Annotated in this window: 52 protein-coding genes and 3 pseudogenes (1 of these 55 cut by a window edge); 31 read left to right on the top strand and 24 right to left on the bottom strand. The window is 73.0% G+C overall.

The features are described from left to right. Positions 1–482 precede the first annotated feature (482 nt). A complete protein-coding gene (locus ACWCPM_RS26715; protein ID WP_450978792.1) occupies positions 483–1373 on the top strand; it encodes a Gfo/Idh/MocA family protein in 891 nt (296 codons plus the stop codon). A 105-nt stretch (positions 1374–1478) separates the two neighbouring features. Here the strand turns inward: ACWCPM_RS26715 and ACWCPM_RS26720 are convergent, their stop codons facing one another. Continuing rightward, complete coding sequence (locus ACWCPM_RS26720; protein WP_450978793.1) at positions 1479–1751, bottom strand: GlsB/YeaQ/YmgE family stress response membrane protein; 273 nt, start codon at positions 1749–1751, stop codon at positions 1479–1481. A gap of 297 nt (positions 1752–2048) precedes the next feature. Between ACWCPM_RS26720 and ACWCPM_RS26725 the strand changes: the two genes are divergently transcribed. From ACWCPM_RS26725 to ACWCPM_RS26755, 7 genes are all read left to right on the top strand, one after another. Then, entirely contained in the window at positions 2049–3158 is a 1110-nt protein-coding gene (locus ACWCPM_RS26725; RefSeq protein ID WP_450978794.1) for a PP2C family protein-serine/threonine phosphatase, read from the top strand. Between the two features lie 179 nt (positions 3159–3337). After that, positions 3338–3544, top strand: coding sequence for a hypothetical protein (locus ACWCPM_RS26730; RefSeq protein ID WP_450978795.1), 207 nt, complete (start codon positions 3338–3340; stop codon positions 3542–3544). A 234-nt stretch (positions 3545–3778) separates the two neighbouring features. After that, positions 3779–5182, top strand: coding sequence for a Si-specific NAD(P)(+) transhydrogenase (gene sthA / locus ACWCPM_RS26735; RefSeq protein WP_450978796.1), 1404 nt, complete (start codon positions 3779–3781; stop codon positions 5180–5182). Between the two features lie 421 nt (positions 5183–5603). Further along, on the top strand, positions 5604–7076 hold the full coding sequence (locus ACWCPM_RS26740) for an APC family permease (protein ID WP_450978797.1): 1473 nt from the start codon (positions 5604–5606) through the stop codon (positions 7074–7076). Between the two features lie 9 nt (positions 7077–7085). Beyond that, positions 7086–8039 carry a hypothetical protein gene (locus ACWCPM_RS26745; RefSeq protein ID WP_450978798.1) on the top strand — a complete coding sequence of 318 codons (954 nt, stop codon included), beginning with the start codon at positions 7086–7088 and terminating at the stop codon, positions 8037–8039. Between the two features lie 46 nt (positions 8040–8085). Continuing rightward, a complete protein-coding gene (locus tag ACWCPM_RS26750; protein ID WP_450978799.1) occupies positions 8086–8802 on the top strand; it encodes a Type 1 glutamine amidotransferase-like domain-containing protein in 717 nt (238 codons plus the stop codon). A 136-nt stretch (positions 8803–8938) separates the two neighbouring features. Beyond that, complete coding sequence (locus tag ACWCPM_RS26755) at positions 8939–9628, top strand: nucleoside/nucleotide kinase family protein (protein WP_450978800.1); 690 nt, start codon at positions 8939–8941, stop codon at positions 9626–9628. 3 nt (positions 9629–9631) lie between these two features. On the opposite strand, the gene ACWCPM_RS26760 is transcribed toward ACWCPM_RS26755, so the two are convergent. Continuing rightward, positions 9632–11470: a hypothetical protein gene (locus ACWCPM_RS26760; RefSeq protein ID WP_450978801.1), complete on the bottom strand. Its 1839-nt coding sequence runs from the start codon at positions 11468–11470 to the stop codon at positions 9632–9634. Positions 11471–11737: 267 nt separating this feature from the next. Here ACWCPM_RS26760 and ACWCPM_RS26765 point away from each other — a divergent pair, with 267 nt between their 5' ends. The 3 genes from ACWCPM_RS26765 to ACWCPM_RS26775 all read left to right on the top strand — a co-directional run bounded on the left by ACWCPM_RS26765 (position 11738) and on the right by ACWCPM_RS26775 (position 14221). Beyond that, positions 11738–12661 carry a MurR/RpiR family transcriptional regulator gene (locus ACWCPM_RS26765; RefSeq protein ID WP_450978802.1) on the top strand — a complete coding sequence of 308 codons (924 nt, stop codon included), beginning with the start codon at positions 11738–11740 and terminating at the stop codon, positions 12659–12661. Positions 12662–13052: 391 nt separating this feature from the next. Next, positions 13053–13433 carry a hypothetical protein gene (locus ACWCPM_RS26770; protein ID WP_450978803.1) on the top strand — a complete coding sequence of 127 codons (381 nt, stop codon included), beginning with the start codon at positions 13053–13055 and terminating at the stop codon, positions 13431–13433. Positions 13434–13813: 380 nt separating this feature from the next. Then, entirely contained in the window at positions 13814–14221 is a 408-nt protein-coding gene (locus tag ACWCPM_RS26775) for a Zn-ribbon domain-containing OB-fold protein (protein WP_450978804.1), read from the top strand. 25 nt (positions 14222–14246) lie between these two features. On the opposite strand, the gene ACWCPM_RS26780 is transcribed toward ACWCPM_RS26775, so the two are convergent. Next, a complete protein-coding gene (locus tag ACWCPM_RS26780; RefSeq protein WP_450978805.1) occupies positions 14247–14624 on the bottom strand; it encodes a PPOX class F420-dependent oxidoreductase in 378 nt (125 codons plus the stop codon). A gap of 25 nt (positions 14625–14649) precedes the next feature. Continuing rightward, entirely contained in the window at positions 14650–15828 is a 1179-nt protein-coding gene (locus ACWCPM_RS26785; protein ID WP_450978806.1) for a MalY/PatB family protein, read from the bottom strand. A 160-nt stretch (positions 15829–15988) separates the two neighbouring features. On the opposite strand from ACWCPM_RS26785, the gene ACWCPM_RS26790 reads away from it, so the two are divergent. Together ACWCPM_RS26790 and ACWCPM_RS26795 are read left to right on the top strand one after the other, a co-directional pair. Beyond that, positions 15989–16819, top strand: a complete 831-nt coding sequence (locus ACWCPM_RS26790) for an SAM-dependent methyltransferase (protein WP_450978807.1) — start codon at positions 15989–15991, stop codon at positions 16817–16819. A gap of 119 nt (positions 16820–16938) precedes the next feature. Then, positions 16939–18294: a S1 family peptidase gene (locus ACWCPM_RS26795; RefSeq protein ID WP_450978808.1), complete on the top strand. Its 1356-nt coding sequence runs from the start codon at positions 16939–16941 to the stop codon at positions 18292–18294. Between the two features lie 48 nt (positions 18295–18342). Here the strand turns inward: ACWCPM_RS26795 and ACWCPM_RS26800 are convergent, their stop codons facing one another. Together ACWCPM_RS26800 and ACWCPM_RS26805 are read right to left on the bottom strand one after the other, a co-directional pair. Beyond that, positions 18343–18528 carry a hypothetical protein gene (locus tag ACWCPM_RS26800; protein ID WP_450978809.1) on the bottom strand — a complete coding sequence of 62 codons (186 nt, stop codon included), beginning with the start codon at positions 18526–18528 and terminating at the stop codon, positions 18343–18345. Between the two features lie 100 nt (positions 18529–18628). Next, positions 18629–18823: pseudogene (locus ACWCPM_RS26805) on the bottom strand (MarR family transcriptional regulator); the annotation flags it as partial. Between ACWCPM_RS26805 and ACWCPM_RS26810 the strand changes: the two are divergent. Continuing rightward, positions 18819–19106 (top strand): annotated as a pseudogene (locus ACWCPM_RS26810) (gfo/Idh/MocA family oxidoreductase); the annotation flags it as partial. The pseudogenes ACWCPM_RS26805 and ACWCPM_RS26810 overlap by 5 nt on opposite strands. Positions 19107–19132: 26 nt before the next feature. Here the strand turns inward: ACWCPM_RS26810 and ACWCPM_RS26815 are convergent. From ACWCPM_RS26815 to ACWCPM_RS26835, 5 genes are all read right to left on the bottom strand, one after another. Then, positions 19133–19828 carry a L,D-transpeptidase family protein gene (locus tag ACWCPM_RS26815; RefSeq protein ID WP_450978810.1) on the bottom strand — a complete coding sequence of 232 codons (696 nt, stop codon included), beginning with the start codon at positions 19826–19828 and terminating at the stop codon, positions 19133–19135. A gap of 146 nt (positions 19829–19974) precedes the next feature. Beyond that, positions 19975–20775 carry an SDR family NAD(P)-dependent oxidoreductase gene (locus ACWCPM_RS26820; RefSeq protein ID WP_450978811.1) on the bottom strand — a complete coding sequence of 267 codons (801 nt, stop codon included), beginning with the start codon at positions 20773–20775 and terminating at the stop codon, positions 19975–19977. A gap of 73 nt (positions 20776–20848) precedes the next feature. Continuing rightward, positions 20849–21763, bottom strand: coding sequence for an SDR family oxidoreductase (locus ACWCPM_RS26825; RefSeq protein WP_450978812.1), 915 nt, complete (start codon positions 21761–21763; stop codon positions 20849–20851). A 133-nt stretch (positions 21764–21896) separates the two neighbouring features. After that, positions 21897–22526 (bottom strand): MBL fold metallo-hydrolase, encoded by a 630-nt coding sequence (locus ACWCPM_RS26830; RefSeq protein WP_450978813.1) that lies wholly within the window; start codon positions 22524–22526, stop codon positions 21897–21899. After that, positions 22526–23614 (bottom strand): S-(hydroxymethyl)mycothiol dehydrogenase, encoded by a 1089-nt coding sequence (locus ACWCPM_RS26835; protein ID WP_450978814.1) that lies wholly within the window; start codon positions 23612–23614, stop codon positions 22526–22528. The genes ACWCPM_RS26830 and ACWCPM_RS26835 overlap by 1 nt, the downstream gene beginning before the upstream one ends. Positions 23615–23822: 208 nt before the next feature. Here ACWCPM_RS26835 and ACWCPM_RS26840 point away from each other — a divergent pair, with 208 nt between their 5' ends. Continuing rightward, the gene (locus tag ACWCPM_RS26840) at positions 23823–25535 is read left to right on the top strand and encodes an ABC transporter ATP-binding protein (RefSeq protein WP_450978861.1); all 1713 of its coding nucleotides are present in this window, start codon (positions 23823–23825) and stop codon (positions 25533–25535) included. A gap of 219 nt (positions 25536–25754) precedes the next feature. On the opposite strand, the gene ACWCPM_RS26845 is transcribed toward ACWCPM_RS26840, so the two are convergent. Next, complete coding sequence (locus tag ACWCPM_RS26845) at positions 25755–26048, bottom strand: hypothetical protein (RefSeq protein WP_450978815.1); 294 nt, start codon at positions 26046–26048, stop codon at positions 25755–25757. A 212-nt stretch (positions 26049–26260) separates the two neighbouring features. Between ACWCPM_RS26845 and ACWCPM_RS26850 the strand changes: the two genes are divergently transcribed. Next, positions 26261–27361 (top strand): XdhC family protein, encoded by a 1101-nt coding sequence (locus tag ACWCPM_RS26850; RefSeq protein ID WP_450978816.1) that lies wholly within the window; start codon positions 26261–26263, stop codon positions 27359–27361. A 197-nt stretch (positions 27362–27558) separates the two neighbouring features. Here the strand turns inward: ACWCPM_RS26850 and ACWCPM_RS26855 are convergent, their stop codons facing one another. The 3 genes from ACWCPM_RS26855 to ACWCPM_RS26865 all read right to left on the bottom strand — a co-directional run bounded on the left by ACWCPM_RS26855 (position 27559) and on the right by ACWCPM_RS26865 (position 32034). Then, entirely contained in the window at positions 27559–27738 is a 180-nt protein-coding gene (locus tag ACWCPM_RS26855) for a hypothetical protein (RefSeq protein WP_450978817.1), read from the bottom strand. A gap of 141 nt (positions 27739–27879) precedes the next feature. Next, a complete protein-coding gene (locus ACWCPM_RS26860; RefSeq protein ID WP_450978818.1) occupies positions 27880–30324 on the bottom strand; it encodes a SpoIIE family protein phosphatase in 2445 nt (814 codons plus the stop codon). A 321-nt stretch (positions 30325–30645) separates the two neighbouring features. Beyond that, positions 30646–32034 (bottom strand): S1 family peptidase, encoded by a 1389-nt coding sequence (locus ACWCPM_RS26865; protein WP_450978819.1) that lies wholly within the window; start codon positions 32032–32034, stop codon positions 30646–30648. Positions 32035–32219: 185 nt separating this feature from the next. Between ACWCPM_RS26865 and ACWCPM_RS26870 the strand changes: the two genes are divergently transcribed. From ACWCPM_RS26870 to ACWCPM_RS26890, 5 genes are all read left to right on the top strand, one after another. Continuing rightward, positions 32220–32633, top strand: a complete 414-nt coding sequence (locus ACWCPM_RS26870) for a PaaI family thioesterase (RefSeq protein WP_450978820.1) — start codon at positions 32220–32222, stop codon at positions 32631–32633. Between the two features lie 453 nt (positions 32634–33086). Then, the gene (locus tag ACWCPM_RS26875) at positions 33087–33302 is read left to right on the top strand and encodes a type A2 lantipeptide (RefSeq protein WP_450978821.1); all 216 of its coding nucleotides are present in this window, start codon (positions 33087–33089) and stop codon (positions 33300–33302) included. A gap of 93 nt (positions 33303–33395) precedes the next feature. Next, the gene (locus ACWCPM_RS26880) at positions 33396–34202 is read left to right on the top strand and encodes an HlyD family efflux transporter periplasmic adaptor subunit (protein WP_450978822.1); all 807 of its coding nucleotides are present in this window, start codon (positions 33396–33398) and stop codon (positions 34200–34202) included. Further along, positions 34199–36421 (top strand): NHLP family bacteriocin export ABC transporter peptidase/permease/ATPase subunit, encoded by a 2223-nt coding sequence (locus ACWCPM_RS26885; protein WP_450978823.1) that lies wholly within the window; start codon positions 34199–34201, stop codon positions 36419–36421. Before ACWCPM_RS26880 ends, ACWCPM_RS26885 begins: the two co-directional genes overlap by 4 nt. A gap of 1 nt (position 36422) precedes the next feature. After that, complete coding sequence (locus ACWCPM_RS26890) at positions 36423–39239, top strand: NHLP bacteriocin export ABC transporter permease/ATPase subunit (RefSeq protein ID WP_450978824.1); 2817 nt, start codon at positions 36423–36425, stop codon at positions 39237–39239. Here the strand turns inward: ACWCPM_RS26890 and ACWCPM_RS26895 are convergent, their stop codons facing one another. Together ACWCPM_RS26895 and ACWCPM_RS26900 are read right to left on the bottom strand one after the other, a co-directional pair. After that, positions 39240–39767, bottom strand: coding sequence for an SRPBCC family protein (locus ACWCPM_RS26895; protein WP_450978825.1), 528 nt, complete (start codon positions 39765–39767; stop codon positions 39240–39242). Between the two features lie 6 nt (positions 39768–39773). Beyond that, positions 39774–40115, bottom strand: a complete 342-nt coding sequence (locus ACWCPM_RS26900; RefSeq protein ID WP_450978826.1) for an ArsR/SmtB family transcription factor — start codon at positions 40113–40115, stop codon at positions 39774–39776. Positions 40116–40258: 143 nt separating this feature from the next. Here ACWCPM_RS26900 and ACWCPM_RS26905 point away from each other — a divergent pair, with 143 nt between their 5' ends. The 4 genes from ACWCPM_RS26905 to ACWCPM_RS26920 all read left to right on the top strand — a co-directional run bounded on the left by ACWCPM_RS26905 (position 40259) and on the right by ACWCPM_RS26920 (position 43442). Then, the gene (locus ACWCPM_RS26905) at positions 40259–41266 is read left to right on the top strand and encodes a Ppx/GppA phosphatase family protein (protein ID WP_450978827.1); all 1008 of its coding nucleotides are present in this window, start codon (positions 40259–40261) and stop codon (positions 41264–41266) included. Positions 41267–41548: 282 nt separating this feature from the next. Beyond that, a complete protein-coding gene (locus ACWCPM_RS26910) occupies positions 41549–42574 on the top strand; it encodes an iron-containing redox enzyme family protein (RefSeq protein WP_450978828.1) in 1026 nt (341 codons plus the stop codon). Between the two features lie 21 nt (positions 42575–42595). Then, positions 42596–43249, top strand: a complete 654-nt coding sequence (locus tag ACWCPM_RS26915; RefSeq protein WP_450978829.1) for a HemK2/MTQ2 family protein methyltransferase — start codon at positions 42596–42598, stop codon at positions 43247–43249. Then, complete coding sequence (locus tag ACWCPM_RS26920) at positions 43230–43442, top strand: CDGSH iron-sulfur domain-containing protein (protein WP_450978830.1); 213 nt, start codon at positions 43230–43232, stop codon at positions 43440–43442. Before ACWCPM_RS26915 ends, ACWCPM_RS26920 begins: the two co-directional genes overlap by 20 nt. 135 nt (positions 43443–43577) lie before the next feature. On the opposite strand, the gene ACWCPM_RS26925 is transcribed toward ACWCPM_RS26920, so the two are convergent. Further along, a complete protein-coding gene (locus tag ACWCPM_RS26925; RefSeq protein ID WP_450978831.1) occupies positions 43578–44012 on the bottom strand; it encodes a protease inhibitor in 435 nt (144 codons plus the stop codon). A 483-nt stretch (positions 44013–44495) separates the two neighbouring features. Here ACWCPM_RS26925 and ACWCPM_RS26930 point away from each other — a divergent pair, with 483 nt between their 5' ends. Beyond that, complete coding sequence (locus tag ACWCPM_RS26930) at positions 44496–45665, top strand: lactate 2-monooxygenase (protein WP_450978832.1); 1170 nt, start codon at positions 44496–44498, stop codon at positions 45663–45665. A 47-nt stretch (positions 45666–45712) separates the two neighbouring features. On the opposite strand, the gene ACWCPM_RS26935 is transcribed toward ACWCPM_RS26930, so the two are convergent. The 3 genes from ACWCPM_RS26935 to ACWCPM_RS26945 all read right to left on the bottom strand — a co-directional run bounded on the left by ACWCPM_RS26935 (position 45713) and on the right by ACWCPM_RS26945 (position 48268). After that, positions 45713–47341, bottom strand: a complete 1629-nt coding sequence (locus ACWCPM_RS26935; RefSeq protein ID WP_450978833.1) for an RICIN domain-containing protein — start codon at positions 47339–47341, stop codon at positions 45713–45715. Positions 47342–47641: 300 nt separating this feature from the next. Beyond that, the gene (locus ACWCPM_RS26940; RefSeq protein ID WP_450978834.1) at positions 47642–48019 is read right to left on the bottom strand and encodes a toxin Doc; all 378 of its coding nucleotides are present in this window, start codon (positions 48017–48019) and stop codon (positions 47642–47644) included. Positions 48020–48022: 3 nt separating this feature from the next. Next, positions 48023–48268 carry a hypothetical protein gene (locus ACWCPM_RS26945; RefSeq protein ID WP_450978835.1) on the bottom strand — a complete coding sequence of 82 codons (246 nt, stop codon included), beginning with the start codon at positions 48266–48268 and terminating at the stop codon, positions 48023–48025. A gap of 378 nt (positions 48269–48646) precedes the next feature. On the opposite strand from ACWCPM_RS26945, the gene ACWCPM_RS26950 reads away from it, so the two are divergent. The 3 genes from ACWCPM_RS26950 (at position 48647) to ACWCPM_RS26960 (ending at position 53683) form a co-directional block, all read left to right on the top strand. After that, a complete protein-coding gene (locus ACWCPM_RS26950) occupies positions 48647–51019 on the top strand; it encodes a SpoIIE family protein phosphatase (RefSeq protein ID WP_450978862.1) in 2373 nt (790 codons plus the stop codon). Positions 51020–51108: 89 nt separating this feature from the next. Beyond that, positions 51109–52413, top strand: a complete 1305-nt coding sequence (locus ACWCPM_RS26955; protein ID WP_450978836.1) for an SLC13 family permease — start codon at positions 51109–51111, stop codon at positions 52411–52413. 451 nt (positions 52414–52864) lie between these two features. Next, a complete protein-coding gene (locus ACWCPM_RS26960; protein ID WP_450978837.1) occupies positions 52865–53683 on the top strand; it encodes a phytanoyl-CoA dioxygenase family protein in 819 nt (272 codons plus the stop codon). Positions 53684–53841: 158 nt separating this feature from the next. Here the strand turns inward: ACWCPM_RS26960 and ACWCPM_RS26965 are convergent, their stop codons facing one another. Both ACWCPM_RS26965 and ACWCPM_RS26970 read right to left on the bottom strand, forming a co-directional pair. Next, positions 53842–54318, bottom strand: coding sequence for a MarR family winged helix-turn-helix transcriptional regulator (locus ACWCPM_RS26965; RefSeq protein ID WP_450978838.1), 477 nt, complete (start codon positions 54316–54318; stop codon positions 53842–53844). A gap of 123 nt (positions 54319–54441) precedes the next feature. After that, on the bottom strand, positions 54442–55005 hold the full coding sequence (locus ACWCPM_RS26970; RefSeq protein ID WP_450978863.1) for an NADPH-dependent FMN reductase: 564 nt from the start codon (positions 55003–55005) through the stop codon (positions 54442–54444). Between the two features lie 144 nt (positions 55006–55149). Here ACWCPM_RS26970 and ACWCPM_RS26975 point away from each other — a divergent pair, with 144 nt between their 5' ends. Beyond that, on the top strand, positions 55150–55626 hold the full coding sequence (locus ACWCPM_RS26975; RefSeq protein ID WP_450978839.1) for a MarR family winged helix-turn-helix transcriptional regulator: 477 nt from the start codon (positions 55150–55152) through the stop codon (positions 55624–55626). Between the two features lie 27 nt (positions 55627–55653). Next, a pseudogene (locus tag ACWCPM_RS26980) lies at positions 55654–55857 on the top strand (hypothetical protein); the annotation flags it as partial. Here ACWCPM_RS26980 and ACWCPM_RS26985 read toward each other — a convergent pair. Next, positions 55854–55861 carry the 3' end of a flavoprotein gene (locus ACWCPM_RS26985; protein WP_450978840.1) on the bottom strand. It continues 514 nt past the right edge of the window, so the window shows 8 of its 522 coding nt (coding positions 515–522); its start codon lies off the right edge, out of view; its stop codon occupies positions 55854–55856. The pseudogene ACWCPM_RS26980 and the gene ACWCPM_RS26985 overlap by 4 nt on opposite strands.

Here is a 55861-nt window from a genome sequence, read left to right on the forward strand (position 1 = left end):
CACCCCTTCCCTCCACCTCGCTCTTCCGATCCCGACCCCTCACCGCGGAGCGTCCCCCCGGCCGGCGCTCCCGACCCCTCACCGCGGAGCGTCCCCCCGGCCGGCGCTCCCGACCCCTCACCGCGGAGCGTCCCCCCGGTCGGTGCGGCCCTGTTCACCCGCACCGACCTCCACCAGCCGCACCCGCCACACCAGCCACGTGTGTGACGTCCTTGAACATGCGGGACGCCCCTGGCAACCAGGCGCCCGACGGACCGCCCGCGGACGGCACGCGGGCGGTCCGGTGCGCGCGCGGCCCCCGCCCCCTCACCGAACTCGCTCCGGCGCACCCCGGACATTCCCGCGCGATCCCCGACGCCCCCGCACCCACCGCCCGCGTCGGTGCTCGGTATGCCTTTACGCCATTCGTGTGACATTCTCAGCCAGGGCGGCAGCATCCGTGCCGGTCCCCGCGAAGTTCTTGACCGTGGGAGAGGCAACGCATGCGTATCGGACTGCTCGGCACCGGCCCCTGGGCGCAGATGGTGCATGCCCCCGTCCTGGCCGCACACGAGGAGCTGGAGTTCGTCGGGGTATGGGGCCGCCGCCCGGCCGCCGCCAAGGAGCTGGCGGAGCGTCACGGCACGCGCGCCTTCGACGACGTGGACGCCCTGCTCGGCGAGGTGGACGCGGTGGCCGTCGCGCTGCCCCCGGCCGTGCAGGCCGACCTCGCGGTGCGGGCCGCGCAGGCGGAGTGCCATCTGCTGCTCGACAAGCCCCTCGCCCCGACGGTCGCCGAGGGACGGGCGGTGACCGAGGCCGCGCGCCGGTCGGGTGTCGCCTCGGTCGTCTTCTTCACCACCCGTTTCCAGACCGAGCCCGACGCCTGGATCGCCGAGCAGGCCGCGAGCGACGGCTGGTTCGTGGGCCGCGCGCAGTGGCTGGGCGCGGTGTTCAGCACCGACGACAGCCCCTTCGCCGCGTCACCGTGGCGGCGCGAGAAGGGCGCCCTGTGGGACGTGGGCCCGCACGCCCTGTCGGTGCTGCTGCCGGTCCTGGGCGACGTGACCGGCGTGTCCGCGGCGGCGTACGGCCCGCAGGACACCGTGCACGCCGTCCTCGACCACGTCACCGGTGCCTCCAGCACCCTGACGCTCAGCCTCACCGCACCGCCCGCGGCGGCCGGAAACGCCGTCGAACTGCGCGGCGCGAGCGGGGTGACCTCTCTCCCGGAGAGCTCCGAAGGCGCGCACCCCGCCTTCTCCCGGGCGGCCGACGCGCTCCTCACCGCCGCCCGCACCGGCCGCCCGCACGCGTGCGACGCGGCTTTCGGGCTGCGGGTCACCGAGATCCTCGCGTCCGTGCAGGACGTGCTGGACCGGCCGCTCGACTGAGCCGCGCGGCCCACGACAGGGAGGGGGCACGGAACGGATGTCCGTTCCGTGCCCCCCTCCGTGGGACTCCCGGGCCACGCGGCCCGCTCCCGCCGCGGTCGAGCCCTACGCGTGCGAACGCCGCCCGCCGGTGACGGCCCGGTAGAGCACGAGCAGGATGAGCGAGCCGACGATCGCGGCGACCCAGGTCGACAGGTCGAAGAACCCGTCGATCGAGTCGACGCCGAAGACGACCTTCCCCAGCCAGCCGCCGAGCAGACCACCGGCGACACCGATCAGCATCGTGATGATGATCCCGCCCGGGTCCTTGCCCGGCAGCAGCAGCTTGGCGATGGCGCCGGCCAGAAGGCCGATCAGGATCCAGGCGATGATGCCCACGTGTCCTCCACCCGTCCGTCGGAATTGCGTTCCCCTTCCGGATGCGCGGAGAAGCCGTTGTCAAACCAGGAACCGGACGACTCCCCCGCCGGTCCGGGCCCTCGGCGCGGCGGGACCGGTCCCGGTCCCCCTCGACGCGCGGCGGGAAGCCGGCCGCCGGCCCCTCCGGTGAGGACGACGGCGGAGTCGTCGTCGACGGCCTCCCCGACCCGCTGTCCGCGCCACCGGCACGGCACCCGGCGCCCGCGCCCCACCACCCGACGTGCGGCACCCGGTCCGGCGTAGCAGCGTGGGGGTGTGGACACGGCCCGCGTGCTGTCACCGCTCCGGCGACTGGACCGGCGGGGCTGGCTGCGGGGCGCGCCGCCGCCGCGCTGGGTGCGGGCCCTGCCGGTCGTGCTGATCGCCGGCGTGACCACGGCGACGGCACTCAGCCACGATCCGCTCGACATCGGATTCCTGCTCGGCGCCATCCCGCCGCTGGCCGTCCTGTCGTACGGTCCGCTCGGGACGGCGCTGCTCGGCGGGAGCGCGATCGTGCTGCTGAACATCCCGGCGCTCCAGCTGGACCGGCCCGGGGACACCGATCTCTGGACGATGGGTTTCGTCGCCCTGCTGAGCGTGTTCGTCTCCTTCGTACGAAGTCACCGTGACGCCCAGCTCGATCTGGAGCGCACGATCGCCGAGGCCGCCCAGCGCGCGCTGCTGCCGCCGCTGCCCGAGGCGGTCGGCCCGGTCCGCTGCGCGGGTCTGTACCGGGCGGCGCAGCGCGGGACGCTGGTCGGCGGGGACTTCTACGACGTGCGGGACGGGCCGTACGGGGTGCGCGCCGTGCTGGGGGACGTCCAGGGGCACGGACTGGCCGCCATCGGGACGGTGTCCTCCCTGCTGGGGGCCTTCCGGGAGGCGGCGCTCGACCAGCCCGACCTGGAGTCCGTGGCCGGCCGGCTGGACCGCAGGCTGACGATGGACGTGGCGGAGAAGCGGCACGCCGACCTGTTCGCCACGGCGGTGCTGCTGGAGTTCGCCCCCGGCGCGCTTTCCGTCCGGGTGCTGGCCTGCGGGCATCCGCCCCCGGTGCTGCTGCGCGCTGGCCGGGCCACGGACGTCGCGGTCGAGGCGTGCACGCCGCTGGGCCTGGGTCTCGGCGGCGGCGTCGCGCAGCCAGGGGGGACCGTTTCGCTGGAGCCCGGCGACCGGCTCGTCCTCGCCTCGGACGGGCTCTTCGAGGCGCGTGACCCGGCGGGCGCCTTCTACCCGCTGACCGACCGGCTGGCGCTCCTGTACGAGAACGGCCGCCCCGGGCTGCCCGACCGCGTGTGGGAGGACCTGCTCCGGCACACGCGGAGCATCCACGACGACGTCACGATCCTCGTCCTCGCTCCCGGGGCGGCACGGAGCCGCTGACTCCCCGGCTCTCCCCGCGCGGGTCGAGCGGGCGCGCGACCGGGGGCGACGATGACGAGCGCGGGGCCCTGTGATCCCCCCTTCCGGATGCAGGGACTGCTCCGGCGTTGAATGGTGTAAGTGGACCCGATGACCCCACCGGGTCCGCGGCAGAACCCCGGACCGGAGGAGCAGAGATCATGTCGACGCCACAGCCCGACGCGTCCCGGACGTCCGCGGACAGCGTCACCCCGGACGCCCTCCTCCACCCCCGCACCGGCACGGACGTGTCGCCGGAGGACGTGGTGCTTGCCTCAGGCAAGGACCTCACACCGAAGAACCTGGAGTGGGCGCGGCGCAAGCTGGACCAGGAGGGCGACGCGGCGCTCGACAAGCTGCTGCCCTAGTACCTGCCGTCCGGAGCATGCCGGCGGCGCGGGTCCCGGCCCGCGCCGCCGGCGGTCCCCTCGCCCGACTGCCCGTGGGCCGGCGGAAGTCGGCGTGCGTCACGGGGGAAGTCGGCGTGCGTCACGGGGGTCGTCGCGGTGGCCGGTTCCCGCGCCACCGTCGATGCCTCACGGCACCTTTCTTGGCGGTCCCGCCCTTACGGAGGGGCACCGTGGGCTGTCACACTTCCGAGGGTGCCCGACTTCGACATGCTCGTCCTCGGATCCGGACCCGGTGGCCAGAAGGCCGCCATCGCCGCGGCCAAACTGGGCCGCCGGGTCGCCGTCGTCGACCGCGCCGACATGGTCGGCGGGGTCTCCATCCACACCGGCACCATCCCCTCGAAGACCTTGCGCGAAGCGGTGCTCTACCTCACCGGCCTCACCCAGCGTGACCTGTACGGGCAGAGCTACCGCCTGAAGGAGGACATCACCGTCGCCGACCTGACCGCGCGCACCCAGCACGTGGTCGGCCGCGAGGTCGACGTCATCCGCAGCCAGTTGTCGCGCAACCACGTCGCCCTCTTCGCCGGCACCGGCCGCTTCACCGACCCGCACACCGTGGCCCTGCGGGAGGTCACCGGGCAGGAGCGGCGGATCAGCGCCGAGCACATCGTGATCGCCACCGGCACCCGGCCCGCCCGGCCGGACAGCGTGGAGTTCGACGGCCGCACGATCATGGACTCGGACAACGTCCTCGCGCTCGAACATGTCCCGCGGTCCATGGTCATCGTGGGCGCGGGCGTGATCGGCATGGAGTACGCGAGCATGTTCGCCGCCCTCGGCAGCAAGGTGACCGTGGTCGAGAAGCGTGCCGCGATGCTCGACATGTGCGACGTCGAGGTCGTCGAGTCGCTCAAGTACCACCTGCGCGACCTCGCGGTGACGTTCCGGTTCGGGGAGACCGTCGCCGCGGTCGAGCGGCACTCCCGGGGCGCCCTGACGGTGCTGGAGAGCGGCAAGAGGATACCCGCGGACGCGGTGATGTACTCGGCGGGCCGGCAGGGCCTCACGGACGGCCTCGACCTGGACAAGGCGGGCCTGAGCGCCGACGCGCGCGGCAGGATCACGGTCGACGAGCACTACCGCACGCAGGTGCCGCACATCTACGCCGTCGGTGACGTGATCGGCTACCCCGCGCTGGCGGCGACGTCGATGGAGCAGGGCCGGGCGGCGGCGTACCACGCGTTCGGGGAGCCGGTGGGGCAGATGCACAACCTCCAGCCCATCGGCATCTACACCATCCCCGAGATCAGTTTCGTGGGGCGGACCGAGGACCAGCTCACGGAGGACCGGGTGCCGTTCGAGGTCGGCGTCTCCCGCTACCGGGAGCTGGCCCGGGGGCAGATCATCGGGGACTCGCACGGTGTGCTGAAGCTGCTGGTCTCGCCCGAGGACCGCACGCTGCTCGGCGTGCACTGCTTCGGCACGGGCGCCACCGAACTGATCCACATCGGGCAGTCCGTGATGGGGTGCGGCGGCACCGTCGACTACCTGGTCGACGCGGTGTTCAACTATCCGACGCTGGCCGAGTCCTACAAGGTGGCGGCGCTGGACGCCACGAACAAGCTGCGCCAGATCGACCGGATGGCGGACTGACCCGACGGCGAACACCCCATGGCCGGCTGACCCGATGGCGGACTGAGGGGACCCTCGCCGAGGTCTACGGGGCGGCGCGGGGTGCGTTCCCCGCGCGCCCCGCGGGGCGGACCGCACGGCGAAACGCCGGTTCCGCTTCGTGGCCGGCAAGCTCCTTGACGGGCGTCGGAGTTGGCACGGCGGCACTCCGCGGGATTTCGGCGGAGGCCCGTCTTGCACGGCCGACGCGCGGGGCTATCATCACTCGCACACACGGTGTGACCGTCTGACAACGGGGTCGGCCGACCCCGCCCCCTCGCTCCTCGCCGCCCCGACCCGAGGTCATCCCTCTTCGGCCGAGGGCGGGTTCACCCCCCCCCACACCACTTACGCCGCCGGGGCGATCCGCGCCGGCGGCGTGCAAGGCGAAAGCAGCGCAGGCATGCACAAGAGCACGGGCAGGGGGCTCCAGGCGGGCGCCCTCGGTACGTTCGACACCGTGGTGATGGCCGTCGCGGGCAGCGCCCCGGCGTACTCGCTGGCCGCGACCACGGCCGTCCTGTTCGGGGCGGTGGGGCTGGCGGGGCCGGCGGCGCTGCTGTACTCCGCGATACCCATGCTGGGCATCGCGCTGGCGTTCAGCTCCCTCAGCCGTATCGACGTGAACGCGGGCGCCAGTTACTCCTGGGTCGGCCGTACGCTCCATCCCTTCCTGGGGTTCATCAGCGGCTGGGCGCTGGTGGTGTCGGCGACCATCTTCATGGTGGCCGGATCGCTGCCCGCCGGGGCGATGACCCTGGCCCTGTTCGACAAGGACCTGGCGGACGACACGGCGCTGGCGTCGGTGGTCGGCGCGGGCTGGTTCCTCATGATGCTGCTGGTGGTGCTGGGCGGCGCCCGCCTCACGGTGCGCGCACAGCTGCTCATGTCGGGAGTCGAGCTCTTCATCCTGGCGGTCTTCGCGCTGCTGGCGCTGCTGCACTCGGACAACGCCCGCGCCTTCGACTGGTCCTGGCTCGGATTCAGCCACTTCGACGGCCTCTCGGGCTTCGCGTCCGGCGCGCTGGTCGCGGCGTTCTACTACTGGGGCTGGGACGTCGCCTGCAACCTCAGCGAGGAGACCCGCAACAGCCGCCGGACCACGGGGCTCGCGGGCCTGATCGGCATCGCGATCGTCTTCCTGCTGTTCATGGTGTTCACCATCGCGGTGAACATCGTGCTCTCCACCCGGCAGATCGAGGAGAACGGCGCCGACGTGCTGGCCGTGCTCGGTGACGAGATCTGGCCCGGCTGGGGCGGCAAGCTGCTCGTGGTCGCGGTGATGCTGTCGACCATCGCCACCCTGGAGACCACCCTGATCCAGGTGACGCGCTCGCTGTTCGCGATGGGCCGGGACCGCACGATGCCGTCCGCGCTGGGCCGGGTGCACCGCCGGTGGAACACGCCGTGGGTGGCGATCGCCGTGGTCGGCGCGGTGGCGCTGGCGATGTTCGTCGCCGCGAACGCGCTGGGCTCGGTGGGCGACATCCTGTCCGAGGCCATCTCCGCGATCGGACTGCAGATCGCCGTCTACTACGGCCTGGCCGGTCTCGCCGCGGTCGTCGCGTACCGCGGGATGCTGCTGCGCTCGCCGGCGCACTTCGTGCTGCGCGGGGCATGGCCGCTGCTCGGCTCGCTCTTTATGTTCTGGGTATTCTTCGAGTCCCTGGGCGAGTTGAGCGCGGCGGCGATCGGGATCGGCGTCGGCGGACTGGCCATGGGCGTGGTCCCGATGCTGTGGTACTGGCACCGGGGCAGCGACTACTACCGCCCGGAGCGGCTGGACGCGACGCGCGCCATCTCTCCGGACTACCCACCGGGCGGCCGGCCCACCGCGGACGCCCGCAGCCACGAGGGTCTCTCCACCGACTTCTGAAAGAGACCCATGGCGCGCGACCGCTTCACCCCCGACTTCGACCCGGACTACGGGGACGCGGACCTCACCGCGGCCCGCCACGACATCGTCATCGGCCGCTGGCAGGGCCTGCGCGAACTGCTGCGCTCCACCGGCTCCGACCGGGCCCTGCGCGGGCACCGGGTACGGCTGCTGGCGCAGGCCTGCGCGGACAGTTCGGCCGTGGAGTCATGGCTCGCCGCCGAACCGCACAGCGCGGACGCGCTGGTACTGCGGGCCGCGACCGAGACGGCGCGGACGTTCGACGTGGCCATCGCGGCCGGCCGGGGTGTGCCGATCGACCTGGAGCGCATCGACGGCACGGTGCTCGCCTGCCTGCGCGCCACGGAGGCCGCCCCGGCGGACCCGACGCCATGGATCTCGCTGATCTCCGTGGCCCGCCTCTACCCGCAGGGGGTGCGACGGGGCGAACTGGCGCGCTGGTGGAACGAGTTGCACCAGCGCGACCCGTTCAGCATCGAGGGACACCTCCAGGTCCTGCACTACTACTCCTCGCGCTGGCACGGCACCCACGGCCTGATGTACGACTTCGCCCGCGACGCCGCCGGGGTGGCCCCGCCGGGCTGCGCGCTGCCGGTGCTGGTGCAGTACGCCCGCGTCGAGGAGTTCCGCTACGCCCTGGACGCCGCCCGGGGCCGCCACTCCTCCGTCGGCCTCGGGCAGCACTGGGACCACGACGGTGCCGTCTCCGACGTACGCCGCACCTGGCAGCGCTGGATCAGCGAACGCCCGGACACCCCGGTCACCCCGGTCGAACTGCGGGACCTCAACTACCTGGCGCACGCCGCCTGCCATGCCGGTGCCACGGACATCGCCACCGGACTGCTCCGCCTGCTGGGGCGCCGGTACACGCGAACTCCCTGGTCCTGGACCGGAGATCCGGTGAAGGAGATCACCAAGTGGCGAGGCCAGTCGCGGCTCTGAGCACTGGCACACCGGGCGCGTCCCGTCCCGCGCCCAGGAGGCACCCGTGACCGCCGCTCCCCCACGCCGTCTGGCCCTGCTCGGCGGGGGATTCTCCACCGACGGGGACGGGCTGCTGGACGACTGGGTGCTCGGCCAGGCCCGCGCGTCCAGGCCGCGGGTGTGCTTCGTGCCCACCGCGAGCGGCGACGCGCCGGGCTACGTCGAGCGGTTCCTGGACGCCTTCCGGCCCCGGCGGTGCGAGCCGTCCGTCCTGCCGCTGTTCCGGCGGGAGCTGGACGACGCGGCGCTGCGCGGGTTCCTGCTCGCTCAGGACGTGGTCTACGTCGGAGGCGGCAACACCGCGAACCTGCTCGCCGTCTGGCGCACCCACGGTGTCGACCGGCTGCTCACGGAGGCGTCGGACGACGGCACCCTGCTGTGCGGGATCAGCGCCGGCGCCAACTGCTGGGCCGAGGGCTCCCACACCGACTCCTTCGGCCCCCTCACCTTCCTGTCCGACGGCCTGGGCCTGCTCCCCGGTTCGGTCTGCCCGCACTACGACAGCGAACCGGGCCGCCGTCCCTCGTACCGCGACGCCGTGGCGACCGGCGCGCTGCCGGCGGGGTGGGCCCTGGACGACGGCGTGGGGGCGCTGTTCCGGCACGGGGAGCCGGCGGAGGTGGTGACCCGCGCTCCCGGCGCCCGGCTGTACCGGGTGGAGCCGGACGGGCGGGGCGGAACCGCGGAGCGTGCGGTGACGCCGCGCCCGCTCGTCCGCTGAGCACCGCCGCGTCCGCGGCGTCCGCGGCCCGGGCGTCGTACACGTTCACGGCACGGGCGCGGCGCGCGGCGGAGCCGTTCACCGTCACGGGCCTCCCGCCGAATACGGCGGCCCGGCGCCTGACACACTCTGCGGTGTGCCCACGACCTTCGACGACCTCCTCGCCCGCGCCCGCGGCCTCGCGGTGGACGGCCGCCGTGCGGTCCTCGGCATCGCCGGCAGCCCCGGCGCGGGCAAGACGACCCTCGCCGAACGGCTCGTGCGGGAGCTGAACGGCTCCGGCCGGCCCTGGGTCGCGCACGTCCCGATGGACGGTTTCCATCTGGCCGACGCGGAACTCGACCGGCTCGGCCGCCGCGACCGCAAGGGCGCGCCCGACACCTTCGACGCGGCCGGGTACGCCGCCCTGCTGCGCCGCCTGCACGAGGACGCGGACGACGTGGTGTACGCGCCGGGCTTCGAACGGGTGCTCGAACAGCCCCTCGCGGGTGCGATCCCGGTCCCGCCCACGGCCCGCCTGGTCGTGACCGAGGGCAACTACCTGCTGCTCGACTCGGGTGCCTGGGCGCGTGTGCGTCCGCGACTGGACGAGGTGTGGTTCTGCGAGCTGCCCGAGCCGGAGCGCGTCCGCCGCCTCGTGGCCCGGCACGTGGAGTTCGGCAAGGAGCGGGAGGAAGCCGTGGCGTGGGTCATGGGCACGGACAAGCGCAACGCCGCGCTGGTGGCGACGACACGGGACCGCGCCGACCTCGTGGTGCGCCTGGACCGACCGCCCGGACCGGGCGTACGCGCCTGGACCGGTGGTGCGGGAGACTCCGGACACTGAAGGCTAGACGGGTTCCAGCGTCAGTTCCGGTTCGCCGTGGGCGTCGCCCGCCGCGTCCCCGATCAGGGCGGTGAACGCCTCCGTGCGCAGCGTCAGACCGCGCGGGTCTGCCGCGAGTGCCGGCGTGTAGCGTCCGGCGGGACCCCCGTAGCGCACGGCGAAGACGTGCAGGTCCGCCGGTGCCCCCGGGGCCGGGTCCGCCTCCAGGGCCGTCGAGGAGATCAGGTGCCGCCAGCCCTCGTCGGGGTCGCCGAAGACGCGCGGGTCGGCGCAGAGCGCGAACGCCGCCTGTTCCTGGGTGATCTCCGCGCGGGCGTCGAAGTGTTCGGGCCCGGACGCGGCGGGGTGCGTCAGCCGCAGTGGGCCCGCGGACGTCACACCCGCCGGCCGCGCGGTCCTGAGCACCCGGTCCCCGTCGTCCGCCGCGTACGGCATTCCGGCCAGCAGATACGGCGTACCGGGCAGCCGCTGCACGGCGACCGTCACCCACAGACGCGTGCCGTCGCTGACGTACAGGGACCGCACATGGCGCAGGACGCGCTCGCGGTCGACGACCGGCTGGCTGACCAGCTTGCCGACCAGGCCGCCACCGCTCAGGTCGCGGACGCGGACCTCGCCGAACGGGCGGCACAGCAGCAGCCCGTCCGTCACCGGTCCGAAGCCGTGCTGGCGGTGGACGGCGGCGGGGAGGTAGTAGGTGCCCGCCGCCTCGATCAGTGACGGGGTCATCCGGTCGTCGAACGCCACCGAGACACCGCCCGCGCGCAGTCGGTGGCGGGCCGGCGCGGTCGAGGGCGCGCGGTGCCAGCCCGGGGTGTCCTGGATCTGCCAGACGAGCATGAACGCGAAGTGGCCGTCGAGGCCGCCGTCGGGCCGGGCCGCGTGCCGGGCCCAGCGGGAGTCGCCCCGGTAGCGGCCCAGGTCGGCGCCGATACGGCGGCCGAAGTGGCGAAGGCCGAGGACCGCCTCGAAACCGCAGTGCTGTTCGCTGTAGCGGGGCCCGCCGAGGTCGAAGCCACCGCCGGTGAGGCGGGCGTCGAGATAGCGGGCGAGCGCGTCGCCGTCCTCGGCGAAGACGTCCTCGCCGCTGACCCGGTGGGCCTGCGCGAGGAAGGACAGGGAGATCGGGCCGTAGTTGTTGTCGTACGCCCCGCCGTGCTCGGGCGGCAGCAGCGCACCCCGGGAACCGACCCGGCGGGCGCGGATCCCGTCCTCGTACAGGCGTGTCGCGCGCCGCCGGACGTCCGCGCCCTGTCCGGGCGGCAGGTGGGGGGCCAGCATGAGCCCGCCGACGACACAGGCGATCGCCTGGTTGGCGGCGCGCTGCGGGTCGAAGAAGGTGGCCTCGGTCAGCCAGCGCCAGTAGCCCAGCCCCAAGCCGGTGAGTTCTTGCCGCAGTCGCGCGTCGAGGAGTCCGTCCGCCGCGTCCAGCACGTCGACGGTCTGGAGCAGCGCCCAGACGGTGCTGGGCCAGTCGCCGTGCGGGTGCGCGCCCGCACGGAGGACGAAGCGGGCGTACGGCAGTCCGCGGTGGCGCTCCCGCAGATTGGGATAGCCGGGGTTGTCCTCGCGGAAGACCCGCTCGCGCAGATGGAAGGCGAGGCTGCGGCGTACGGCGTCCGGCAGGCGCGGGTCGCCGCCGCGCTGCCAGGCGAGCGCCAGCAGGGAGGTGACGCCGAGGGAGGTGTCGCCGACGTCGAGGACGGCGGCGGGGTGTTCGAGGCTTCCGTCGGGCGTGATGCGGGCGAGGGCCTCCTCGGCGAGGGCGGCGAGGACGGCGTCGTACGCCTCGGGTGTGTCGGGCAGGTCGTGCAACGGGCGGCGCTGGTGAGGGAGATGCACGTCCGTCAGCCTTTCCGCGCGGCCCCGCCGGTGAACTCCGGAGCGGATGCCGGCGCGGTCGCCCGGCTCGGTGCGCGGGACCTCGTCCGTCGCGCGCGGGACGCCGGTGCGGCTCCTGGAGCGGGGCGCGGGAGGGAGTCCGGGGGGCGGGGACGGCGGGTACCGGTGCCGTACCCGTCGGGTGCCCCCGGTGCTCGGCGTGCGCCCCTGATCGACACGGTGCGTGAGCTATGTTGAAGCTTCGTGGGAAACAAAGGAGGCGCACCGGTGCCATCGCCGCAACAGGCACGAGCACAGGCGTCAGCGATCACCTCGGGAACGGGCGCACCGGAGGCGGAGGCCGCTCCGGCCTACCAGCTCAGGGCGCTCTTCGACCGGCCCCGGCTGTCACCCGGGCAGCGGCGCATCGCCCAGTACCTGATCGAACACATCACGGAGGCCGCGTTCCTGCCGATCACCGAGCTGGCCGACCGGGTCGGGGTGAGCCAGCCGTCGGTGACGCGCTTCGCTGCCGCCGTGGGCTTCAGCGGCTACCCGGCGCTGCGGGAGAAACTCCAGGCCATCGCCCTCGGTACCCTGGCCGGCGGTCCGGCCGGTGCCGAGGAGGACCGTGGCAACGAACTCCAGGCGGCGGTCGACTCCGAGATCGAGAACCTGGAGAACCTCCGCCGGGACCTGGCCGACCCCGGGCAGGTCGTCGAGATCGGCAGACGGCTGTCGGAATCGGCTCCGCTGACCGTGCTGGGCCTGCGCATCTCGGCCTCCCTCGCCGAGTACTTCGCGTACGCCGCACGCCGTATCCACCCGGACGTACGACTGGTGACGCGGGGCGGCACCGTCGCCTACGACACGCTGCTGCAGGCTCGCGAGGCCGGGGGCACCTGGGTACTGGCCTTCTCGCTGCCCCGGCACGCCCAGGAGACGCTCGCCGCCGTACGCCTCGCGCGGGAGGCCGGGCTGCGCGTCGCGCTGATCAACGACCTGGCGTTCGGGCCGCTCGCCGAGGAGGCCGACGTCACCTTCGCCACCGGCATGGGCTCCCGGCTGGTCTTCGACTCCTACGCCGCGCCCGGTGTGATGGCGGCGGCGCTGCTCCAGGCCATGACCGACGCCGACCCCGAGCGCAGCCAGGCCCGGCTGGAGGCCTACGAGCAGATCTCCGACCAGCACCAGTTCTTCCTGCGGGACTGAGCCCGCGCCCCACCCGGACGACCCTGACAAGGGGATCTTTCGTTTCACGGCACACATGAATGTTTTCATACGTCTTGCCAAGCGGACGGCATATATAAATACTGCTCGCGGATCCGCACCGCCCGGGAGGAGACGACCATCCGCTCACGCACAGGCCGACTCCCCGGGGCACCCGCACGGACGCCCGAAGCCGATGCCCCCTACCCGCATCGGCGCCCCGGGGGTTCGGTAGGGGCGGCCCCGGCTCTCCCCTAGGCCGGGACCGCCCCACCACCGCGGACCGCCTCGCCGGAACCACCTCGCCGGAACCACCTGGGCGGAACACCACTTCGGACCGCCACCGCCGACCGCCACCGCCTGACCACCTCCGCACCGCGGCACACCGGAAGCGATGATCATGCCCCTGACGTCCACGCGCACCAGCCCGGACTGGCCCTGCCAGGTGAAGACTCCCGGCAGCTACGACTGGGAGCGATCGGCGGCCAAGTGGCTGCGCGAGCTGGTACCGGCCCGGTACGCCGGCTACCCGGCGCTGATCCGCCACCCCGTACTGCTCGCCCGGCACGCACAGATCCAGGTCCAGCAGGAGATCCGGATCGCGCGGACCGCCATGCAGACGGCCCGCGCCGATCTGCCGCGGCTGGGCTTGCCCGAGTCGGTCATCGAGCACACGATCAAGCTGTACGCCGCCGAGGTGCTGCAGCTCCAGCACATCGCCCGCAGCGTACGGGCCGTCACCGAGGCGCTGGCGGAGCACAACTCCGGGCGCTGACAGGCCGGAACGGCACTCTCCTCGACGACCGCGCGGCCCCTCGGCGGGCCTTCGCGACGACATCTCCCGGGCGGACGCCCCCGCCCCCGCCGTGATCGCGGCGCACGCCAACGGGCCGCGACCGTGGCCCCGTTCGGACGCACAAGGGCGACGCCCGCTCCACGACCGGCCACACCCCGGGCGAGGTGCGGGCACGGGAACAGCCCGGAACGCCCGGCCGGATTCTTCGAGGGTACAGAGTTTGAGGGTACGGAGTGCCTTTACTGGTGGCACTCAGTGCCATACGCTGTGGCCGTGCACGGCGGCACGGGAAGCCGCGCACAGGCGTGCGCACCGCGTCGCGCACGCGGATTTCCCGCCGAGCGCAGGGAGTTGACAGCGTGTATCACCACTCAGGAACCGTCGCTCAGCAGGCAGCCGGCTCCGGCGTCCTCGACCGCCGCCTCCAGGACCAGGAGACCATGCTCTTCCAGCGGTGCGCCTGGTGCGGCACCGCGACGTACCACCGGCTGCTCTGCCCGGTCTGCCAGGGCAGCGACCTGCGCACGGAGCGCAGCCAGGGCACCGGCACGATCCGCCACACGACGGTGGTGCACCGCAACACACCCGCCGCGCGCAATGTGGCCCTCGTCGAGATGGCCGAGGGGTTCGTGGTGCGGGGCCGGGTGATGGGCCCTCCCGTCGGCATCCACAGCGGCGACCGCGTGCGGCTGTCCAACGCCAAGGACCCGGTACGGGGCGAGCCGGTGTTCCAGTTGGTCGACGAGCCGTACCGCGCCTGGACCTGACGGGCAAACCCTCACTGACGCCGCCCTAGCCCTTGACGGTGACGCGGATGCCGACGGTGCCCTCCGCCCCGCGTCGCAGCTTGCTGCCGAGCAGCGTGAGGCGCCCGACGATGCCGTACTTGCGGGCGATGAGCTTGCGGTAGCGGGCCGTGGTCCGCGCGTCGGTGATCTCGGCGGTGCCCGGGACCTGTTCGCCGGTCGGGTTGCCGCGCAGGTCGCAGGGGCCCACGAGGACGTCGGCGCGTCGCCGGATCCGCTTGACCTTGAAGGAGTCGGCCACCGTCCAGACCCCGAGCGCGTCCTCGTCGGCGACGACCCAGACGGGCGTGGGGACCGGGGTGCCGTCCTTGCGGTAGCTGGTGATCAGCAGATACTTGCCGGCTCCGAGCCGTGTGGCGTCCATGGCCGGAAGTGTAGGCGTGCCGCGCTCACTTCAGTGCCGCGGCCATCCGCCGTACGGCCTCCGTGAGGATCTCGGGCGAGGTGGCCAGGTTCAGCCGTACATGCCCGGCGCCGCCCGTCCCGAAGCCCGGGCCGGAGTTGAGGGCCACCCGGCCCCGCCGCAGGAAGACGTCGGCCGGGTCGTCTCCCAGGCCGAGGTCCCGGCAGTCGAGCCAGGCGAGGTACGTGGCGTCGCCCGGGCGGTAGACCACGCCCGGCAACTGCCCGGCCAGCAGCTCGGCGAGCAGACGCCGGTTCTCGTCGAGGCCCGCGAGCAGGGCGTCCAGCCAGGCGGTGCCGTCGCGCAGGGCGGCGGTGTGGGCGAGGACGCCGAGGTGGCTGGGGCCGTGGCCGACCTCCTCGGGCAGCCGGGCGAGGTCGGCGGCGGACTCGGGGCCGGCGACGGCGAGGGCCGCCTTGAGGCCGGCGAGGTTCCACGCCTTGGAGGCGGACATCAGCGACAGGCCGCTGCCGCCGCCCGGCACGGAGAGATAGGGCACGAAGTCCGTGTCGCCGACGACCAACGGGGCGTGGATCTCGTCGACGACCACGCGCACCCCGTACTCACCGGCCAGCCGGGCCACGGTGGACAGTTCCTCGGCGGTGTGCACGGTCCCGGTCGGGTTGTGCGGGCTGCACAGCAGGTACGCCGCCCGGCGCCCGCCCGCCACGGCCTGCCGGAAGGACTCCTCCAGGACGTCGAAGGCGATCCGCCCCTCCGGGCCGAGCGGCGCCTCGGCCACCCGCCGGTCCATGTGCGTGACGAACTGGAAGAACGGCGGATACACCGGCGGGTTGACCACCACCGCGTCCCCCGGCCCGGTCACCAGCCTCAGCATCTCCACCACGCCCAGCATCACGTCGGGCACGATCGCGGTGCGCCCCACGTCGAGACCGGACCAGCCCCAGCGCCTCTCGGCGAAGCCGGCCAGCGCCTCGGCGTAGGCGGTCCCCGCCGGGTAGCCGGTGTCGCCGAGCGCGACCGCGTCGGCGAGGGCGCGGGCGACGGGCGGCGCCAGCGGCACGTCCATCTCCGCCACCCACAGCGGCAGGACGTCGTCGGGGTAGGTGCGCCACTTTATGCTCGTACGCCGCCGTAACTGCGCGAGGTCCAGTGCGCGCAGGGGGTTCGCTGCACCGGACGACCGTCGCGGGTTCCTCGTCATGGACACACGATAGGCGGCCGTGGGACGGGTGCGCGGGGCCCCCTGCGGCACCGAAATCGCACAAGGCCCCGCAAAGATCAACTCACCGGTCTAGATTGCGTCTTGACACCGCACGGGGCGTCTTCCCGCCCTGCACCAGGCACCCCCAGGAGCTGATTCCGTGACCGAGAACCCGCCAGCCGCGGACGGCATTGCCCAGTCGCTGCGCGAGCGCATCAACACGTCCCAACCGCACACGGCCCGCATTTGGAACTACTGGCTCGGCGGCAAGGACAACTACGAGGTCGACCGGGCGGCCGGCGACCAGATCCGCCAACTGCACCCGGACATCGGCGAGTACGCCCGCGCGGACCGCCTGTTTCTGGGCCGCGCCGTCCGGCACCTGGTCTCGGACCTGGGCATCCGCCAGTTCCTGGACGTCGGCACCGGCCTGCCCACCGCCGACAACACCCACGAGGTCGCCCAGCGGATCGCCCCCGAGTCCCGGATCGTGTACGTCGACAACGACCCGCTCGTCCTCGCGCACGCCCGCGCGCTGCTCACGAGCACACCGGAGGGCCGCACCGACTACCTCGACGAGGACCTGCGCAACGTCGACGCGATCCTCCAGCACGCCGCGAAGACACTGGACCTCACGCAGCCGGTGGCGCTGATACTCCTCGGGGTCGTCATCTTCCTGCCCGACGACGACGACCCGTACGGCGTCGTCCGGCGGCTGATGGACGCGCTGCCCGCGGGCAGCCACCTGGTGCTGTCGCACACCATCACCTCGCCGTCGATGCCGGACGTGGACGAGGCCGTCGAGTTCTGGAACGAGCACGGCACCCCGAAGCTGACCCAGCGCACCCCCGAGGCCGTGACGGGCTTCTTCGACGGTCTCGATCTCCTGGAGCCGGGTGTCGTGTCGTGTTCGCGGTGGCGTCCGGAGCCCGGTGACGGCACCGAGCCCGAGGAGGTCGCGATGTACGGCGGGGTGGCGCGCAAGAACTGAGCCGGCCCGCCCCAGGGGTGAACGCTGCCGGACCCCGGCACGTATGGAGAGAGGGCGCTCGACGACCCGGGCGTCCCGCGGTGCCGACGCGCCGCGTGTTCGGGGTTCGGGAGCCATGCATGAGGCACGCACGACGACGGATCGTCAGGCGGGTGACACGGCTGGCGTCAGTCGGCGGGATCGTCCTCGGGGCGGCGATGGTCACGCAGGCGGTCGCGAGCGAACCCCCCGCCGCCTCACCCCGGGTGCTCGCCGGCGACACCGGCGCGGGCCCGGCCGAGGACACGGGCGCGGGCCTCGTCGAGCGGCTCGGCTCCTCCCGCACGGCGGGCAGTTGGATCGACGACGAGGGGCGGCCGGTCGTCGCGGTCACCGACGACGAGGCGGCCGCCGAGGTCCGCGGGGCGGGCGCGAGGGCGAAACTCGCGCGGCACAGCATGCACGAGCTCAAGTCGGCGACACAGAAGCTGCGTTCGGCCCCGAGGGTGACGGGCACGGCCTGGGTGGTGGACTACCGCTCCAATGAGGTGGTGGTACGGGGTGACCGCACCGTCTCCGCCGACGACTGGTCCGAGCTGACCCATCTCGCGGACGGCTTGGGCGACTTCGTCCGCATGGAGCGCACCGAGGGCACCTTCACCACCCGGATCAACGGCGCCCTGCCGATCCTGTCCACCGCCGGACGCTGTTCCGCGGGGTTCAACGTCACCGACGGGAAGACCGACTTCATCCTCACGGCGGGGCACTGCGGCCCCAACGGTTCGGTCTGGTTCGCCGACAGCAGGGGCGGCCGGCCGGTGGGCCGGACCGTCACCGGCAGTTTCCCGGGCGACGACTACTCGCTGGTGCAGTACGACGGCGGGCGGGCCGGCGACGGCGCGGGCGTCGTGGCCATCGGCGACGGCCAGGGTGTGCAGATCACGGGCGTGGGCGAACCGTCCGTGGGGCAGCGGGTGTTCCGCAGCGGCAGCAGCAGCGGGTTGCGCGACGGCGAGGTGACCTCGCTCGACGCCACGGTGAACTACCCCGAGGGCACGGTCTTCGGCCTCATCGAGACCGACGTGTGCGCCGAGCCCGGGGACAGCGGCGGGCCGATGTTCTCCGAAGGGATCGCGCTCGGTGTGACCTCCGGCGGCAGCGGGGACTGCCGGGCGGGCGGCACGACCTACTTCCAGCCGCTGCCGCAGGCACTGTCCGCGCTCGGCGTCCAACTGATCGCGTCGGGCACGCAGAACGCGCAGGGCGTCGCTCCCGCGCCGTCGGGACCCCAGAGCGCCGCGGCGCCCGGGACGTCGACGCCGATCTCGGCCGAGGCGGGCCGGGAGTTGCTGGCCCGGCTCGCGGACCCGAGGAACGTCGGGCCCGGTCTGCTGGTCGTCGGGGGCAGTCTGATGGCGCTGGTGGCCACGCGGTACATCCGTACGGAACAGGACCGCAAGGCGTACCAGCGCCATTACTCGGCCACTTGGGGCTGACGGAGAGGTCCGGTGGGCGGAAGGGCCCCTGGGCCCGCGGTGAGCGGGTCAGGCGGCCCGCGCCGGCTGCGGCGCCGCCGCGGCCCACTCCAGGACGAGGCGTTGGTACACCTCGCGCTGCTCGGTGCTCAGTGTCCCGCCCGACCGGCGCCACAGCGCCCGGATCTCCTCGTTGACCTCCGCGGCCGATCGCTCGGTGACGGCTTCAACACTGGTGGACATGGCGTGAAGCATACGGCGACCGGGGTGAAGGTGATGTGAGTAATCAAGAGCCAATCGGACATATCAGGCAGTGTTGCTGATCACGTCCATGTCCCCGAACCCGCCCGGCAGTTCAGGCGTCCGCCGTACCGAGCACCAGCACCTGGATGGCCAGGACGGCGGCGCCGCGGGCCCAGTCGTGGAAGTCGGACTTCCTGATCTCCAGCTCGACCGGGGCGGCCGGCGGGTGCCGGCGGGCGCGGATCGTCTCCTCCACCGTGCTCCTCGCCACATCCACGAGCCCGACCCCCTCTCCGGCGAGCAGGACCATCGCCCCCGATCTGCGGGCGGCCTTCACCTCGGGTTCGGCGCCGGTGCACGACCGCTCGCGCCTGCCGCGCTCGTTCGACCATCTCCACAACGGGCACGAGGGAAGCCACCACTTCCTGGTGCACGACTTCGTGACCGCGGTCGGCACGCGCTCGCTGCCGTCCGTGAACGCCTGGGTGGCGGCCCGCTACACCCTGCCGGGCATCGTCGCGCACGAATCCGCGCGGCAGGGTGGCGTACGGCTGGAGATCCCGGACTTCGGCGGCGCGCCCGAGGTCTGACGCGCCGGGGTGGGCCGGGTGCCCCGTCAGGTGCCCGGCTTGCGCCCGTACACGTAGACGTCGTCGCCCTTCTTCAGCAGCGACCAGTACTTCTTCGCCGCGGTCTTGGTCATGTTGACGCAGCCGCGGGAGCCGGGCGGGTTCCACATGCTGACGGCGGCGGAGTGGAACGCCTGCCCGCCGTCGAAGAACTGGGAGTACGGCATCGGCACGTCGTAGATGCTCGACACGTGGTCGATGTTGCGCCAGTAGATCTTCTTCAGGCCGGTGCGGGTCTCGTAGCCGTCGCGCCCGGTGCGGACCGGGACGGGGCCGTAGACGAGCTTCTTGCCGTCCTGGATCCAGCTCAGCTGGAGCGAGAGGTTCACACAGGCGATACGGCCCTTGTTGACCGGGCACTTCCCGGCCTTGTTCGGGTTCTTCCCGACGGCCTTCTGCTTGTTCATGAGGTCCATCACGCCCCAGGTGACGGGCCCCGCGTAGCCGATGTTCGGCGTGATGCCGTGCTTGGTCTGGAACGCCTGGATCGCCTTGCAGTCGGCGGTGGACTGGCGCCCGTCCACCGGACGGCCCAGGAACTTCTCCACCTGCTTCTGGTAGGGACCGGTCTGCGTGGTGCAGCTCGCCGCCTGTGCCGGGGCGGCGCCCAGCACGAGTGCGAGCGGCGCCACCAGTGCGGTGGTCCCCAGGACGACGGTCGCCCGCCTGCGAATCTCCCCCATGGGCTGGCCTTGTCTCTTCGCGTCGAATGCGCGTCTTCCGCGCGGTCTCTGCCTGCTAGACCGGTATGGGGAGGATTCGGTTGTAGGCGCGGGCCGACCGCGACGAAACGGTGACATTCGCAGGGGAGGGAGCGCCGCCGCCCGGCTCAGCGGCGCTCCTCGCCACGCCCCTTCACCGTGGTGAAGCCGGTGTTGACCGCTGTGATCCCACCGTCGACGACCAGGGTGGTGCCGGTGATCCAGGACGCGTCCCGGGAGGCGAGGAAGGCGACGGCGGCGGCGATGTCCTCCGGTTCCCCGACCCGGCCCAGGGGGTAGCGGCGGCGGAGTTCGTCGAGCCGGCCGTCGCGGCCCTGCCAGGCCGGGGTGCGGACGGTGCCGGGGGCGACGAGGTTGACGCGGACCCCCCGACCGGCGGCATGCCCGGCGAGGGTGCGGGTCAGCGAGCCGAGGCCGGCCTTGGCCGCGCTGTAGGCGTGGTTGCCGAAGTCCTGGAGCCCGTTCACCGAGCCGACGCAGACGACGGCGCCCCGTCCGGAGGCTGCCAGGTGCGGCAGCGCGGCGCGGCAGCAGCGGTACGCCCCGGTCAGCGTCACGTCCAGGTCACGCGCCCACACCTCGTCGGTCTCCTCCTCGAAGAGCGGCGCGTCGGGATGGCAGCTGTAGGCGTTGGCGACCAGCACGTCGAGGGAGCCGAACGCGTCGACGGCCCGCGCGACGGCACTCTCGACCGACGCCCGGTCCGCCACGTCGCACGCGTGCGCCTGTGCCAGGAGCCCGTCGTCGCGCAGTTCCCGCGCGGTCTTCTCGGCGGCCGCCCCGTCGACGTCGGTCACCAGGACGGCCGCGCCCTCCGCGGCGAGGCGCCGGGCGGTCGCGGCGCCGATGCCGCGGGCCGCGCCGGTGATCAGGACTCCGTACCCGTCGAAGCGTGAGGTGTCGGTCATGCGCAGACCGTACTGCCCGGGTGATCGACCGGGCAGGGGCCGTGCACGGGCCGGTCTCCCGCCCCGGCCCTCGTCACCGGTACCCGGTCGTGTCCGCCGGCTTGCCGGGGTCCTGGACCTCTACGAGGTAGCGCCAGGCGTCGGGGCGGCTGCCGTCCAGGTCGGTGAAGCCGTACTCCTGGGCGAGGCCGCCGCTGGACAGGGACCGGCCGTTGAAGCGGGACACCTTGGGGTCGGCGGCGAGTGCCGCGACGGCCCGGCCGACATACCGCGGGGTCTCGGAGATGGCGAAGTGCGGGACCTGGCCGAGGGCGTCGCGCCAATTGTCCTCGCGGACGCCGTAGTGCTCCAGCATCATCTCCGAGCGGAGCCAGCCCGGGGTCAGCGCGAGGGCGGTGGCGCCGCGCGGGCCCAGTTCGTGGCCCAGCGAGAAGGCCATGCGCAGGACGGCCGCCTTGGCGAGGTCGTAGAAGAAGTTGACCCGGTAGGTGTCGCGGTTGTACTCGGCCGTGCCGTCGGTCATCTCCACGACCAGACCGCCGGGGCGGCGCAGCAGGAGGGGCAGGGCGTGGTGGCTGGTGATCGCGTGCGTCTCGACGGCGAGCCGGAGCAGCCGCAGGCCGGCCGCGAGGTCGTGCTCCCAGACGGCCTTGTCCCACTCGAAGAGCTTCTCGCCGCCCCAGATGTCGTTGACGAGGACGTCGAGGCGGTCCTGTTCGCCGTCGATGCGCTCGACGAGGGCGCGGACCTGCGCCGCGTCGAGGTGGTCGGTGGGTACGGCGATGCCGTGGCCGCCCGCCTCGGTGACCAGGTCGGCGGTGTCCTCCAGGGTCTCGGGACGGTCGTACTCGGAGCGGCGGGCGCGGGTGCTGCGGCCCGTGACGTAGACGGTGGCGCCTGCCGCGCCGAGTTCCACCGCGATCCCGCGGCCCGCTCCCCGTGTCGCTCCGGCGACGAGCGCGACCTTGCCCCGCAACGGCTGTGACATGTCCGGCCTCCCGTGTGGCTGACTCCCGGAGAGAGCCTCCCGTGGCTGTCTCCGGAGACGAGCCTCCCGCGAAAGCCGGACATCCTCTGTCACCTTTGCCGGCCGGTCACTCCCCTGCCCGGCGGGGCGGGTCTCAGTGGCCCCGAGCGATCCACTCCTCCAGGTGCGGGGCCTCCGCGCCGATCGTCGTGGGGTCGCCGTGGCCGGTGAGGACCTTGGTCCCGGGCGGGAGGGTGAGGAGCCGGTCGCGGATCGATCCGATGATCGTCGGGAAGTGGGAGTACGAACGGCCGGTCGCGCCGGGGCCGCCCTGGAACAGGGTGTCGCCGGTGAAGACGACGCCGAGGCCCGGGTCGTACAGGCAGACCGCGCCGGGGGCGTGCCCCGGCGTGTGCAGCACGCGCAGGTCGGCACCCGCCGCCTCGATGACCTGCCCGTCGAGCAGCCCCGCGTCCGGCTCGCGGCCGGGGTGGGTCTGCTTCCACAGCGGCAGATCGTCGTGGTGCAGCCAGATCACGGCTCCGGTGCGGTCGGCGAGCGCGGGCGCGGCGTTGACGTGGTCGTTGTGGGCGTGCGTGCACACGATGGCCTTCAGGCGCCGGTCCCCGACCGCCGCCACGATCGCGTCGGCGTCGTGGGCGGCGTCGATGACGACGACCTCGTGGTCGTCGCCGACGAGCCACACGTTGTTGTCGACGTCCCAGGAGCCGCCGTCGAGGGTGAACTGTCCGGAGGTGACGAGGCGTTCGATGCGGGCGGTCATCACAGCACCACCACCGAGCGCAGCACGTCGCCGTGGTGCATCCGCTCGAACGCCTTCTCCACCTCGTCGAGCTGGATCGTCTCGGTCACGAACGCGTCCAGGTCCAGGCGTCCCTGGAGGTGCAGGTCGATCAGCATGGGGAAGTCACGGGACGGCAGGCAGTCGCCGTACCAGGACGACTTCAGCGCGCCGCCGCGGCCGAACACGTCGAGGAAGGGCAGTTCGAGCTTCATGTCCGGGGTGGGCACGCCGACCAGGATGACCGTGCCGGCGAGGTCCCGGGCGTAGAAGGCCTGCTTGTAGGTCTCCGGGCGGCCGACCGCCTCGATGACGACGTCGGCGCCGAATCCGCCGGTCAGTTCACGGATCGCCTCGACCGGGTCGGTGCCGGACGAGTTGACGGTGTGGGTGGCTCCCATCGTGCGGGCCTTCTCCAGCTTGCGGTCGTCGATGTCGACGGCGATGATCCGGCCCGCTCCGGCCAGCCGCGAACCGGCGACCGCCGCGCCACCGACGCCGCCGCAGCCGATGACGGCGACCGTGTCGCCGCGGCCGACGCCGCCCGTGTTGATCGCGGCTCCGAGGCCGGCCATCACTCCGCAGCCGAGCAGTCCGGCCACCGCCGGGGAGACCGCCGGGTCGACCTTGGTGCACTGGCCGGCCGCGACCAGCGTCTTCTCGGCGAACGCGCCGATACCGAGGGCCGGGGAGAGTTCCTGGCCGGTCGCGGCCAGGGTCATCTTCTGCCCGGCGTTGTGGGTGTCGAAGCAGTACCAGGGCCGGCCCCGCAGGCAGGCCCGGCAACGTCCGCACACCGCACGCCAGTTGAGGATCACGAAGTCACCGGGCGCCACCTCGGTGACGCCGTCCCCGACCTGCTCGACCACCCCGGCGGCCTCGTGGCCGAGCAGGAAGGGGAACTCGTCGGTGATGCCGCCCTGCTTGTAGTGGAGGTCGGTGTGGCAGACCCCGCACGCCTGCACCCGCACCACGGCCTCTCCCGGACCCGGGTCCGGTACGACGATCGTCTCGATCCGCACCGGCTCGTCCCGACCCGGTGCGATCACGCCGCGTACTTCCTGCGCCATGTGCTGGCCCCTTCCGTCTCCGCGCGTCCGTCCGTCCCGGCATCCGACCCTACGCGTGACTGATCGGTAGGGGGACGGTTACGGGGGTGTGCCGCGCCCGTCCAGCTCGGTTGTCAGTGCCCCCGCGTAATCTCTCAGCATCCCCTCGGACCCGTGAAGGAGCAGCGTGAGCATCGCACAGACGGAGACCGCCCCGCCCCCGTGGCGCATGCTCCTGGGCTATGTGCGGCCCCATCGGTGGACGCTGTTCGCGGGCGCGCTGCTGTCGCTGGTCACCGGTGCCACCGGGCTGGCACTGCCGCTGGTCGCGCGTGGGCTGATCGACGATCTCTCCCACGACCGTGCCGTCACCGGTGCACTGCTGGCCATGTCGGCCCTCGTCGTGGCCAACGCCGCGGTGGGCGCGCTCGGCGGGTACGTGCTCCAGCGCACCGCGGAGTCGGTGGTGCTCGGGGCCCGGCGGACCCTGTCGTCGTATCTGCTGCGGCTGCGGATATCCGCGGTGGACCGCAGCGAGCCGGGTGACCTGATGGCCCGGATCACCTCGGACACCACGCTGCTGCGCGAGGTCACGACGGACTCCCTGGTCGGCCTCGGCACGGGCGGGCTGACGCTGGTGGCGACCGTGGTGATGATGGGCTTCGTCGACCCGGTGCTGCTCGGCGTCACGCTCGCCGTGGTCGTCGGCGCGGGACTGGTCCTCGGCCTCATCGTGCCGCGCATCAACAAGGCCAGCCGCCGGGCGCAGGACGCGGTCGGTGTGATGGGTGCCTCGCTGGAGCGGGTACTGGGCGCGCTGCGCACGGTGAAGGCGTCCGGCGCCGAGCACCGGGAGGAGCGGACGCTGCACGCGGCGGCCGAGGAGTCCTGGCGGCAGAGCGTGCGAGCCGCCAAGTGGTCGGCGGCCGCGGGCAACACGGCCGGACTGGCGATGCAGGTCGCCTTCATCACGGTCCTCGCGGTCGGCGGCGCCCGGGTCGCGACCGGCGCCGTGGACGTCGGCACGCTGGTCGCCTTCCTGCTGTACGTCTTCTATCTGATGTCGCCGATCCAGCAGGTCGTCGGCGCGATCACCCAGTACCAGACGGGGGCCGCCGCCCTGGCCCGGATCCAGGAGGCGCTGCGGCTGCCCGCCGAGCCCCAGGCGTCCGCCGCCTCGTTGCCGTCGCCCGGCGCGCCCCCTGCGGCGCTCGCCTTCGAGGACGTCCGCTTCCGCTACGCCGACGACCTCCCGTACGTCCACCACGGTGTGAGCTTCGAGGTGCCCGCGCAGGGCATGACGGCGTTCGTCGGACCGTCCGGCGCGGGCAAGACGACGGTCTTCTCACTGATCGAGCGGTTCTACGACCCGGAATCGGGCGTGATCACGCTGGACGGCCGGCAGCTCACGGAGTGGGAGCTGCCGCAACTGCGCTCGGCGATCGGCTATGTCGAGCAGGACGCGCCGGTGCTGTCGGGTTCGCTGCGCGACAACCTGCTGCTGGGCAGTCCGGAGGCGGATGACGACGCCCTGACGCGGGTACTGAAGACGACCCGGCTGGACGGGCTGGTCGAGCGGCTGCCGAACGGCGTCGAGACCCTCGTCGGGCACCGCGGCACCAAGCTGTCGGGCGGGGAGCGTCAGCGGGTCGCGATCGCCCGCGCGCTGCTGCGCCGCCCCAGACTCCTCCTGCTCGACGAGGCGACCTCGCAGCTGGACGCGGTCAACGAGGCGGCGCTGCGCGACACCGTCGCCGACGTGGCCCGTACGACGACCGTGCTGGTCGTCGCGCACCGGCTGTCCACGGTGACGATGGCCGACCGGATCGTGGTGATGGACTCGGGCAAGGTCCGTGCGGTGGGGACCCACCGGGAACTCGTGACCGCCGATCCGCTGTACGCGGAGCTGGCGGCCACCCAGTTCCTCGCCACGGCCGGCTGACGGGGCCGCGGCGGCCAGTGCCGCGTCAGCCAAGGTCCGCCCCGTCGCGACGCCCGGCACGCCCTCTCGCCGCACCGGCCGAAAGCCCGAGTACGTCCAGTACGAGGGCTTCCGGCCGGCACGCCGAGAGCACGCTCCCCCACTCTCGCCTTCGCTCGAGCGGGAGGGGCCCCACGACGCCGCTCCTCACGGGCAAACCTCGACTGACGCGGCACTAGGTCACCGGACGTTGGGGAGCAGTCCGGTGACGGGGGCGGCCATGTCGGTGATCTGGCGGAGCTGGTTGAGGTCGTTGAGCCGCTTCATCTGGGTCAGCTGCGCCGACGGCCTCGGGAAGTCCTCCTTGTACTCGGCGGGGATGTCGCCGACGGCGAGGGAGTCGAGGAGGCTGACCGGGCTGAGCGCTCCGGCGCCCGGGGCGTCGGCCTCGGCCGCGCCGGCCGAGGGGGCGGCGAGTCCGGCGACGCTGACCGCGAGCCCGACGGCTGCGACGAAACGACGTGTTGAGATCATGCTTTCAGCAACGCGAACGGCCCCTGGCCGGACACGGTCGGCCCAGTCCACTCACCCGTCAGGCGCAGCCGCGCCCGGTGCCCCTCCGGTCAGGGCGGGGAGGACCGAGGAGCTCGCGTCGGTGACTCCTTGACCGGAGACGACCGGTCGGGTGCGACGGGCGGGCGGCGGCGCGACAATGGGTCGACGCTCAACCATGCGAGGGTCGCGACATGCGTGAGATTCTTCCGGCGCTGCGCCACTGGTACGCGCAGTCGTCCCCGTTCGGCCTGGCCACCGTGGTGGGGGTGAGCCGCAGCGCGCCGCGCGCTCCGGGGGCCGCGATGGCGGTGGGACCGGACGACGAGGTGGTCGGCAGTGTGTCGGGAGGCTGCGTCGAGGGGGCGGTCTTCGAGCTGGCCCAGGACGTCGTGGAGAGCGGCGAGGCCCGGCTGGAGACCTTCGGGTACAGCGACGACGACGCGTTCGCGGTCGGACTGACCTGCGGCGGCGAGATCACCCTGCTGGTCCGGCCGGTCACTCCGGAGCGCGACCCCACCTTCGGCCCCGTCGCCGAGACGGTCCTGGCCGGCCGCCCCGTGACCGTGGCGACGGTCACCGACGGGCCGGCGCCGCTCGGGGCGACGCTGGCCGTCTGGCCGGACCGGGTGGCGGGCACCCTCGGCACGCGCGGCCTGGACGCGGCGGTCACGGCCGACGCGCGCGGCGAACTGGCCCTCGGCGCGACCGGCGTACGGCACTACGGGCCGCGCGGGGAGCGGCGCGAGGACGACGTCTCGGTGTTCCTGCACTCGTTCGCGCCGCCGCCGCGGATGCTGGTGTTCGGCGCGATCGACTACGCGGCGGCCGTCGCCCGCGCCGGCGCCTTCCTCGGCTACCGGGTCACCGTCTGCGACGCCCGCCCGGTCTTCGCCACGCCGAAACGTTTCCCGCCCGGCGTGGAGGTCGTCGTCGACTGGCCGCACCGCTATCTGAGCGGCACCGGCACCGATGAGCGCACGGTGATCTGCGTGCTCACGCACGACCCGAAGTTCGACGTGCCGCTGCTGGAGGTGGCCCTGCGCCGGCCCGCCGCCTACATCGGGGCGATGGGCAGCCGCCGGACCCACGACGAGCGTGCCAAGCGCCTGACCGAGGCCGGACTCACCAACGACGAGCTGTCGAGGCTGCGCTCCCCGATCGGCCTCGACCTGGGGGCGCGCACACCGGAGGAGGTGGCCGTGTCCGTCGCCGCGGAGATGGTGGCGCTGCGGTGGGGCGGCAGCGGGGCGCCGCTGACCGCGACCAGGGGGGCGATCCATCCGCGGTCGTAGCCGTGGCAGGCGCCGGGACCGGTCAGCGGGGCGGCAGCCGGCGCGGCGTAACGTGCGTGAGCGTGCCGCCGGTGACGGTGGCGGTCATACAGGTGCGGTGCGGCCGGCGACGGCGGCCGGTCGGGGAACCGGGGTCGAGCCGCCGCAGTCCGCTCTTGGGCGTGACGGTCTCAGCGCAGGACGGTCACGTGTGAACCTCAGTCCTCACCCCGCACTATGTTCCACTCCGGTGCCGCGTGCGAGGTCCGTGGTCCGTCCGGGCTCTCCACTGCCGGGAGCCAGGTGCGCAGTTCGCTCTTCGCGCGCAGCCTACGGGCCTTCGACCAGCCGGTTTCGAGTCGGCGGACGACGATTTTGTCACTGGTGGACCTGGTCACGACGCAAACCTCTTCCTTCTGCGTCCCCTCGTACGAGTGTACGGAACTCGTGACCGTGTCCCCATCGACGCCGCCGGTAAACGCCGCGCGTCCCGGGCGCCGCGCTTCCGGCCCAATACAGCGCCGCGAGGGCGGTCGGAGTCAGCGGTCCAGGGCGATCTCGCTCCACACCTGTTTGCCGCCGCTGGACGGCACCGCACCCCAGGACGCCGACATGGCCTCGACCAGCAGCAGACCCCGGCCGCCGGTGGCCTCCCAGCCGATGCTGGTGGGCTTGACGGGCGTGCGCGGGGAGGTGTCGGCGACGGCGAGGCGCAGCCGGCTGTCGACGAGCGTGATGTCGAGGCGCACCTGACCGTCGGTGTGCACCAGGGCGTTGGTGACCAGCTCGGAGACGATCAGCAGGATTGCGTCGGTCTGCGTGGCCACGCCCCAGGCGCGCAGCGTGCGCCGGGTGAAGCGGCGGGCGTGCCGGACCGCCTCCGGGACCCGCCAGACCGTCCAGGTCTCGCGCCGTGGGAGGACTTCCATGCCGTCGTAGCGCATGAGGAGCAGCGCCACGTCGTCGCCGCGGTGCGCGTCGCCGAGCAGTCCGTCGGCGACCAGCCCCAGGTGGGCGGGGTCGGAGGCGGCGAGCCGCTCGGCGAAGCCCGCCATGCCCTCGTCGATGTCGGAGTCGGCGCGCTCGACCAGTCCGTCGGTGGTCAGGGCGATCAGTGTGCCGGGCTGGAGCCGCAGCGGGCACATCGGGAAGTCGGCCTGTGCCATGACGCCGAGCGGCGGACCGCCCTCGGCCTCGGCGATCTCGGTGCTGCCGTCGGGCTGACGCAGCACCGGGGGCAGATGCCCGGCGCGCACGCACCAGGCGGAGCCCTCCTCCATGTCGACGTCGACATAGACGCAGGTGGCGAAGAGGTCGGTCTCCATGCCGACGAGGAGCCGGTTGGCGTGCGAGACGACGACGTCCGGCGGATGTCCCTCGACGGCGTAGGCGCGCAGCGCGGTGCGCATCTGGCCCATGAGGGTCGCCGCGCCCGCGTTGTGGCCCTGGACATCGCCGATGACGAGGGCGACGTGGTTGTCGGGCAGCGGGATCACGTCGTACCAGTCGCCGCCGACCTCCAGACCGGCCGTCGCGGGCAGATAGCGCGCGACGGCCACCGCGCCGGGCAGTTCGGGCAGGCGGCGCGGCAGGAGCTGGCGCTGGAGCATGCCGACGAGTTCGTGCTCGGCGTCGAAGGCGCGGGCACGCATCAGGGCCTGGCCCGCCAGACCCGCGGACGCGGTGAGCAGGGCGCGTTCGTCGGGTCCGAAGTCGTGCGGGCGGTCCCAGCCGATCAGACAGGCGCCGGCCATCCGGTCCCCCGCGGGCAGCGGGAGCACGGCCAGGCCCCCGGGACCGACCTCGGCGAGCGCGGTTTCCAGCGCGGTCCCCGCGGGCCAGATCTGGGCGCGGCCCTCCCGCAGGGCGGCGGCCAGGGTCGGCATGGCGCGCACCGGGGCGTCGGGCCATTCGGCGCGCCACTCCAGCCGCCACAACTCGGGCCATGCCTCCGGTTCGGGCGGGTCGAGGACCGTGACGACGAGCCGGTCGTGCTCCAGTTCGGCCAGGGCGATCCGGTCGGCCTGCAAGGGCCCGCGCAGCGCGGCGACCACCGCCTGGCTGACGTCCCGGACGGTGCCGGCGGTGGCGAGCACGGCGGCCAGGCGCTGGACGCGGGTGACGTCGGTGACGTCGGACCGCAGCGTGGAGGTGTCGTCGACCGTGCCCGACAGCCGGGCGGGGACGCCCTCGCCGCCCGGCAGCAGCCGGCCGCGCAGCCGGAGCCACTTCGGGGGCCCGTCGGGCTGGAGCACCCGGAACTCCAGTTCGCGGTCGCCGATGGTCATGTGGTCGGCCTCGACCACCGACATCAGTGACGGCAGGTCCTCCGGCACGGTCCGGGCGAGCAGGGTCTCGACCTTGCCGTCGAACTCGTCCCGGCCGATGCCGAACAGCTCCAGGATCTCGTCGCCGACCCGCACCAGGCCCGTGTCCATGGCGAGGGCGAAACCGCCCGGCGGCAGCTCACCGCCCTCCTCGCGCGGTGGCGGGGCCGGTGTGGCGAGGGCGTCGGCGATCAGTTCCAGGCACTTGCGGTCCTCGGTGTCGAAACCGTCCCGGTACTCGCTCACGGCGAGCAGGCACCCTCCGCCGCCCGAGCGATGGGCGGGGAGCGCGGCCAGGGAGAAGTCGCGCGCGGCGGTGCGGCGGGCCTCCGCGCGGTCGGCGAGTTCGCCCGGGCCGAGCCAGACGGAGCGCCCGGTGCGGTGGGCGTCGGTCACCGGGGAGCCGCCGGCGAGCGGATAGCCGTCGCGCAGTCCGTACAGGGTCCGCGGTACGCCGGCCGTCTCGGCCGTGCACAGGACCTCGCCGTCGTCGCTGGGCGTGTAGAAGGCGGCGAAGGTCGCCCGGGCGAAGACGAGCGCCTGTTCGAGAAGGCGGTGCCTGCGTTCGGGGGTGTCGGGGTCGGCCATCAGCACGGCGAGGGCGTCCTCGGCACGCAGCACTCTCGCCCTGCGCCCGGCAACGCCCTCACTGACCACTTCCGTATTACAGCGCTTATGAACGCCGAGCGCAGCCCCTGTGAACGCAGTGCGGCCGCCGGGCCGTCCCGGGACTGACGACGGAACGGCGGACGGGCACCTCTACGACGCCCGTCCGGCCCGGAGGCGGCGAGTCCCTGGACGGGACCCGCCCGGCGCCCGGCGCTGGACGGGTGCTCCCCCACGCGCTTCGATTCCCAGGGCACGACCTGTGCGGTCGGGAAGGCGGTCGCTCTCCCCGTCGGCGCCGCTGCCGCGGGCGCGGTGACGACGGGCGGTCCGGTCCTCCCGCCGGAGGGCCGGACCGTCGTCAGCTCCGGGTCACTGGGTCCCGGTCGTCCCGGAGCCGTCCTCCAGGCCCGCGTGGTCGCCGCCGGCCTCTTCACCGGCGGCCTCTTCACCGGCGTCCTCGCCGCCGGACTCCTCGCCCGCGTACTCGCCGCCGACGTCCTGGCCGGCCTCCTCGCCGCCGACGTCCTGGCCGGCGCCGACACCCTCACCGGCACCCGCGCCCGCGTCGTCGCCCGCACCGGCGCCCGCTTCGTCACCGGCGCCCGCGCCCGCGTCGCCCGCACCGGCGCCACCCGCGTCCCCGCCCAGCGCCGCGCCGACGGCCTCCAGTGCCGTCGTGACCGGCTGGAAGAAGGTCTCGCCGCCGACCGTGCAGTCGCCGCTGCCGCCCGAGGTGAGGCCGAGGGCCAGGCCGTCCTGGGTGAACATCGAGCCGCCGCTGTCGCCGGGTTCGGCGCAGACGTTGGTCTGGATGAGGCCGGTGACCGTGCCCTCCGGGTAGTTGACGGTGGCGTCGAGCCCGGTGACCGTGCCGTCGGCGAGTCCGGTGGTGCTGCCCATCCGGAACACGTCCTGGCCGACGGTGGCCTCAGCCGCCTGGACGATCGGGACGGTCTGCCCGCCGCCGACGTCGACGTCGCTCGGCGCCTCGGTCGCCGGGTCGTCGTACCGCACGAGCGCGAAGTCGCCCTCGCCGGGGAAGACGGCCTGGTCGACGGTGGCGATCGGGGCGCCGTTCTGCGCGTCGGACCACTCGGCGACCGCGACGCCGCAGTGACCGGCGGTCAGGAAGGCCGGGGCGCCGTCGCCCGCGGTGACGTTGAAGCCGAGCGAGCAGCGGGAGCCGCCGCCGAATATCGCGTCGCCGCCGGAGGCGAAGGTCCTGAAGGTGCCGGCCGACTTCTGGACGGTCGCCATGCCGGAACCGAGGCTCTGCACGGTGGACTCCAGCGTGTCCCACTTCTCGCCGGTGACCGTGCTGTCGGCGGTGACCCTGATCTTGTTGGTCCTCGGGTCGACGGCCCACGACGTGCCCGGGATGGTCGCCTCGGTCTTCAGGGTCTGCGCGGCGGACTTCAGCTCGGCCGTGCTGTTCTCGACCTGGCGGACCGCGGCACCCGCGTTCTTGGCCTGGACGACCAGCTGGTTGTTGTCGCCGACCACGTTGATGACGAGCTGCTGGCTGTCCTCGTCGTAGTAGGAACCGGCGAAGGCGTCACCGAGCAGACCGGCGAGCTGCGAGGCGAGGTCCGAGGCGTCGCCCGCCTTCAGGGTCCTGGGCGCCGCGGCCGTGTCCTGGGCGCCGGCGCCGTCCTGGGACGCGTTGGCGTTCGGGAGCAGGAGTGCGGCCGCTCCGAGCGCCGCCACGCCGCCCACCGCGATTGCGACCTTGCGCTTCGGAATTCGCTTGTGACTCAAGGGTTCTCGACCTCCTGGAGGACGGGGTGTGCCGCCGTCTCTTGGCGGCTGCTGGGGCGCCTGGATGGCCACTGGTACGCACGGGGCGCGCGGGACGTTCAATTCCGTTTCTGCGCGCGCCCGTCCGCACACCGAATCGGCCAGGCTTCGCGCGCGGGCTCCGCGCGCCGGGAACAATCCCCCATATGACGATGACCACCGCCGAAGCCGACAAGATCCTCTCCGCCAACTTCGCCCCCTGGGTGCTGGGACTCGCCCTGTCCGTCGAGGACTTGGGCGAGGACCGCGCCACCCTGCGTCTGCCCTGGTCGGCGGCGCTGGCCCGGGAGGGCGGCGCGCTCTGCGGGCAGGCCCTGATGGCCGCCGCCGACACCGCCACCGTGATCGCCGTCTCGGCGGCGCGGGGCGCCTTCGTCCCGATGACGACCGTTCAGCAGTCGACGTCCTTCCAGCGCGCGGTGACGGAGTCGGATGTCCTGATCACGGCGGCGCTGACCAAGCTGGGCCGCCGGACGGCCTTCGCCGACATCTCGATGACGGCCGAGCGGACGGGGGAACTGGCGGCCCACGCGAGCACCGTCTACGCCCTCATGGGCTGACACGGCAGGTAGTCGGTCAGCGACGGTCCGTCCCGGACCAGTAGCGGAATCCTCGCTTCAGGGAATCTGCACATTCACTGCTCAACCACGTCACCGGGCCCCGGGGTTCTGCACATTCGCGCACCCCGGGGCACGCCTTTGGGGCGGGAGTGCCGGATTCACCGACCGGGCCGCAAGAGGCGGTGCGAGGTGATGCCGGGCGGCGTGTGAAGAAGTCGGCGAGAGGCCGTGCCCGCTCCTGCACGGTTGGGGACGGCTGGGACTCAAGTGCCCTGGTGCGACGTGTGTTTGATTGGAAGCCCGGCAGCGCCGCGTGCTTTGATCCATCGCACCGCAGGGTCTGAGACGGCTCCCCGGCCAGGGGTGCCCGGCGCCCGCGGCCGCGGCGTCCATCTGTCCCCAGAGGGGGCCGCTCCCCCCTTGTGAAATTGCCATACGAAGGGAAGTTCCATCATGAACTCCACCCCCCAGGTCGAGACCGTCGAGATCTCCGACGCCGACCTCGACAACGTCTCGGGCGGCCTCTCCGTCAACGCCGTGAACACCGTCGTCGGCGCCGTGGACGGCATCGCCCCGGTCTCCGGCGTGGTCGACACGGTCGTCGGCACCGTCGAGGGCGCCACCGGCCTGAACACCGCGGCGGTCACCAACCTGGTCGCCGGTCTCTGATCGCACGCCAGTGCCGTCGAGTCCCGGAGCCGTTTCCCGGCTCCGGGGCTCTTCGGATGCCGTCACCCAGTCCACCCCGGTGAGGGAAGATCCGTGCAGTTCCGCCAACAGGCCCTCGCCAAACTCCAGTCGCCCGAGGAACTCGACCTCCCGGTGCGCCTCGCGCGCCCGCAGGGCTGGCTCGTGCTGTCGGTGACCGTGGTCGCGATGGCCGCCGCGTCCGTGTGGGCCGTGTCCGGCTCGGTGACCTCCACCGTGAGCGCGCCCGCCGTCCTCACGCACGGCAGGGGCAGCTACATCCTGCAGAGCCCGGTCGCGGGCCAGGTCACCGCGGTCCTCGCCGAGGAGGGCACGCGACTCCCCGCGGACTCCCCCGTCCTGAAGGTCCGTACCGCCGAGGGCGAGACCGTGGTCCGCACCATCGCCGCCGGCCGCCTCACCGCGCTCGCCGCCACGATCGGCCAGATCATCGCGACCGGCGCGAACGTCGCGGCCGTCGAGAAGGTCGCCGACGCGGACGATCCGCTGTTCGCCACCGTGTACGTGCCCGCCGAGAACGCGGGTTCCATCCCCGCCGACGCGGCCGTGGACCTGACCGTGCAGTCGGTCCCCACCCAGGAGTACGGCGTGCTGCGCGGCCATGTGGAGTCCGTGGACCGCTCCCCGCAGTCGCCGCGGGAGATCGCCGCGTTCCTCGGCGACAACCAGCTCGGCGAGCAGTTCACCGAGGACGGCCGTCCCGTCGCCGTACTGGTGCGCCTGGACCGCTCCTCGGGCACCGAGAGCGGCTACAAGTGGTCGTCGGCGGACGGACCGCCCTTCACCCTCACCTCCATGACGACGGCCACGGGCTCGATCCGGCTGGCCGATCAGCGTCCCGTCGATTGGCTGCTGCCGTGACCACCGCCGCACCCGAGACCCGTGGCCGGCGCCGGGCCGCCCCGCCCCGGCGCACCGTCCCCAAGGGCCGCCGCAGACCGGTCCGCACCCCCACCGTCCTCCAGATGGAGGCCGTCGAGTGCGGAGCCGCGTCCCTCGCGATGGTCCTCGGCCACTACGGCAAGCACGTCCCGCTGGAGGAGCTGCGCATCGCCTGCGGTGTCTCCCGCGACGGCTCGCGCGCCAGCAATCTGCTGAAGGCCGCACGCAGTTACGGAATGACCGCCAAGGGCATGCAGATGGACCTGGCCGCCCTCGCCGAGGTGAGGACGCCGGCCGTCCTGTTCTGGGAGTTCAACCACTACGTCGTCTACGACGGCATCGGCCGCCGCTTCGGCCGCCGGGGCGTCTTCGTCAACGACCCCGCCAAGGGCCGCCGGTTCGTGCCGCTGGAGGAGTTCGACGGCAGCTTCACCGGCGTCGTCCTGACGATGGAACCGGGCGACGGCTTCACCCGCGGCGGACGCAGGCCCGGCGTCTGGGGCGCGATGCCGGCCCGGCTGCGCGGCACCGCCGGCACGATGCCCGCCGCCGTGCTGGCGAGTCTGCTGCTGGTCGTGGTCGGCGCGGCGGTGCCCGCGCTCAGCCGTACCTACATCGACATGTTCCTGATCGGCGGGCAGACCTCGCTGCTGGACGTGCTGTTCGCGTCCATGGGTGCCTGTGTGGCGCTGACGCTGGTCCTGACCTGGCTGCAGCAGGCCAATCTGCACCACGGGCGCATCATCTCCTCGACCCTGTCCAGCGCGCGTTTCCTGCGCCATCTGCTGCGGCTGCCGGTCACCTTCTTCTCCCAGCGCAGCCCGGCCGACCTGGTGCAGCGCCTCCAGTCCAACGACGCGGTGGCCGAGACGCTGGCGCGCGACCTGGCCTCGGCGGGCGTGGACGCCGTGGTCGTGGTGCTCTACGCCGTGCTCCTCTACACCTACGACCCCCAGCTCACCTTCGTCGGCATCGGGGTCGCTCTGCTGAACGTCGTCGCGATGCGCGTCGTCATCCGGCTGCGCGCCACCCGTACCGCCAAGCTGCGCGCGGACAACGCCCGCCTGACCAACACGGCGTACACCGGCCTCCAGCTGATCGAGACGATGAAGGCGACCGGCGGCGAGGACGGCTACTTCCGCAAGTGGGCCGGGCAGCACGCCACCACCCTGGAGGAACAGCAGCGGCTCGGCGTGCCGAGCGCCTGGCTGGGTGTGGTCGCGCCGACGCTCGCCACGCTGAACAGCGCCCTGATCCTGTGGATCGGCGGAATGCGCGCGATCGAGGGCGCCATCTCCGTGGGTCTGCTGGTCGCCTTCCAGGCGCTGGTCACCCGGTTCACCGCCCCACTGACCCGGCTCAACGGCGTCGCGGGCCGCATCCAGGACTTCGCGGCCGACGTGGCCCGCCTCAAGGACGTGGAGAACTTCCGCACCGACCCGCTGTACGACCGCGCGGGCGGCGACTCCACCCGCAGACTGCACGGCCACGTCGAGCTGGAGAACATCTCCTTCGGCTACAGCCCCCTCGACAAACCGCTGCTGAGCGGCTTCGACCTGACGGTCGGACCGGGTCAGCAGGTCGCGCTCGTGGGCGGCTCGGGCAGCGGCAAGTCGACCGTCTCCCGGCTCATCTCGGGCCTGTACGCACCGTGGGAGGGCGTGATCCGCATCGACGGGCAGCGCCTGGAGGACATCCCGCGCGGCGCGCTCGGGGCCTCCGTCTCCTTCGTCGACCAGGACGTGTTCCTGTTCGAGGGCTCGGTGCGGGACAACGTGGCGCTGTGGGACCCGTCCATCCCGGACGAGGCGGTGCTGGAGGCGCTCAAGGACGCCGCGCTGCACGACGTCGTCATGCGCCGCCCCGGCGGCATCCACAGCCCGGTCGAGCAGGACGGCCGCAACTTCTCCGGCGGGCAGCGCCAACGGCTGGAGATCGCACGGGCGTTGGTGCGCCGGCCGAGCGTCCTCGTGCTGGACGAGGTGACCAGCGCGCTGGACGCCGAGACCGAGCTGGCCGTGATGGACAACCTGCGCCGGCGCGGCTGCGCCTGCGTGGTGATCGCACACCGGCTCAGCACCGTGCGGGACAGCGACGAGATCGTCGTGCTCCAGCACGGCGCGATCGTGGAGCGCGGCCGGCACGTGGAACTGGTCGCGCGCGGCGGCGCGTACGCGGCGCTGGTCAGGGAGCGGTGAGATGACGACCGTGCAGGGCGACGACTATGTCCTCGGGGCACTCGGCCAGGTGGGCACGCCCCTCGACTGCGCCGGGGCCGGCCGGCTGGACCTGGAGGGACCGCAGGCGCTGTGGCTGGTCGCGGCGGGCGCACTGGACCTGTTCGCGGTGGACGCGGCACAGCAGGGTCACTGGCACCACCTCGGCCGGCTGGAGGCGGGCACGCTGCTGCTCGGCCCCGTCCCGGGCCCGCAGCACACGCTGATCGCCCGTCCGGTCAGGGACTGCGTGGTGCACCGCATCGGGCTGCGTGAGCTGTACCAGCCGGCGGTGACCCAGACGTGGTCGTACGACGACTACGGCAACCCGCAGTACGTCCCGCCGACGACGAGTCCGCTGGAGTACGCGCTCGCGCTCGGCGTCGGCCGCGGCCTGTCGGTCCTCTTCCAGGCGCCGACGGCCGGGGAACGGGCCTCCGAGGTCACCGACGAGGACGTGTTCTGGATGCAGGTGCCGCCCGGCAGCGTCCAGTACGGCTCGCTGTACGGCGCGGAGTCGGCGGCCGACCTGCTGACGGACCCCGCGCTCTGGCAGAGCATGGTCGACCAGCAGTACCGGCTGCTGACCACGCTCGACCGCTGGATCGAGCAGCTGGAGCGCACGCACGAGACCCGCACGGCCGCCGGCATCAGGGCCGGTGAGCAGGTGCGCGCGCAGGCCGACCGGACATTGCTCGCGGCGATCGGCAAGCCGTCGGCCCAGCGCACCACCGCCGCTGACGCGGACGCCACCTACGCCGCGTCCCGGCTGGTCGCCGCCGCGGCCGGGATCACGCTGGCCGACCCCGGGCACGGTGGCTCCGAGAGCGACCGTCTCGACCCGGTCGAGCGCATCGCCCTCGCCTCGCGTGTCCGTACCCGCGCGGTACGGCTGGACGGCGCCTGGTGGCGTGACGACGTGGGCCCGATGGTGGGTCACCGGGCGTTGTCGGGGGCGCCGGTCGCCCTGCTGTGGCGGCGGGGCGGCTATGTGGCCGTGCATCCGGCGACCGGACGCGAGACGCCGGTCGAGAAGGCCAACGCGCCGGAGTTCGAGCCGCGCGCGGTGATGTTCTACCGGCCGCTGCCCGAACGCCCCCTCGGTCCGCTCGGGCTGCTCCGGTTCTGTGTGCGCGGCACGCGCCGGGACGTGACCGGGCTGCTGCTCAGCGGGCTGGTGACGGTGGCGATCGGCTCGCTGGTGCCGATCGCGACCGGCAAGGTGCTCGGTGAGTTCGTGCCGAAGGCACAGGCGGGACTGATCGCGCAGGTCTGTCTGGCGGTGATGGTCAGCAGCGTCGTCGCGGCGGCCTTCATGCTGCTGCAGAACATGACCATCCTGCGCCTGGAGGGCCGTATCGAGGCGACGCTGCAACCGGCCGTGTGGGACCGGCTGCTGCGGCTGCCGACGAAGTTCTTCACCGGCCGGAGCACAGGGGAGCTGGCCGGCGCGGCCATGGGCATCAGCGCGATCCGCAGGCTGCTCGCGGGGGTCGGCCCGACCGTCGCCCAGTCGGTGACGGTGGGGGCGATGAATTTGGGGCTGCTGCTCTGGTACAGCGTGCCGATGGCGCTGGCCGCGATGGGCATGCTCGTCGTCATCGCCGGTGTCTTCCTCGGTCTCGGGCTGTGGCAGGTGCGCTGGCAGCGACGGCTGACCGTGCTCACCAACAAGCTCAACAACCAGGCCTTCCAGACCCTGCGCGGGCTGCCCAAGCTGCGGGTCGCGGCGGCCGAGAACTACGCGTACGCCGCCTGGGCGCGCGAGTTCGCGCGCAGCCGGGAGCTCCAGCAGCGCCTCGGCCGGATCAAGAACCTCACCACCGTGCTCGGCGCGATCTATCTGCCGCTGTGCTCGCTGGTGATGTTCATGCTGCTCGCGGGGCCGGCGCGGGGCTCGATGTCCGCCGCCGCCTTCCTCGCCTTCAACACCTCGGTGACGATGCTGCTCACCTCGGTCACCCAGATCACGGGCGCGTTCGTGTCGCTGGTGGCCGCGCTCCCCCTGTACGAGCAGATCAAGCCGGTGCTGCGGGCGACGCCGGAGGTGCGCACGGCCAGCACCCGGCCGGGGCCGCTGTCCGGGGCCCTGGAGGCGCGGCGGCTCTCGTTCCGCTACTCGGACGACGGGCCGCTGGTCCTGGACGACGTGTCCTTCGAGGTGCGTCCGGGTGAGTTCGTGGCGGTCGTCGGGCCCTCCGGGTGCGGCAAGTCGACACTGCTGCGGCTGCTCATCGGCTTCGACAAGCCGGTCTCCGGGAGTGTGCTGTACGACGGTCAGGACCTGGCGGCGCTCGACCAGTCCGCCGTGCGGCGCCAGTGCGGTGTGGTGCTCCAGCACGCGCAGCCGTTCAACGGCTCGATCCTGGACGTCATCTGCGGCACCGAGCCGTACACGCCGGAGGAGGCGATGGCGGCGGCCGAGATGGCGGGCCTCGCCGAGGACATCAAGCGGATGCCGATGGGTCTGCACACCATCGTCGCGGGCAACGGGGCGGTCTCCGGCGGCCAGCGGCAGCGGCTGATGATCGCGCAGGCGCTGATCCGCCGGCCGCGCATCCTGTTCTTCGACGAGGCGACCAGCGCCCTCGACAACGAGACGCAGCGCAGGGTCATCGAGAGCACGAAGGCCCTCAACGCGACCCGTGTCGTCATCGCCCACCGCCTGTCGACGGTGCTGGACGCCGACCGCGTCATCGTGATGGAGGAGGGCAAGATCGCCCAGCAGGGACCGCCGGCGCGACTGCTCGCGGACACCGGCGGCCGGCTGCACGAGCTGGTGCGGCGGCAGTTGGCGTAGTCACTCCTGGCCGGGGACGGGCGCGCCGGAAGGGATGCCCGCCTCGATGTACCCCTGGTAGATCTCCCGCCAGGGTGCCCCGGCACCCGCGTGCGGTCCCTCGAAGCGCTCGCCCCGCGCCTTGGCGTCCAGGGCGGCCAGGCAGACCTCCCAGCCGGCTCCGTTGCGGGCGGCCGTGTCGGTGGCGGCGAGCACGTTGGTCAGGGTGAAACGGGTGCTCCTGCCGTCGGTCTCCTCCAGGTCGAAGTGGACCTCGTCGCCGCCCCACTCGAAGGACAGGTGCCGGGGCGGGTCGACGGCGATCACCTCGCCGGTGGAGTCCTCCATGTGGGGGTCGCCCCCGAAGGTGACGCGGCCGCCGGGGCGCATGTCGAACTCGGCACGGGAGGGGAACCACTCGGCGAGTTCGACGGGGTCGGTGACGAAGTGCCAGACGCGGTCGATCGGGTGGTCGTAGGTGCGGCTGAACCGGATCGCGGGGCGGCCGTCGTCCAGGGTCAGGTAGGTGCCGGTGAGGTCGGCGGTCATGGTGGATCAGTCCTTCGGTGGGGGTTGTGCGATGGCGTCCGACGCCGCGTCGAGCCGCCGGCCCAGGGTGTCCAGGCCGCGGTTCCACAGCGTGCGGTACGGGGCGAGCCAGGCGTCGAGTTCGGCGATCGGGGTCGGGTCGAGGGCGTAGACGCGGCGCTGCGCGTCCTGTCGTACCCGCACCAGGCCCGCCTCCCTCAGCACCTTCAGGTGCTTGGAGGTGCTCGGCTGGCTCAGACCGCACGCCTGCGCGATCTCCCCCACGGGACGTGGCCGCTCCAGCAGGAGGGCGACGACGGCCCGCCGGTGGGGATCGGCGAGGGCGGTCCAGAGCGAGGTGTCGGACATGGAGAAAATATGCCTCCATGGTTATATTCCTGTCAAGGAATGTCCGAGCGGGGCTCGGCGCGGCTTCGGCGTCCTGGTGCATTTCTGCGGCGCGCGGGGGCGGAGACAGTTGGGGCGGACCGTGAGCGGGTACCAGCCCGACCATGCGAATCAGCGTGGTGGACGTGGGATCGAGAACGGTCCGGCTGGTGGTGGCGGACGCGGAGGGCGGTGTCCCGCTGCCGGTTCACACCGCCAAGTGGCGGCTGCGGCTGTCCGAGCACGTCGGGACCGGGGAGAGGATTCCCGAGGAGTCCGTGGCGCGGCTGGCGGAGGCGGTCGCCGAGGCGAGCCGCACGTCGCAGCGGTGGGGTGCGGCGGGCACGCTGGCCTTCGCCACGACGATCGTGCGCAGCGCCCCGAACCGGCTGGAGGTGCTGCGCGCCGTCCGGGCCCGGACCGGGGTGGAACTGTGCACGCTGCCCGGCGAGGTGGAGGCCGAGCTGACGTTCCTCGCGGCGCGGCGCTGGATGGGGTGGCGGTCGGGGCCCCTGGCACTGCTGGACATCGGGGGCGGCACGTTCGAAGTGGCGTTCGGGCGGGGACGCCTGCCGGACTTCGTGGCCTCGCTGCCGCTGGGCGCGGGCCGGCTGACGCACGAGTTCTTCCCCTCGCCGGACCGGCCGTCGCACGACCAGGTGAGGGCGCTGCGCCGCGAGGTACGGCACCAACTGCGTGACGTCGGCGCGCGCATCCGCTGGGAGGGGCCGCGGTCCGCCGTCGTCACCTCGCGGACCTTCCAGCAGCTGGGCCGGCTGTGCGGCGCCGTGCCGGGGCGCGAAGGACCCTTTGCCGAAAGGCAGTTGCGGCGCGCGGATCTCCGCGCGGCGATGACCCGGCTGGCCGCCCTGCCTCCCGCCGAGCGGGCCCGTCTGCCGGGCATCTCCGCACCGCGCGCCGGACAGAGCCTGGCCGGCGCGGTGATCGGGCACACGGCCATGAAGGTGACCGGGCTGAAGAGGGTCACCGTGTGCCCGTGGGCGATCCGCGAGGGTGTGCTGCTGCGCCATATCGAGGAGGGCGCGTCCTGGTGGGCGGAGGTCTGCCGGCTGAGCGGGGAGACCGCGCCGCCCGACCCGGTACCGCTGCGGATCGCGGCCGTCACGTCCTGACGCCGCCGTCAGACGGGGGATGAACGGAGGGGCCGGCCCGGTCACGGCAGCCGGCGGGGGGCCGTGCTCACGCGACCACGCCGCCGGCTCACCGCATCCGAGCCGCGTCGCCGGTCACGACGACCCCCGTGACCCGATCACGGGCGACGGGCACGGCCTCGCCGTCGTCCTCCTTCTCGTTCTCGTTCCCGACGGCGCGCGGGACCTCGGCCCCCAGGAGTCGCGCGAACCCGCATCCCCGTCCGACGGGAGTCCCGGCCCCGCCCGGGTACTCGGTCCCGTATGACGGACGACCCTCAGGAACCACGCCTGCCACCCGCCCGCGGCCCCCTCTCCGCCTCGGTCGTCGCGTATCTCCGGGGCACGGGCCCGCTGCCCGGCACCGAGGAGGCCGCGGGCGCGGCCCCGTACGGCGAGGACCTCCAGCTCGCCCTCTACCTCTGCTACGAGCTCCACTACCGCGGCTTCGCGGGCGTGGGCGAGGACCGCGAGTGGGATCCCGGCCTGCTGGGTGCCCGCGCCGCGCTGGAGGACCGCTTCCTGACCGCCCTGCGCGCCGACACCCCGGCCCACGACGACGTCGAGGGCGCGCTCGCGGAGATCCTCGTCGAGCCGGTCGACGGCTCCGGGATCAGCCACTACCTGTGCGACGACGGCGAACTGTGGCAGCTGCGCGAGTACGCGGCGCAGCGTTCGCTGTACCACCTCAAGGAGGCGGATCCCCACGCCTGGGTGCTTCCCCGGCTGTGGGGCAGGGCGAAGGCGGGGATGGCGGCGGTGGAGTTCGACGAGTTCGGCGGCGGCCGCCCGGACCGCGTCCACGCCCTGCTGTTCGCCCACCTGATGGCGGACCTGGGCCTGGAGACGACGTACGGGCACTACCTGGACGCCGCCTGCGGCGAACTCCTCGCCACGGTGAATCTCATGTCCCTGTTCGGACTGCACCGCTCGCTCCGGGGTGCCCTGGTGGGCCACTTCGCCGCCGTGGAGATCACCTCGTCGCCGGGCTCCCGGCGACTCGCGGAGGCCATGCGCAGGACGGGGGCCGGCCCGGCCGCCGAGCACTTCTACGACGAGCACGTCGAGGCCGACGCCGTGCACGAACAGGTCGTACGGCACGACGTCATCGGTGGCCTGCTGGACCAGGAACCGCGTCTGGCCCGGGACGTCGCCTTCGGTGTCGACGCGACCGGGTACGTCGAGGACCGCCTCGCGGAGCGTCTGCTCACCGACTGGCGGGCGGGCCGGTCATCGCTGCGTACACCGCCCCCCTCGTCCCAGATACCGGAAATCGCCCATATTTTCTGATCGCTGGGGTACCTGGTCGGCGTGAACCCCCTGGTGCCACCCGGCGTCTACACACCTCAGGAAGACACCGATCTGCTGGCCGAGGCCCTGTCCGAGGAGCCGCTGCCCCCGGGTGCGGACGTTCTCGACGTCGGCACCGGCAGCGGGGCGCTGGCGCTGCACGCCGCGCGGCGTGGCCTGCGGGTCACGGCCGTCGACGTGTCACGACGCGCGGTCTGGGCCGCGCGGATCAATGCCCGGCTGTCCGGGCTGCGGGTCCGCATCCTGCGCGGCAACCTCTTCGAACCGGTACGCGGCCGGACCTTCGACGTCATCCTGGCCAACCCGCCCTACGTCCCCGCCCCTGGCGCCGACCCGGCGCCGCGCGGCGCGGCCCGGGCATGGGACGCGGGCCACGACGGGCGGCTGGTCCTGGACCGCATCTGCCGGGAGGCACCCGCCTCGCTGCGCCCGGGCGGCGTCCTGCTGGTCGTCCACTCGGCCCTCAGCGGGCCCGAGCGAACCGTGACGCTGCTGCGGGCCGCCGGCCTGAAGGCGAGCATGACGCGCCGGCACCGGATCGCCTTCGGTCCCGTGCTGCGGGAGAGACAAGGGTGGCTGCGGGAGCAGGGGCTGCTGTCCGCCACCGAGGACAGGGAAGAGCTGGTGGTCGTCCGTGCCGAACTCGCCGTCTGACGCTCCGCGCCGGATCACCGTCCGGCGCCGCGGGCCCCTCCTGGTGGAGGGACCGGTGGAAGTGGAGCTGGAGGACGGTACGACCGTCTCCTCCGACCGCTTCCGGGTCGCACTGTGCACCTGCCGGCGCAGTCGCCGCTACCCGTGGTGCGACACCAGCCACCGGGACCGGGTCCGGCCGCCCGGCGAATGATCCCAGGGGTCGGCCGGCGGCCCCACTCCGCCCGGCCGACCCCTGGGGCGAGACCTCGGAGCCCCCGCGACGACGGCCCGCACTCCCCAGTAGCGGAACGTTCGCGGCATTCACGGGGGCCCGGCGATCCCGGCCTTAGAACGCGAAGAAGCTCGTCCCGTACGAGTTCTTCACGCACTCGTTGGCGAAGGTGCGCTCATAGGAGACGTACCGGCCCTGCCAGACGCCGTCCACCCGGACGACCACGGGGTCGTACTCACGGGTGCACCAGACTCCGCTTCTGCTCTCCAGCGCGTCGAAGTTCCCTTCGGCGCCGCGCAGTTCGGCGCAGGCCTCGACGGTGTTCGGGTGCGTCCCGGACGCCTTCGGGGCGCAGCTCAGCGTCACCGCCCGCTCGGGGGTGACGGTGGCCGCGTCCTCTCCGTGGCCCGTGGTGAGCACCAGGGCGGACGGGGCGTAGAGCGAGGCCGGTTCGGCGGCGGGGGCGGCGTGCGCGGCTCCGGTCAGGGGTCCGCAGACGGCGGCGGCGGTGAGGCCCAGGGTCGCTGCCCAGCGCGCGGGGTTCCGCATTGTGTGCATCCTTCCGCTTGATTGCGTGTCGTGCCGGAGTGGGCATCGGTTGGTGCCCGACCGGCGACGGCGAGTCTGCCGAGTCCGCCGCCGAAACTCACCTCGACCCCACGCGTTTCGGTAACCTTGCGTATTCAAACAGTGGCGCGAAGTCACGGAATTCGAACGTTACAACCGCCTGAAGGCGCCGCTCTTGATCACCCCGCATGGCCGGATGGCCGGATTTCCGTGCCTTGTTAATCGGCCTGAAACATTCCGGATGCGCTCGGCGCGCGGCCCCTTTTGACCCCTTGTGCTCATGCGCGGTCCGGGCGCCTCGATCCGGCCCCGCCGCGCGGGAGTTGCTCGCCGGTGAGCACCGGGAGCCGGTGCGGAGGGCCATCGATCGCCGGGGCGTGAGGCGCACCGCTGGACGGACCCGACCTTGCTCGCCAGTATCGTCGCAACGACGCGGCTCGACGGTGAGAGGGCGGGGACCTGGCGATGGCGAAGCACTGGGCCGACTTCCAGTACGAGATCTATCTGAACGGGATGACGGGAGCGGTGCCACGGCTGCCGACCGATCTGACCCGTCTGGAGGAGCTCACCGAGCGGCGGCTCGGTCCCGGCCCCGTCGGCTACGTCGCGGGCAGCGCCGGCGACGGCAGCACGGCCCGCGCGAACCGGGCGGCCCTGGACCGGCGCCGGATCGTGCCGCGGATGCTGCGGGACGTGCACGAGCGGGACCTGTCGGTCGAGGTGCTGGGCCGCACACTGCCGGCACCGGTGGCGCTGGCACCCGTCGGGGTGCTGTCGATCATGCATCCGGACGGGGAGTGCGCCGCGGCCCGGGCGGCCGCCGCGCAAGGCGTGCCCTATGTGCTGTCCTCGGCGTCCAGCACGCCCATGGAGCAGGTCGCGGAGGCGATGGGCGACGCCGAGCGGTGGTTCCAGCTGTACTGGGCCAAGGACCGGGAGGTGACCCGGAGCTTCCTGGACCGTGCCAAGGCGGCCGGGTTCAGCGTCCTGGTCGTCACCCTGGACACGCCGCTGCTGGCCTGGCGGCCCCGTGACCTGGACCAGGCGTACCTGCCGTTCCTGCACGGCGTGGGCACCGCCAACTACTTCACCGACCCGGCGTTCCGGGCGGGCCTCGCCAAGCCCGTGCACGAGGACCCGAACGCGGCGGTGATGCACTTCGTCGGCATGTTCGCCGACCCCGCCAAGACCTGGCCGGACCTGGCGTTCCTGCGGGAGAACTGGGACGGCCCGATCGTCCTCAAGGGTGTCCTGCACCCGGACGACGCCCGGCAGGCCGCCGACGCCGGGATGGACGGGGTCGTGGTGTCCAACCACGGCGGCCGCCAGGTGGCCGGTTCCGTCGCGGCGGCCGACGCGCTCCCGGGCGTGGTGGCGGCGGCCGGCGACCGGCTGACGGTGCTGTTCGACAGCGGGGTGCGCACCGGGGACGACGTCTTCAAGGCGCTGGCCCTCGGCGCGCGGGCGGTCCTGGTGGGACGGCCCTACGTCTACGGACTCGCGCTCGACGGCCAAGCGGGCGTGGAGCACGTGATCCGCTGCCTGCTCGCCGAACTGGACCTGACCCTCGCCCTGTCGGGCCACGCCACCCCCGCGACCACGGGCCCGGCCGACCTCGTGGAGGTGCCCGCCTGACCCCGAGGGGGCGGCCGTACGGCGGGCGGGGGCGTGACGCCCGGGGCCTAGCCCCCGCTCCCCAGCCCCGCCTGCCGCGCGGACGGGTGGACCGTCTCGGCGACCGAGAGCGAACCGGCGGCGGCCGGCTGCGGATCGGTCAGCCACCGCTGGTCCTCGGATCCACCGCGGACCTTCACGACGATGTCGGCGCCCGGGTCCCCGGTGGTCACGGACAGCGCGAGCCGCTCGTCCCAGCGCGGCAGCAACTCGCCCTGGACGGTCAGGTCGTAGCGCACGTCGTCCGCGCGCCCGTCCCCCTCCCCCGTGCACGCCCCGAGGATGACGACCCCGGCGTCCGCGTGCGAGTCCAGGCACAGCTCGTCGTAGGCCACGCTGCGCAACTGCCCGTCGGGCTCGTACGACCACTGCTGGGTCGGCTCCGCCGAGCACGCGTCCAGCACGGCGGTCGCCGCCTCCTCGATCTCGCCGCGGATGTCGAGGCACAGTTCGCTCTCGGCGTTGCGCAGGCGGGTCTGCCGGGGCACGTTCGGGAGCTGGGCGGTGCCGGGGGCCGTGGGTTGCGCCTGCGTACCGGCGCCGGGCACCGACGTGGTGTCCTCGGCGCCGTCGGTCCCCTCGGTGGCGCCCGCGGAGGCGGTGGGGTCCGTGTCACCGTCGTACGACGACAGGGTGGTGGCGAGGAGCGTGCCGAGCAGGGCGGCGGAGGCGACGCCCGCACCCGTGCGCAGCGCCCGGGAGGAGCGCCCGGTCAGACCGGGGAGGCGGGCCATGATGCCGTGCCGTTCGACGCGGCGTGCGCGGCTCCGCCGGGCCGCGGCACGCGTACGCGGCCGGTGCTGGTCACGGCCGGGCCGGGAGTCGAGGTAGCGGCGGCCGCCCCAGCCGAGCACGGCCTCGGCGAGCAGGACGCCCAGTCCGCTCTCGAAGTGGCTGAGTTGCTCGGCGGCGTCACGGCAGTAGCGGCACTCCGCGAGGTGCTGCTGGACATCCGGCAGCAGGGCGCCGCCCCGGCGGATCGGGACGTCCAGGAGGCGGTTGTAGTAGCGGCAGTCCTTGGACGGCGCGAGTTCCTGGTGGGCCCGGACACAACCCTCGCGGAATTTGTCGCGGGCCTGTTCGAGGAGGGCCGACGCGGTGTCGGTGTCCATGCCGAGCAGACCGGCCGGGAACGTGACCGGCTCCGCCTCCACCTCGGCGTGCCACAGCAGAGTGCGGGCCGCTCCGGGAAGGGCATGGAATGCGCGTTCGGCCAGCTTGCGGTTTTCCGGCGTCATGGACTTGGCGGTGCGCATACCACGCCCACCGGCCGGTTTCCGCAACTCCGGCAGCGCCCCCGCTATTCGCTCCTCCGCCGACCACAGCCGGACGATGTCCCGCACGGTCACCAGCACCCGGGGCCGCAGCGCCTCCGCCGGCTCCCCCAGCGTGAGACGGTCGAAGACCTGGTGGAACGCCGCCGAGCCGACCATGGACGCGATACTCGCCGAGGAGGCGAGGCAGATCACCGCGTAGTCGTGCGCCGACTGCCAGTGGCGGGCGAACAGCAGAGCCGTCGAGTGGGCCACTTCGACGTCCGGGGCACCGGTCAGCCGGGCGGCGAGGGCGGCGTCGGACTCGGCCGGATCACCGCCCGCCGGCAGGTGAGGCGGAAGAGGGGGGCGAGGGGTGGGCACTGAGCGGATTCCTTCCCACGCAAGGTGACACAGGAGTTCTGTCCGTCAAAAAGGGCGGCCCTATCGGCGCGTACCTCTTTCACGGGGTGCGAGGGGCGTGAATTGTGCGCGTGCGCCCGGCCATTACCCCCCGCTGGGGGCTTCACCTTTACACAGCTCGCTCTGGAGCAACAAGGCGGTTGAGCAACATACCCACCACTGACAGAAAGTAAAACCCGGCGGCAACTCCTGTCCGTCACACGCCATTCGCCATTTCGGGCGCGGCGTGTGAAACTCTCGTACGCCGTGTGCTCCCGGGCGTCAGATCTGCCAGGACCGCAGCCGGTCCGCCGCCCCGTACAGGTCCGTCCTGCCGTCGATCAGGTCGCGGGTGAGGTCCACCAGGGCGCCGTAGGGCGGGTCGATACCGACGCCGCTGACGAACATGTAGGCCACGGCCGTCGCGCAGGCGAAGCGGGCGTTCGCCGCGGGCAGGGGTTCGAGCAGGGCGAGGGTGTGCAGCAGGGCCGCGGCGCGCCAGGCGGGGTCGGAGGCGACGCCGAGGCGGGGCGGGTCGACGCGGTGCCGGGCGACGGCGGCGACCAGGGCGGAGAAGTCGTCGATGGTCGGCCGGCCCGGCAGAACCTCCTCGTGCCGCTGGAGGAGCCAGGGCACGTCGATGTGCAGAACGGGTGCCATCTCTCAGGCGACCCGTCCCTGACCGCCGACGGGCGGCTCGTCGTCCGGGAAGGCGGCCGCGAACTCGTCCGCGTGGGCGGCGAAGAACCGCCGGAACGCCTCGGCACCCTCCTGCAGCGCCCGATGGCGCGCGATGTCGGCCGCGGCCGCCTCACGCACGAGGGCCTTCATCGACGTACCGCGCTCCTTGGCGATCTGTCGCAGGTCCTCCAGCTCGCGATCACTGAACTCCACGTTGAGGGCAGGCATGCCCCCACGGTACCGCCGGGGTACTTACCCGTAAATACCACCAGCTCAGAGGGGACGGGACACGGTACCGGAAGGACAGGAGACGCTCAGAATGCGGGAGAGGTGGGTCACGATCGGGCCCTCCGATGTCACTTCCGGACCACCGACCCGCGCCGCGGGCCGGGACGGACACCCGACTCGACCCGGATTACCGGTTTCTGACGTGACGCCAGGAGACGGGCCGGGCGTCGGCGAGGGCCGGGAACCACGCGCGGCGGCCCCCTCGACCGGTGCTCCGACGGACCCCGGCGACCGGGTTCGCGGGGGGCGGTGACGCACTAGGCTGGAACCGAAGCGGCGCGACTGTTCACTGTGCGTATGCGCGATGGAGTGACGACGATGACCCCGGAGTACCCGTTCGACGAGGCCGCCACGGCCCGGGCCGTCATCGACGCCGGGGGCCGGGTCGCCGAGTGGGGCGAGGGGGCCCGGCGCCTGCTGGGCTGGACGGCCGAGGAGGTCGTCGGGCGGCCCGCCGCGCGACTGGTCCAGGGAACGGCGCCCACCGTCGGCGGCCGCCGCCGCCAGGGCACCCTCACCTTGCGCCGCCAGGACGGCAGCACCGTCTCCGTGTGGCTGCTCGCCCACCGGCGGCCGGGACCGGACGGCGTCGGTCCGGAATGGCTGGTGGTCACCCCGTTGGAGAGCGCCCGGTCCCGCCCGGCCGACGACCCGCTGGACCGGGCCGAGCTCCTCCAGTCCCCCTGCGCCGTCGCGATCTACGACGAGCACCTGCGGCTGCACCGGATGAACGGCGCCCTGGCCGCGCTGCTCGGTCTGCCCGAGGAGCGGGTACGGGGCCTGCGCGCGACGGAGCTCGGCGGCCGGCGGCAGAGCGAGGAGATCGAACACCAGCTGCACCAGGTCCTCACCACCGGTGTGGGACACGACGTGCGCACCTACATCCCCGTCGGCGACGACGGTCTGGTGAACGCCTGGATGGCCCGGATGGCGCCGGTCAGGGACGAGGCCGGACAGGTGCGCGGCGTCTGCGTCGCCGTGCACGACTTCACCGACCAGCACCGGGCCCGCGAGCGGCTCCAGCTCATCAACGAGGCGAGCCGCCGGATCGGCAGCACGCTCGACGTCGTCCGGACGGCGCAGGAACTGGCGGACGTCTGCGTCCCGCGGATCGCCGACTTCGTCAGCGTCGATCTGCTCGACCCGACGGAGCCCTGGGGCGAGGTCACCGCCGGCCCGCTCACCGCGCCCATCACCCTGCGCCGCGCGGCCCACCGGTCGGTCGAGCCCGGCGTCGAGGCGGTCGTGCAGCCCGGCCGGCTCGACACCTACCCCGCCGCCTCGCCGCAGGCGGACTCCCTGCTGGCCGGACGGACGACCGCCGCGGACCTGCCGTCCGAGGCCCTCGCCCGGTGGCTCTCCTGGGACACGGCCCGCCACGAGCGGACCCGGCACCACGACGTCCACGCCGCGATGTCCGTACCGATCCAGGCCCGCGGCACGACCCTGGGCGTCGCGGTGCTCGCCCGGTTCCGCCGCCGGGAACCTTTCACCCCCGACGACCGGTTGCTGGCCGAGGAGATCACGGCGCACGCCGCCGTCTGCATCGACAACGCCCGCCGCTACTCCCGGGAGCGCGAGACCGCCCTCGCCCTGCAGCGCAGCCTGCTTCCGCGCTCCCTGCCACGCACCGCGGCGGTGACGGCGTGCTCGCGGTACCTCCCGGCGACACAGGCCGGAGTGGGCGGCGACTGGTTCGACGTGATCCCCCTGTCCGGGATGCGGGTGGCGATGGTGGTCGGCGACGTCGTCGGGCACGGCGTGCCGGCGTCGGCCACCATGGGGCGGTTGCGCACGGCCGTGCGCACGCTCGCCGACATCGACCTCGCCCCGGACGAGCTGCTCACCCACCTGGACGACCTGGTCCTGCGGCTGTCGGACGAGGCCGGCGCGGACGGCAGCCCCGGGGAGGCGGGGGCGACCTGTCTGTACGCCGTGTACGACCCGGTGTCGCGACGCTGCACCCTGGCCAGGGCCGGGCATCCCGCGCCGCTGATGGTGCGGCCGGGAAGCGCGGCCGAGGAGGTGGAGCTGCCCGCGGGGCCCCCGCTGGGCGTGGGCGGGCTGCCGTTCGAGGCCGCCGAGCTGTATCTGCCCGAGGGCACCGTCCTCGCGTTCTTCACCGACGGACTGGTCGAGTCCCACGACCAGGGCACCGGCACGGGCCGCGAGGTGTTGCGCGAGACCCTGTCCCGGACCGCCGCGAACCTGGACCTGACCTGCGACCAGATCCTGCACCGGCTGCTGCCGGCGGGCGGCGCCTGCGACGACGTGGCCCTGCTGCTGGCCCGCACCCGGCAACTGCCCGCCTCGCGGGTCGCCACCTGGGACGTCCCGGCCGACCCGGCGCTGGTCGCCCCGGTGCGCAAGCAGGTCGTCGACCAGCTGGGCGTCTGGGGCCTGGAGGAGGCGGGGTTCACCACGGAACTGGTGGTCAGCGAACTGGTCACCAACGCCATCCGCTACGGCGCCCGGCCCATCCGGCTCCGGTTGATCCACGACACGGCGACGCTGATCTGCGAGGTGTCGGACACCAACCACAGCGCACCGCACCTGCGGCGTGCCAAGACCTGGGACGAGGGCGGGCGCGGCCTCCTCCTGGTGGCTCAGCTCACCCAGCGCTGGGGCAGCCGGCACACACCCGAGGGCAAGACGATCTGGGCGGAACTGGAGCTGCTCGCCGGGGAGTGAACCGCGCGGGGGGCCGTCGCGCCGCCCCGCTCCTTCCGGGTGCGTGCGGGTACGGCGGACCGATCTCACCGGACTCTTACCCTCACCTGATGCCATGGTCGGACACCAGCCGACCGACGTCGTCCGAGGATCCCGCCCTGCACACCCCGCTCGCCGCAGCCCTTTCCGTCGTCCTGCTCGTCCTCGTGCTGGGGTGGGCGGTGTTCCGCCCGTTCCGGCTGCCGGAGGCGGTGGTCGCCGTACCCGCGGCCGGGCTGACGGTGGTGACGGGAGCGATCTCACCGGCCCACGCGCTGGAGGAGATCCAGCGGCTGGCGCCGGTCGTGGGCTTCCTCGCGGCCGTCCTGGTGCTCGCGCACTTCTGTGACGTGGAGGGGCTGTTCCGGGCCTGCGGGGCCTGGCTGGCACGCCGGGCGGCCGGGCGGCCGGGACGGTTGCTGACGGCGGTGTTCGGGCTGGCTTCGGCGGTCACGGCGGTCCTCAGCCTGGACGCCACGGTGGTACTGCTGACGCCGGTGGTCCTCGCCACCGCCGCCCGCTCGGGCGTCCGTGCCCGGCCGCACCTCTACGCGTGCGCGCACCTGTCGAACACGGCGTCGCTGCTGCTGCCCGTCTCCAACCTCACCAACCTGCTGGCGTTCGCCGCGAGCGGGCTGAGCTTCACACGGTTCGCCGCGCTGATGGCGCTGCCCTGGCTGGTGGCGATCGGTGTCGAGTACCTGGTCCTGCGGCGGTTCTTCGCCCGCGACCTCGCGCTCGCGCCCGAACCAGCGGAGGCCGTGAAGAAGCCCGAACGGCCCGTGTTCGCGCTGGTCACGGTGGTCTGCACGCTGGCCGGATTCGTGGTGACGTCGATGGTGGGCCTCGATCCGGCCTGGGCCGCCGCCGCGGGCGCGCTGGTCCTCGCGGCCCGCGCGTGCGTACGACGGCATGCGACACCGTTGACGGTCGTGCGGGCATCGGCGCCCGCGTTCCTCGCGTTCGTGCTCGCCCTCGGTGTGGTGGTGCGGTCGGTGGTCGACAACGGTCTCGCCGGTGCGCTCGGACATGTGCTGCCGGACGGGTCGGGGCTCGTGGCCCTGCTCGGGATCGCCGCGCTGGCCGCCCTCCTGGCCAACCTGATCAACAACCTGCCCGCGGTGCTGGTCCTGCTGCCGCTGGCCGCACCGTCCGGTCCGGGAGCGCTGCTCGCGGTGCTGCTCGGCGTGAACATCGGCCCGAACCTGACGTACGCGGGCTCGCTGGCGACCCTCCTGTGGCGACGCATCGTGCAGCGTCACGGCCACCATGTGGAGACGGGCGAGTTCACCCGCCTCGGCCTGCTCGCCGTACCGGCGACGCTGGTCGCTGCGGTGCTCGCGCTGTGGGTGTCCCTCCAGGTCGTCGGAGTGTGAGACCGGGAGGACACGGACCGTTCCACCCTCGGCGGTGTGCCGCGCGGCAGGCACCCGAAGGGCTTTCGAAGCGGGCGGGCGGCGATCACATGGACGCCGTCTCCGGTGTCGTGAGGACGAAGCCACGGCGACCAGACGGGCGGACCCGGCAGTGCGCCCACCGGAAGCGCCGTCGTCGCCCCGGGTCGGCGAGCGTCCCGGCGCCGGCCCGGCGCGACCGGCGCCTGCCGCCCGTCGTCCGGGCGAACAGCCGGCTGTCCGCGCCGCGTGGCCGATCCACGGCACAGCCAGGAGACTGGTCGAAGTGGCCGATCACCACCAGGCCGGGCGACGGCGACAGGTGCCGGACGCGGCGGCCCCGGACAGGTCGTCAGCGCTCACGGGCATCCTCCACAGCCCCGTTCCGGCCCGGCGCGGTGCGCCTTGGACACCTCACCGAGGAGTTGGACGCATGACAGCCACGGATATCGGCGCCGCCGGCCGTCCCCTCCTGACCGAGGAGGGGCTCGCACGGTTCCGGGAGGACGGCTTCACGGTCGTACGCGGTCTGTTCGGGCTCCAGGAGATCGACCGCCTGTGCGCGGAGTTCGCGGCGCTGCACGCGGGCGGCCCGGTGCCGGGCCACTTCCTGCCGAGGGAGGGCGACGACCCGCTCGCCGCCTACCCGCGGGTCATGCACCCGCACGAGATCAACGACCTGGCACTGCGGTTCCTGCTGGACGCGCGGCTGCGCGCCGTGCTGGAGGTGCTGCTCGGCGAGGAGGCGCTGGCCGCGCAGAGCATGTTCTACTTCAAGCCGCCGGGCGCCCGGGGACAGGCGCTGCACCAGGACAACTTCTACCTGCGGGTCGAGCCGGGCACCTGCCTGGCGGCCTGGGTGGCCTGCGACGTGATCGACCGGGAGAACGGTGGTCTCGAGGTGGTGCCGGGCACGCACCGGATGGACCTCTTCTGTCCGGAGGAGGCCGACGAGGAGGTGTCGTTCGCGCGGGAGTACGTACCGCCGCCGCCGGGGCTCACCCCCGTCCCGGTCGACATGCGGCCGGGCGACGTCCTGTTCTTCAACGGCAGCCTGGTGCACGGCTCGGGGCCGAACCGCGCCTCCGACCGCTTCCGGCGTTCGTTCATCGCCCACTACGTGGGCCGCTCCACCGAACGCGTCGGCGCTCACTACCGGACGCTGACAATGAGCGGCGAGCGGGTGCCGCTGCCCGAGAGCGAGGGCGCGGGCCCGTGCGGTACGGAGTTCGCCCCGCCCGGCCCCCACTGAGCCCCGCTGCCCCGCGCGGTGGATCCGGGGCCGGCCCGCCTCCTCGCGCACTCCGGCCGCGGTGCGGTCCTGACCGTTCCGTGATCCGGTCCGGTCCGTGATCCGGTCCGGTCCGTGATCCGGTCCGGTCCGGGACGGGAGCGGCGTCCCCGCCGCGGTCAGGTGGCGATGTTGCGCAGCGCCGCCGCGAGCTTCTTGAGGTCGAGCTCCGTCAGGTGGTCCAGGAAGTGGCGCCGGACGGAGGCCAGGTTGGTCGGGTAGGCCCCCTCCAGCCGAGCGAGCCCCGCGTCGGTGAGGAGGGCGTTCCAGCCGCGCGCGTCCTGTTCCGACCTGACTCTCCGGATGAGTCCCTGGCCCTCCAGCCGGCTCGCCAGCCGCGTCATGCCGCTCAGCGACATCTCGCAGCTCTCGGCGAGATCACCCATGCGCAACTGCCGGTCGGGGGCCTCGGAGAGATTGACCAGGGCCAGGTACTCGGTGAGGGACATCCGCTGCTCCCGGATCATGTCCGCGTCGAGGGCGCGCGGCAGGGAGTAGACGATGCGGCCGAGCGACCGCACAACGGCCTCCTCGTCCGGGGTGAGGGGTCGCAGCTCCCGCTCGGTGGGATCGGGCTGACCCGCGGCACGTGACATGCCCTCATGTTACTTGTCCGGCGAAGGATCTGAGCCGGTGCCCGTACCGTGCTGCGGCGGACCGGTGGACTCCCGCGGTGGCACCGTCGGCACCGCGGGAGCCCACCGGTCGCGGTGTGTCCGTTACGCGGCGGCACGCAGCGGGGCGAGGGCCGCGCTCCACGCCAGCACCTGGTCGAGGGTGGTGTTCAGGGCCTCCACCTGGAACGCGCCGGGCTTGAACTCGCTGAAGTTCTCGAAGTCGTTGAACAGCGACAGCGCGACCTGCGCACGCACGTCGGCCATCTGGAGCTCACCGGCGACCAGACGGAGGTGCTCCACCGCACGGGCACCGCCCAGGGAGCCGTAGCTGACGAAGCCGACGGCCTTGTTGTTCCACTCGGCGTACAGGAAGTCGATCGCGTTCTTCAGCACACCGGACGTCGAGTGGTTGTACTCGGGCGTCACCATGATGAAGCCGTCGAAGGAGTCGATCTTGCGCGCCCACTCCTGGGTGTGCGGCTGGGAGTACTGGCCGAGCGACGGCGGGACCATCTCGTCGAGGTGCGGCAGCTTGTAGTCCAGCAGGTCGACCAGCTCGAACTGCGCGTCGGTGCGCTGCGAGGCGATGTCGCGGACCCAGTGGGCAACGGCCTCGCCGTTCCGCCCGGGACGGGTGCTGCCGAGGATGATGCCGATCTTGATCATGCCGAAACCCTTCATATAGGCGCTCCCGGCACAGGTCCGGGATATATTTGCTTCGACAAGCAACCTAGGCAGGATATGTTTGCTTCGTCAAGTAAGTGATGTCGCGAACGGCCGACCCCTGTCGTGACCACGAGGAACGAGGTGATGTCCGCGATGACACCGGAACCGGAACCGTGCGCGGCCACGCTGCGGACGCTCACCGCGGACGAGGAGGCCGTCGTCCGGTCCCTTCCGCATCTGGTGTACGCCCTGCCGCGCGCCATCGACGCCGACATGGCCCGTGAGGGGCAGCTGCCCACCACGGAGTACCTGGCCCTCATGTACCTGTCCGAGGCACCCGGGCGTCGGCTGCGCATGGGCGACCTGGCCGACGCCTGCGAGATGTCGCTCAGCGGCACGACCCGGGTCGTGCGCCGGCTGGAGGACGAGGGGTTCGTCCAGCGGGTGCGGTGCGGCCAGGACGGCCGCGGCTGGCACGCCGCCCTCACCGACGCCGGCCTCGCCCGCCTGAAGGATGCCTGGCCGGCCCATCTGGCCGCCGTCCGGCGCCGCTTCCTCGACCATCTCGGCGACCTGGACCTCAGGGCGCTCGCCGTCGCCTTCCGCAACGTCGCGACCTGAGCGCCCCGCGCCCCGCACCACGGCATCGGCGTCCCGCACGGGACCGTACTCGAACAGATCGAGCTGCTGGGCGAGATCGTGCCCGTCCTGCGCGAGGAGTTCGCCGCCGGCCGTCCCGCGCACATCCCGGACGGGCCCACCCATACCTCGCTGATCGCGGAGGGAGGGGCCGGGCCGTCACGGGACGGGATCCGGACGGCGAAGCGCGCCCTCACGGCCGTCCGGCCCTAATACA

This window comes from Streptomyces sp. NPDC002309 (assembly GCF_053593375.1).

Coding starts and splice junctions, on each gene's coding strand:
- ACWCPM_RS26715 (WP_450978792.1), top strand. CDS start 483: ATGCGTATCGGACTGCTCGGCACCGGCCCCTGGGCGCAGATGGTGCAT.
- ACWCPM_RS26730 (WP_450978795.1), top strand. CDS start 3,338: ATGTCGACGCCACAGCCCGACGCGTCCCGGACGTCCGCGGACAGCGTC.
- ACWCPM_RS26740 (WP_450978797.1), top strand. CDS start 5,604: ATGCACAAGAGCACGGGCAGGGGGCTCCAGGCGGGCGCCCTCGGTACG.
- ACWCPM_RS26745 (WP_450978798.1), top strand. CDS start 7,086: ATGGCGCGCGACCGCTTCACCCCCGACTTCGACCCGGACTACGGGGAC.
- ACWCPM_RS26770 (WP_450978803.1), top strand. CDS start 13,053: ATGATCATGCCCCTGACGTCCACGCGCACCAGCCCGGACTGGCCCTGC.
- ACWCPM_RS26780 (WP_450978805.1), bottom strand. CDS start 14,624: ATGGACGCCACACGGCTCGGAGCCGGCAAGTATCTGCTGATCACCAGC.
- ACWCPM_RS26785 (WP_450978806.1), bottom strand. CDS start 15,828: ATGACGAGGAACCCGCGACGGTCGTCCGGTGCAGCGAACCCCCTGCGC.
- ACWCPM_RS26795 (WP_450978808.1), top strand. CDS start 16,939: ATGAGGCACGCACGACGACGGATCGTCAGGCGGGTGACACGGCTGGCG.
- ACWCPM_RS26800 (WP_450978809.1), bottom strand. CDS start 18,528: ATGCTTCACGCCATGTCCACCAGTGTTGAAGCCGTCACCGAGCGATCG.
- ACWCPM_RS26815 (WP_450978810.1), bottom strand. CDS start 19,828: ATGGGGGAGATTCGCAGGCGGGCGACCGTCGTCCTGGGGACCACCGCA.
- ACWCPM_RS26820 (WP_450978811.1), bottom strand. CDS start 20,775: ATGACCGACACCTCACGCTTCGACGGGTACGGAGTCCTGATCACCGGC.
- ACWCPM_RS26825 (WP_450978812.1), bottom strand. CDS start 21,763: ATGTCACAGCCGTTGCGGGGCAAGGTCGCGCTCGTCGCCGGAGCGACA.
- ACWCPM_RS26830 (WP_450978813.1), bottom strand. CDS start 22,526: ATGACCGCCCGCATCGAACGCCTCGTCACCTCCGGACAGTTCACCCTC.
- ACWCPM_RS26835 (WP_450978814.1), bottom strand. CDS start 23,614: ATGGCGCAGGAAGTACGCGGCGTGATCGCACCGGGTCGGGACGAGCCG.
- ACWCPM_RS26840 (WP_450978861.1), top strand. CDS start 23,823: ATGCTCCTGGGCTATGTGCGGCCCCATCGGTGGACGCTGTTCGCGGGC.
- ACWCPM_RS26845 (WP_450978815.1), bottom strand. CDS start 26,048: ATGATCTCAACACGTCGTTTCGTCGCAGCCGTCGGGCTCGCGGTCAGC.
- ACWCPM_RS26850 (WP_450978816.1), top strand. CDS start 26,261: ATGCGTGAGATTCTTCCGGCGCTGCGCCACTGGTACGCGCAGTCGTCC.
- ACWCPM_RS26870 (WP_450978820.1), top strand. CDS start 32,220: ATGACGATGACCACCGCCGAAGCCGACAAGATCCTCTCCGCCAACTTC.
- ACWCPM_RS26875 (WP_450978821.1), top strand. CDS start 33,087: ATGAACTCCACCCCCCAGGTCGAGACCGTCGAGATCTCCGACGCCGAC.
- ACWCPM_RS26890 (WP_450978824.1), top strand. CDS start 36,423: ATGACGACCGTGCAGGGCGACGACTATGTCCTCGGGGCACTCGGCCAG.
- ACWCPM_RS26895 (WP_450978825.1), bottom strand. CDS start 39,767: ATGACCGCCGACCTCACCGGCACCTACCTGACCCTGGACGACGGCCGC.
- ACWCPM_RS26900 (WP_450978826.1), bottom strand. CDS start 40,115: ATGTCCGACACCTCGCTCTGGACCGCCCTCGCCGATCCCCACCGGCGG.
- ACWCPM_RS26905 (WP_450978827.1), top strand. CDS start 40,259: ATGCGAATCAGCGTGGTGGACGTGGGATCGAGAACGGTCCGGCTGGTG.
- ACWCPM_RS26910 (WP_450978828.1), top strand. CDS start 41,549: ATGACGGACGACCCTCAGGAACCACGCCTGCCACCCGCCCGCGGCCCC.
- ACWCPM_RS26925 (WP_450978831.1), bottom strand. CDS start 44,012: ATGCGGAACCCCGCGCGCTGGGCAGCGACCCTGGGCCTCACCGCCGCC.
- ACWCPM_RS26930 (WP_450978832.1), top strand. CDS start 44,496: ATGGCGAAGCACTGGGCCGACTTCCAGTACGAGATCTATCTGAACGGG.
- ACWCPM_RS26940 (WP_450978834.1), bottom strand. CDS start 48,019: ATGGCACCCGTTCTGCACATCGACGTGCCCTGGCTCCTCCAGCGGCAC.
- ACWCPM_RS26945 (WP_450978835.1), bottom strand. CDS start 48,268: ATGCCTGCCCTCAACGTGGAGTTCAGTGATCGCGAGCTGGAGGACCTG.
- ACWCPM_RS26950 (WP_450978862.1), top strand. CDS start 48,647: ATGACCCCGGAGTACCCGTTCGACGAGGCCGCCACGGCCCGGGCCGTC.
- ACWCPM_RS26955 (WP_450978836.1), top strand. CDS start 51,109: ATGCCATGGTCGGACACCAGCCGACCGACGTCGTCCGAGGATCCCGCC.
- ACWCPM_RS26960 (WP_450978837.1), top strand. CDS start 52,865: ATGACAGCCACGGATATCGGCGCCGCCGGCCGTCCCCTCCTGACCGAG.
- ACWCPM_RS26965 (WP_450978838.1), bottom strand. CDS start 54,318: ATGTCACGTGCCGCGGGTCAGCCCGATCCCACCGAGCGGGAGCTGCGA.
- ACWCPM_RS26970 (WP_450978863.1), bottom strand. CDS start 55,005: ATGATCAAGATCGGCATCATCCTCGGCAGCACCCGTCCCGGGCGGAAC.
- ACWCPM_RS26975 (WP_450978839.1), top strand. CDS start 55,150: ATGTCCGCGATGACACCGGAACCGGAACCGTGCGCGGCCACGCTGCGG.